A 55014-nucleotide genomic window follows, 5' to 3' on the forward strand; every position below is an offset into this window, starting at 1 on the left:
CGTTTCGCGCTCAAGCGCTTTCCGCTCACTTACACGCCCGCACCGAACGCCACCGGCCTCGCCACCAGCCTCGAAATATTCGTCGACGACATACGTTGGCGGCCCGAACCCAATTTGATCGCGACCGGCGCCAACGAGCGGGCCTACACCGTGCGCAACGATGCCGGGGGCAAGGCCACGGTGATCTTCCCCGACGGCCGCGACGGCGTGCGCCCACCGACGGGCATGCAGAACATCCGTGCGGTCTATCGCGCCGGGATCGGACGGCCGGGCAATCTCGGTGCCGGCCGGATCGATCAATTGGTCGTGCGGCCGCTCGGCGTGAAGGGCGTGATCAATCCGGTGGCAGCCACCGGCGGTGCCGATGCCGAGCCGCGCGAGCGGACGCGCAAGAACGCGCCGGTCTCGACCATGGCGCTCGACCGCCTCGTCTCGATCCGCGACCATGCGGATTTCGCGCGCAGTTTTGCCGGCATCGCGCTCGCCAGCGCACAGGTTATGGCATCCGCCGGTCGCCGGGTCGTGCACCTGACGGTGGCGGCGGAGGACGATGCCCCGCTCGATCCCTATGGCGAACTACTCGAAAATCTGCGCGGAGCGTTCCGCCGGCTCGGCGATCCCGATCTGCCGGTGGTGGTCAGCCCACGCGAACTCAAGCTGCTGATCGTCTCGGCCAAAGTCCGTATCGACGAGGATCGATTGTGGGAGCCGGTGGCGCAGGCGATCCGCGCGAAGCTGCTCGACCTTTTCGGCTTCGAGGCGCGCGAATTGGCACAGGGGGCGGCGCCGAGCGTGCTGGTCGCCGCGATCCAGTCGGTGCCGGGCGTCGCCTGGGTCGATCTCGATGTATTCGGCGGGGTCGCCACCATGGGCGGCAATGCCGGCGCGCGGCTGCCGCGCACGCCCGACGAGATCGCCCAGGGCGCGGCCGAAGCGGTGGCGGACGGCGTGCAGCGCTGGGTGCCGGCGTATCCCGCGCGGCCCGATCCGCTTTCGGCGCAGGCTTTGTTCCCCGCTGAATTGCTGCTGCTCAGCCCCGATGTGCCCGCCAGCCTCGTCCTCAACCAGATCAAGTAGGAGCCCGCGATGCCGAGCCTCACCGTCGAATGCGATCCCCGCCTCGATCGGCTGTGGGAGCTGCTGCCGACGATCCACCGCCGCCGCGACATGGAGAGTAATGGCGGGCTGCGGGCCTTGCTCGAAGTCATCGCCGAGCAGGCTTTGCTGATCGAGGACGATATCGGCCAGCGCTACGAGGACTGGTTCATCGAGACCTGCGCCGAATGGGCGATCCCCTATATCGGCGAGTTGGTCGGGGTGACCGTGCCGCCGGGCGGCGACCCGCCGTCGCGCCGCACTGTGGCCAATGCGATCGCCAATCGGCGGCGCAAGGGCACGCTGCCGCTGCTCGAACGGCTGGCGAGCGAGATCGGCGGCTGGCCGGCGCGCGCAGTCGAAGTCGGCGCAGTGAGCGCGCAAAGCCAGTCGCTGCGGCTGCCCCAGCATCTGCGCGGGCGCTCGGTCGAACTGCGCGGCCCGCCATCGCTGCTGGCGGACAGCGGCACCTTCGATACGCGCGCGCATGCGCTGGCGCTCGGCGCCGGACGCTCGGCCGATGTCGAGCTGTCCGTCTGGCGGCTGCGGGCCTATCCGATGACGCGCGCGCCTGCCGCCAGCCTGGAGGATATCGGCCCGAACATCTTCGCCTTCAGCCTGCTCGGCAACGACGCGCCTTTGTTTATCAATCCAGATGGCGGCGGAAAGGGCGCCGCGGGCCTTCCGGTCAGGATCGATCGCGAGATCTTCGCCACGCCCGAGCGCGATCCCGCAGGCTTCGCCACTGCCGCGCCGGAGCTGTGGGGAACGCGCATGGTCGACGGGCGCGACGTCGTTCGCTCGGTCGCGGTCTGGGCACCCGGCTGGCCAACCGCCAAGAGCCCGGGCACCGAGCCGATCCCGGCCGACAAGGTAGTCGTCGCCGATCTCGAGGACTGGAATTACCTGCCGCCGCGCGACCATGTCGCGATCGATCCGCTGCGCGGCCGCATCGTGTTTCCGCCACGCCAGTTTCCGCGCAAGCGCGTGACGGTCAGCTATCATTACGGCTTCAGCGCCGAGATCGGCGGCGGCGAATATCATCGTCCGCTCTCCGAGCAGGTCGGCGCCACGCGCTTCCACAGCTATAGCTGGGTTGCGTCGGACATACCCGAAGAGGAGACTTCAAGCCTGCTGAAGCGCCTGCGCGTTGCGGTCGACCGATCGCTGCAACGGCGCTTCCATCCGGGCGATCCAGGCGAGTTCGCCGTCGACCTGGCGCTGGTCGACGACATGCTCGAAGTCAGCTTCGTCGACGCCGTGACTCGCAAGCTGCTCTGGCGCGGCGTCGCGACGGACACACTCCCGGGCAATGGCGATCAGGCGCGGATCAACGCCGTCGCGGATCAGGCCGTCGCGGGATTTCCGCCGCCGCCGGTGGTCAAGCGAGTCACCGGCGCCGCCGAACTGCGCGCCGCGCTCGAACCGTGGGGACCGACGCTCGACGACGAAGGCGCGTTTGCCGCCGCGGTCGATCAGCCCGAAAGTCAGGTGATCGAAATCACCGACAGCGACATCTACCAGATCCCGATCCGGCTGATGCTGGACAGGGGCCGAACGCTGCAGATCCGCGCCGCGCAAGGCGCGCGCCCAGTGATCCGGCTGGCCGACTGGCAGGCGGAGTCGACCGATTCGATGCAGATCGGCGGCGCGGAGGGTTCGCGGCTGATCCTCGACGGGTTGCTGATCGCCGGCCGCGGCGTCCAGATCGAAGGCGCGATCACTTCGGTGACGATCCGCCATTCCACCCTGGTACCCGGCTGGTCGCTGGGCCCCGACTGCGACCCCAAACGCCCAGTCGAGCCGAGCATCCTGGTGCTCGACAGCCAGGTGTGCATCACGATCGCGCACAGCATCGTCGGATCGATCCAGGTCAACAACGACGAAGTCGCCACCGATCCGATCCAGCTCCGCGTGACCGACAGCGTGGTCGACGCCACCGGCGCCGATTGCGATTCGCCCGAATGCGAAGCGCTCGGTGCGGCGGGATCGCGGCTCGCTTTTGCCGAGGCGTGCTTCGCGCGATCGACTGTCATCGGGCGCGTGATGACCCACAGCCTGACCGCCGACGACAGCATCTTCCTCGGCCGCATCACCGTGGCGCGGCGCCAGCTCGGCTGGATGCGCTTCTGCCATGTCGCGCCCGCGTCGCGCACACCGCGACGCTTCCACTGCCAGCCCGACCGGGCCGAGGCGGCGGCCAAAGCCGAGGCCGTGGCCGCGCGGCTCACTCCGGCCGAGACCGAGGCCAAGCTCGGCTGGACGCGCGCCGCGGTCCGCCCGCGCTTCGACAGCCTGCGCTACGGCAAACCCGAATATTGCCGGCTCGCCGAGGATTGCCCGGCCGAGATCAGCGCAGGCGCCGAGGACGGGTCCGAAATGGGGGTCTTCCATGATTTGCGTACCGCGCGGCGCCTGGCGAGCCTGCGCGCTGCCGTGGACGATCACATGCCCGCCGGCCTCACGGCCTCCATCCTCCTTGCCGACTGAAAGGGACTGACATGAAGGGCGATTTCTCGCGCGTCAGCTTCAATCCGAGCCACGGTTTCACGCGCGTCAACTGGCAACAGGGCCGGATGCAGCTGGATGCCGATGCCAACGAGCAGCAGGCGATCAACCTGCACCTCATCCGCACCCTCGCGGCGGACCTGATCGGGCCGCATGGCGGGCTACCGGGCAGCTTCGCGATCGAGGCCGATCCCAAGGCGTATCGCGGTTTCCGCATCCGGCCCGGACGCTATTATGTCGATGGCTGGCCCGCGCAGAACATGTCCATTGTCGGCTATCGCGCGTCCAGCGACCTCTCGCCGCAGCCCTGGTACCCAGAACCGCCCGAGATCGAAGCGGGCCAGGACTATCTCGTCTATCTCGAACTATGGGAGCGTCACCTCTCCGCCGCCGAGTTCGATCGCGCACGTCACGCGCACGAGGCCGATGCAATGCGCGAGGTCGCACTCGACGGGCCCGATACCGGCTCGCGCGCGCAGATCGTCTGGCAGGTCAAGACCCGCGCGCTCGACAGCTTTGCGCCGCCGCCGCAGGGTACCGACGATCCGTGGCCCAATTGGCGCGACCAGATCGAACCCGAGATGCGCGGCACGCTGAAGGCGAGGGCGGCGGAGGCGCCCGCAGCGGGCGGTCCACCTTGCGAAGTGTCGCCGCGCGCGCGCTTCCGCGGCGACAGCGACCAGCTCTATCGCGTCGAGATCCGCCGCGGCGGCTATGCTTCGGCCAAGGAAGGCGGCGCCACGTTCGTCTGGTCGCGCGAGAACGGCGCGGTGACGTTCCCCGTCGACAAGATCGCCGGCCCCAAGGTTCAGCTCGCCGACGGCTGGCGTGACGCGCGCTTCGCAATCGCCCCGGGCGACATCGTCGAAGTCGCCGGGCCGGCCGAAGCCCTGCAGGAGACCGGCGCCAGGCTGCTGCGCGTCGTCGACTACGATCCCGATACCGCCACGGTGACGCTCGAAGCGACCCCAGAGGTCGATACCGACGATCCGCGCAAGCCGGTGCTGCTCCGCCGCTGGGACCATGGCGAGCTGCGCGGGCTGGCGCAGGATCGCGTCAAGCTGGCCGACGACAATGCGCTGCAGCTCGTCGAAGGCCGCTGGCTGGCGCTTGAGGAAGGCATCCAGGTGATGTTCGGCGAGGGCATCGGGCGTGCGAACGGGCCAGCGCGAATCGTCGCCAGGGATGAAGCCGCCCGCGCGGTCGCCGCTACCGATGCCGCGCGGGGCAAGGAAGCAGCCGGGGCCGCGGGCGAGAAGGGGGGCATCGAACTGGGGACCAGACACGCGCCGGCCGAGGGTAATTTCATCGAAAGGGGCGAGGGCAATCTCTACCGGCAGGGCGATTACTGGCAGATCCCGTCGCGCACGGCGGTGTCCGACGTGCTGGGGCCGCGCGACGCCTCGGGCAACCCGCTCCCCCGCCCGCCGCACGGAGTCGCGCGCCATTATGCCCCGCTCGCGCTGATCCGCGTTGCCGGCGACGGTTCGGTGTCGATCGAGAGAGACCTGCGCCGCGAGTTCAATCCGCTCACCGGCTGATCGGGGAGGCAGGCTGGCATCGGACGGGCGCGGGCCATCGCCTTGTCCACCGCCGTGCGTCGCGAGGCGGATGCCCGGATGAAGGCCGCCTGAGTGGGACGATCGAGACATGCGGACCCGGTTGCAATCTCGCACGTTACTGGTTCGATGCCGCATGAGAGCAATATCGTCCGTCCCGAAGGGCCGGAAGCCCCGCACGCCTTCGACATCATTCCATTGAAGCCGCGCAATGGGACACTCGATGCGCGGTGCCCGGTCTGCCAGGGTTATGGCGAGTGGAACGTCGAGATCGACCTGATCAGCTTCCGTTGCAAACGGGCAATCTGCGAGCGCTGTCACGGCGCAGGCTGGGTGGAGACCGGCGCCGACCCGCTCGTCCTGCCCGATATCGAGCTTTCGGACGGGCGCCCGAAATGGGTCGTTCGCTACGTCCCTCGGCAGGATGTGGCTGAGGGCGAAGATGGCGATGGTCTCGTCGCGCCTTGAGCTGACCTTGCCCATATCTGGTCGAAGAAGCTGGCGCGCCCGGCTGGATTCGAACCAGCGACCACAGGCTTAGAAGGCATGTGCTCTATCCAGCTGAGCTACGGGCGCGCGCGGAGTTCCCCTAGCGCGGATTGCGCCGCGGCGGAACCGGCATCATAAACGCGCGATGACCGAGGGCGAAGACAGGCCGGCGCACGTCGCCGCGCGCGACGTGAGCGGCGGGCAGTTCCGCTATTTCGACTTCGTCATGGTGGCGTTCGTCGTCGTGCTGCTGCTCTCGAACATCATCGGAGCCAGCAAGCGATCGGTGATCGATTTGCCGTTCGTCGGGCTGTGGCCGTTCGGGGCCGGCATCCTGTTCTTTCCGATCAGCTATGTGATCGGCGACGTGCTCACCGAAGTCTATGGCTATGCCCGGGCGCGGCGGGTGATCTGGGCGGGCTTCGTCGCCATGCTGTTCATGATCCTGATGTGCATCGTCGTGGTCGCGCTCCCCCCGGACAAGGGCTGGACGGGGCAGGCGGCCTATGAACAGATCTTCGGCTTCGGCAGCATCCCGCGGATCGCCGTCGCTTCGATCATCGCCTTCTGGTGCGGCGAGTTCGTCAATTCCTTCGTGTTGGCGCGAATGAAGATCGCGACACGCGGCCGGCATCTCTGGGCGCGGACGATCGGATCGACGATATTCGGCCAGGCGATCGACAGCCTGATCTTCTACCCGCTCGCCTTTCTGGGGGCGGAGGGCTGGACGACGTCGCAGATGGTCACGGTGCTGTTCACCCAATGGGCGCTCAAGGTGGGCTGGGAAGTGCTGCTCACGCCGGTCACCTATCTCGTCGTCGGCTTCCTCAAGCGCCGCGAAGGCATGGACGTCTATGACGAGGGTACCGACTTCACGCCCTTCGCCACGCGAGTCTGATGAGTCCGCTCCAGTCCGTCAAATTCTGGCTGGTCGGGCATGCCGGCCTCGCCAAGGATGCGCTGCACGTCCATGTCGGGCTGCTGCTGTTCGTCGGCAGCGCACTGATCTTCCGCTGGCCGGTCCGCAGCTGGAAGCCCTGGGCGGTCGCGCTGGCGGGCGCACTTGCCGGCGAGATGTGGGACCTTCGCGACAGCCTGGTCTATCATACGCGCATCGCACTCTGGGCCAATTTCCACGACGTGTGGAACACGATATTGTGGCCGAGCCTGCTCGTGCTGCTGGCGCGGACCACCGCGCTTTTCGGAAAGCACCAGCGCAGTCGGTAAGCGTGCAATCTGCGCACTTGCGCAGCGTTGCAGGATCGCAACAATCTCGGCTGCGAAGCGGGGGAGGAGCGAGTCATGGCTGCCGAGGAAGCGAATTTCACGAGCGCGGGCGGGCTCGAAATCTTCTACCGTGCATGGCAGCCCGCCGATGCGCCGCGCGCGGTGGTGGTGATCTGTCACGGCGTCAATTCGCATGGCGGGCAATATCTCTGGGCAGCGGAACAGCTGGTGGCGCGCGGCTATGCGGTGTTCGCGCTCGACCTGCGCGGGCGGGGGCGCTCCGAGGGCGAGCGTTTCTATGTCGAGGACATCGCCGATTATGTCGCCGATGTCGCCGGGACGATCGGAATCGCCAAGACGCGCTATCCGGGGATCAAGCTGTTTCTGCTCGGGCACAGCGCGGGCGGGGTGACTTCTGCAAGCTATGTACTTGATAATCAACGTGAAATAGACGGATTTATCTGCGAGAGCTTCGCCTTTCAGGTGCCGGCGCCAGGTTTTGCGCTCGCCGCGATCAAGGGGCTGAGCCACATCGCGCCGCATCTGGGGGTGCTCAAGCTCAAGAATGCGGATTTCTCGCGCGATCCGGATTGGGTCGCGACGCTCGATGCCGACCCGTACATCAAGGACGAGGTCCAGCCGGCGGCGACGGTGGCGGCATTGGTCCGCGCCGACGAGCGGTTGCGCGCGGAATTCCCGACGATCACGCTGCCGGTCTTGATCCTGCACGGCACCGCCGACAAGGCGACGGTGTGCGAGGGCAGCGTGTTCTTCCACGAAACCGCGGGATCGGCCGACAAGACGCTCAAGCTGTACCAGGATCACTATCACGACCTGCTCGCCGATCTCGGCAAGGAGGAAGTGATGGGCGACATCACGGCGTGGCTGGCGGCGCGGCTCTAGAGTCGCAGGGATTCCGCGTGCCCGGCGGGGAATGTCCAATGCGGGTTCATCGCGTTTGCGACGCCGGCGAATCGCGGAGGTTTGCCCGGGGAACGCGGAACATTTGCACGCCGAAGTTGACGCTGGTGGACTCCGCGTGTTCTGGGTTTTGAGGGCATTCGTCCAGATTGCGGACGCGCGGGGACTGGCGGCGCGGGTGGCGGTGCGCTTCATCAGATAGGACGATGTCAAAGAGCGGCCGTCGGGGCTGGCCGCCCCAGGCAAACAGATGAAATCCTACATTGCAAGCGGGGAGGACCGGCTTTGGGTGGATTGCAGAAGGGCAGCTTCTAAGCGGCTGATCTTGAAAACGGTCGATCCCAAACGCCCTTTAGGACACGCTGCGTTGAACGCCTCCGGCTTGATCCTGGCAAGTGTTCGATTGAAGGTTGCAGCGTACGTTGAGGCTGCTTCGCCGCAGAGCCGCTGAAGCTTCATCGTGCGTGGTGGGCCGGAATAGGCGTCCGCCAACTCCCGGAAGTGCTGATCCTCGTTCTTGCTTATGAACTCCGGTGAGCATCCTTGAACAGCCGGCACGGTTCGATAGACCACAACGCCGTTTGAAATGCCGCTGTAGAAGCGCGGGCTGGGCAGTCGGGCAGCAGCGACGGCGTCTTTGCGCCCATCCCGCTTAGCGAAACCAGCGACGCAAGCGCGTGCTCTTCGAAGGTCGGCGAGGATCTTTCTTTTGGCTCCGGGAGGTTGCAGCTTGAACCAAGCAGCTTCCTCAGGTGCAATCAGGCTTATCCACGTTGTTGGCTGCTCTCGAGCGCTGATCGCGCAGGCAGAGCCGGCCGACATAATGGCAAATGAGATCATCACGACACGGTTCATCATGCCATACTCAGCGTCAGCTTTCGAGCTTGCTCCTGTTACGCTCGAACGTCCAGCTTTGAGGCGAAAGCTGTCCATCAAGCCCGGCCGCAGACCGAACCCTCAGGCGACGGCTTCGAGCAGTCCCTCGAACAGCCGGCGGCCATCGGTGCCGCCGTGCGCGGGTTCGATGCGGCGTTCGGGGTGCGGCATCATGCCGAGGACGTTGCCGGCGGGGTTGAGCAGCCCGGCGATGGCGCGCGCCGAGCCGTTGACGTCCTCGGCATAACGGAAAGCGACGCGGCCTTCGCCTTCGAGGCGATCGAGCGTCTCGGCGTCGGCGAAGTAATTGCCGTCGTGATGCGCGACGGGGACGGTGATCGTCTCGCCGCCGTCATAGCCGCTGGTGAAGATCGACTGGCCGTTGTCCACGGTCAGCGCGACGTCGCGGCAGACGAAGTTGAGCCCCGAATTGCGCATCAGCGCGCCGGGCAGCAGCCCTGCCTCGGTGAGGATCTGGAAGCCGTTGCAGATGCCGATCACCGGCAGCCCGCGCTCGGCCGCCTCGACCACCGCGCGGACGATCGGCGAACGCGCCGAGATCGCGCCGCAACGCAGATAATCGCCGTAGGAGAAGCCGCCGGGGAGGGCGACGAGGCCGATGCCCGCAGGCAGGGCGCTCTCGCCGTGCCACACCATTTCAGGGGCAGTGCCGGTCACGTCCTCGAGCGCGGTCGCGATGTCGCGATCGCAATTGGAGCCGGGGAAGACGATGACCGCGGTCTTCATGCGCGCTCGACTCGATAGTTCTCGATGACGGTGTTGGCGAGCAGCTTGCGGCACATCTCGTCGATCGCGGCGTCGCTGGTATCGTCGGCGACTTCGAGCTCGAAGAGCTTGCCGGCGCGGACGTCGTGGACGCCATCGAAGCCGAGGCCGGACAATGCGTGCTGGATCGCCTTGCCTTGCGGATCGAGCACGCCGTTCTTGAGCGTCACGATGATGCGGAGTTTCATGGCCGCGCCTATGGCCCGGCGGCGCGCGTCCCGCAATCAGAAATAGCGGGCAAGCGCCACACGGAAGCGCACCCGATCGGTGCTGTAGAAGGCGACGTTGGAATCGGTGCGCGCATAGGTCAGCGCGAGTTCGGGGGAGAAGCCGAACACGCGGATGCCGCGATTGCCGAGCGTGGCGCGCGCGCTCAGCCGCCAGTCGCGACGCGGTTCGCTGGAGAAGAATTGCATCGGTGCGTCGTAGAGCGCGCGCGACGCGGTACCGCTCAGGCTGAAATTGATGCCATGGGGGAGTTCGCCGCCGACGGCGAGGCTGCCGCCGATTTCCTTGCTCGAATACGCCGCCTCGGTCAGCCAGTCGCGCCGCCCGAAAATGCCGGCCGATCCGATCAGGCTGCGCGACAATGCGTGTTCCCAATTGGCGTAGAGGCCGGTCTGCCAGCCGTCATAGGCGGGGTTGAACAGCGCGTTGGTGCGCCGCGCGTCGAGCTGGACGCCGACGCGATCCGACCTGCCGACGACGGCCTGCGCACCGGCCTTGACGCCGCCCTGGCGGCTGGCGAGGCGGCCGCCATACCAGCGCTGCGCGCCCACCGCCTCGATCGAGACGCTCGTGGTCTGCGACAATCGGAGTTCGGGGCCGGCGGCGAACTGGACGAGATAATCGTCATAGTCGGCGCCGGCATAGTTGGTGCCGCTGCTGTCGAAATCGACGAGCATCGAGACGTGCGAGGCAATGGGGAGCCGCACCCCCGTCGAGATCGTCGCGGTCTGGCCAGTGCCCGAACGCGCCTTGGCATCGGCGCCCAGCATCAGCGGCAGCGAATAGCCGCCGAGATTGACCGTGACTTGATCGGCACCGGTGGCGTTGTTGATGTTGCTGTCCGGCGCGATGCCGAAATCCACGTCGAGCCGCCACGCGCGCTTCTGGCGAATCACTGCGCGCACCCCGCGGATCGCCTTGGCGAGCTCGGGCGGAAGCTCGCGGTCCTGCCCGGCGAGGCGGAACTGCTTGTCGGCGCTCTGCGGCTTGCCCATCGCCATCATCGCCTTGGCGAGCTCGAGCCGCACGCGGGTCTGGTTGGGATCGTCGGCGAGGATCGCTTTATACTGGTCCGCAGCTGCACGAAAATCGCCTTTCTCCGCGGCGATGAAGCCTGAGAGGAACCGCGTCTGCAGGCTATAGCCGGGGGCGAGCTTGAGCGCCTCGATCAGCGGGCGTGCCTCGTCGAAGCGGCGCAGCGCGACGAGCTTTTCCGCGCCGGCCAAGAGCTGTGGCGGAGTCAGCTGGACTTCGCAGACCCCGTCGACGCAACGCTGCGTCTGGGCGTGCGCCGCCGATCCCGCTCCGGCGAGGAGCAGGGTGGCAAACAAAGCGAGGCGCATCGAGCCGCTCCGGTGGCGTGGGATTATTTGGCGCCGCTGAAGGCGCCGAGAATGTCGACTCGCTGGTCCGGGATGCCGCCGACGATGCGGAAATTGCCGCCCGCGTTGACGGCGTTGGGACCGAAGAACGCGCCGTCGATCGAACTCGCACCTGCGGTGCTTCCGCCGGCGGCGGCGCTGGCAAAGTCGATGCCGACAAAGCTCGATCCCATCGTGAAGCCGACGCTGTTCGGCGTCTTGCTGTTCAGCGTGAAGGCGCCGGCGAACCCGCCGCTGCGGATCAGGTCGACCTGCGCGGTGCCGTTCGCGATGAAGCCCGAGCCGGCGGCAATCGGCGATGCCACCGCTGCGCCGAGGACATAGGATTCGCCGACCGTTCCCGTCAGCAGAAGGTCGGCCTTGCCCGTGGCGAAATTGACCTTCAGCGTGCTGCCGCCGGTGATCCACTGCAGTGCCGAGCGGCCACCGCCGGTGGGGTCCGCGACCATCGAGGCGAGGAAATCGCCGTTATAGGTGCCCTCGCCCGAAACCGGGACCTGGGCGTTCGCCGTCTTCTGGCCGAATACGAACGCGCCGCGCTCGCCGTCGAAGGTCGTGGTGGTAACCGTCGGATCCGGGGCGGTGCCGGTGGTAGTGACGTTTTCGGAGACGCGGGAGAAGCCGGCGAGCGACACGAAGGTCGTTTTGGCGCCCGGGCGCTGATAGAAGAATACCGGCAGCGCGTCGTTGTCGAGCACCTGCAGATAGTTGAAGGTCGCGAGATTGGGGATCTGGTACTGCGCAAATTGCGCGCCGGAGAATTGGGTGCGGTGTGCCGGGTCCTGATAATTGTAGCTCCGCGCGACATCGGCGGCGGCGTCGGTGATCTTGACCGTGAAGATGCCGTCGCGTGGATTATAGGTGATCGAGCCGTTCGGGGCATTCACCGTGGCGGCATTGCCCGAATAGAGCGACCGCACGGTGCCGGACGGGGTGCCGGTTACCGGGACGGTGCGCTCGGTCACCGTGTTGAGCGCCTGAAACGAACCGACCACGTCGTACGTCACGGTGCTGGTGACGTCGAGCAGGTTGGCTTGAGTCGGCGTCGGTGTGCCACCGATCGGCGGCGGATTGCTGCCCACGGTCTGCGGGCCCGTATCGCCGCCGCAGGCCGCGAGCGTGAACGCGCCCGAAAGCGCTAATAGGGTACGGAACGAACGCATGGGAAATCCCCCTGACCGGAACTGGTCGCAGGATTAGCGCTGCCATGGTTAAGAAGCTGTTTAGGCACGGCGGGAAAATCGGCGCGTCGCGCGCGCCGATTCCGATTATTTGCCGCGGCGCTTGCGGTGGCTTTCCAGGTCGAGGACCGCGGAATCGGCGCCCTCGGGGAACAGCCCGAGCCGGCGGGCAACTTCCTGATATGCCTCGACTTCGCCACCGAGATCGCGGCGGAAGCGATCCTTGTCGAGTTTTTCGTTGGTCACCATGTCCCACAGCCGGCAGCCGTCGGGGCTGATCTCGTCCGCGAGGATGATCCGGGCATAGTCATTGTCCCAGATTCGGCCGAATTCGAGCTTGAAGTCGACCAGCCGGATGCCGATCCCGGCGAACAGCCCGGACAGGAAATCGTTCACTCGGATCGCCATGTCGGCCATGTCGTGCAGTTCTTCCTGCGCGGCCCAGCCAAAGGCGAGGATGTGCTCGTCGGTGACCATCGGATCGCCGAGCGCATCGTCCTTGAAATAATATTCGACGATCGTGCGGGGGAGGGGGGTGCCTTCCTCGATGCCGAGGCGCTTGGCGAGGCTGCCGGCGACGACGTTGCGCACCACCACTTCGATCGGGACGATCTCGACCTGACGGATCAATTGCTCGCGCATGTTGAGGCGGCGGATGAAGTGGGTCGGGATGCCGATCCCGCCGAGCAGGGTGAAGATGTGCTCCGAAATCCGGTTGTTGAGCACGCCCTTGCCGCTGATCGTGCCCTTTTTCTGCGCGTTGAACGCAGTCGCATCGTCCTTGAAATACTGGATCAGCGTGCCCGGCTCGGGACCCTCATAGAGGATCTTGGCCTTGCCTTCGTAGATCTGCCGGCGGCGTGCCATGTCGGCCTGTACCCCTGAAAAGCGTCGCCCCGGCGGCGCGGGAAGGACCGCACGGCAGCCGGGGCTGGTGGAAGCCCGGCGCTATACTGGATGCGGTGTGGCGGCGCAATCACGCTTGCGTGAGCACGGTGAGGTGCAGCCAGCGCGCGTGGCCGCGCGTTCTGGCGGAAGGAGGGAGACGAGATCGTGACGGCTAGAGATGCGCGCAGCGCGACGCTTGCATTGCTCGCTGCCCGCGCGGCCGAAGCGACCGTCTGCCCGAGCGAGGTGGCGCGGGCACTGGCGGGTCACGGCTGGCGCGAGGCGATGCCCGAGGTTCATGCCGCTGTCGACGGCCTGCTGGCGGAGGGGATTGTGCGCCTCAGCTGGAAAGGGGCGCCGCTGGTGACGAGGGCTGGGCCGTATCGCATTGGTCGTGCGCCGGGCCCTCTCCCGCTTGCGGGAGAGGGAAGAGAGGGACCGTAGGTCCGGCTTCGCTGTGCTCGCCACCCTCTCCCGCAAGCGGGAGAGGGCCTTTTTCAGCCCTGCTGGACCACGGTGCGCCGCTTGCGAAGCACGCGCAGTGCCAGCACGGGCAGCGCCAGGAGCACGAACCACGGCAGCAGGTAGATCGCCAGCGACAGCAGGACGCGCAGGCCGACCTGGAACACTGCGCCCGAATCCTGCGCCGCTTCGCCGAGATAAGTGCCGAGTGTCTGCGACGACGCCGAGGGCGCGATCGCGGCATAGCGGATCTCGAATTCGGACATTGCGACGCGACCCTTGAGCTCGCCGAGCCAGCCGCGTGCCTGATCGAGCTCTTCCTGCGCCTGGGTGACGCTGCGTTCGGCCTCGAGCAGGTCCGATACGCTTCCGTTGCGCTTGCGCAGAAGTTCGGTGAGCCGAGCGACGAGCAGTTCGCGCTGGCGGATGCGCGCTTCGGTGTCGACGATCTGCTTCGAGACTTCGTCGGTGGCCACTTTGGCATTTTCGGGGCGGCCGCCGACTTCGCTCACTTCATGATCGAGCAACACCTGGAAGCGGCGGGCATCGGCAGTGGCGACGCGGAGCTTGAGCTCGGCATTGTTCGCCTGTTCCTCGCCCACTCCGCGCTCCAGCGCGAGCAATTGGCAGCGCGCGGGTCCCATTTCCTCGCACAGGTCGCGATGCGCGTCCTGCGCGGCGGCGATCTTGTCGCCGGGGAGCAGGTAGGAGAGGGCATAAGCGTAAGTGAGCTTGGGCAGCGAGACCGGGAGCTTCGGCGGCGTTTCGGGGGCGCGCGGACTGGAGATGGCGCCTTCTCTCCCGGCGGGTGCCGCCGGATCGGCCATAGCCTCCGTCGGAACTTCGGTGACCACCGCGCTGGGCTCCCCGCCTTTCCCCGAATTGCCCGTTTCGCTGGTGGAGCAGGCAGCGAGCGTTGCGACGGCGGCTAGTGCGACGAGATGCTTGGGGGCGATGACACGCATGGACATATCTCCTGCAATGAGGATGATATGTCATCACATGGCCTGATAGCCGTCAAGCCACAATTTCGCCTTATTTAAGGCGAAATTGTGTCTATGAGCTTTTTTTGTTACTTATCGGGCTGTTAGCCACAGACGCGTTCCCAAGGCGCGTCATATTCTATCGCGATCAACTGCTCGAACACCTCCGACAGGGACTCGAACAGGCGCGCGAGACCCGTGCTCACATCGCTATGATGTTCGGCCCAGGCGGTGCTTTCATAGTCATGCGACATAATGGTCTCTCCATCAGTGGAGCTTGTGAAAAAGGCGAGCGGCCATCGGCCGCTCGCAGTCGCCGCCAAGCGAGTTTATCGGGAGCTGGCGGGGTTTTCGGAAGCGGTCAGCGGCCAGTGCTGGACAATTGGGCCGGTGCGGCCGCCTGCGCCACGGCGCGGCTGCGCTGGGGTGCGACGCGGGCGAGGGTTTCGGCGCGGCAACGCTGCCCGGCCAAGGAGCGCGTGGCTTCGCCGATCTGCTTGGTCGGGCACACCTTCTCCACTGCGCGGGCCAGCCTGCGGTCGAGTTCGGCGCGATCGGCGGGGCGCGACAGGTTGAGATCGGCAATGCGCACATGGCGAGTCGCGGGAGCTTCGGCGGGCACCGCCTGGGGGACGGAAGCGGCGAGAAGCGCGAGGAAAGTCAGCGAGTTCAGCATGGCTCAATTCCTTATATCGTGCCATCTGCGGCAGCCCCGCTCATCTGCGCCTCCCGCCGCTGCGGCGCCAACAAATCGTTGGACATGCGTAATAAGCACAACTTATATATGCGGGATGCGCCAGATCCCGCCGCTCGCCGCCGTCCGCGTGTTCGAAGCCGCCGCGCGCCACGGCAATTTCACGCGTGCCGCCGAAGAGCTCGGCATGACGCAGGCGGCGGTCAGCTATCAGATCAAATTGCTCGAGGAGCGGCTCGGCGGGGCGTTGTTCGCGCGCAACGGCCGCGCCGTGATGCTCAGCGATCTCGGCCGGCGGATCGCGCCGCAGATCACCGGCGCGTTCGATACGCTGGGCGAGGCGTTCGCATCGGTGCGTGTCGAGTCCGAGAGCGTGATCACGATCGCGGCGCCGCGGACCCTGGCGACCAACTGGCTGGCGGCTCGGCTAGGCTCGTTCCAGCTGCTGCGTCCCGAACTGGCGGTGCGCCTGCTCGTCAGCGACGAGATGGTCGACCTCCAGGCGGGCGACGCCGATATCGCGCTTCGCGGAGCAGGAGGTCCGATGCCGGGGCTGTGCGCGCATTTCCTGATGCGGATGCCGGTCACGCCGCTGGCGAACCCGGCGTTCCTCGCGAAGCATCCGCCCGTCGAAACCCCCGCGGACCTGCTGCGGGTGCCGCGCATCTCACCCGAGGACGATTGGTGGGATTTGTGGTTCTGCTGCGCGCTGGGGGATGAAGTCGATCGCGGCCAGGCCTCGGGCATCCGCTTCGATTCGCAGGTGCTCGACGGCAATGCCGCGATCGCCGGGCACGGCGTGGCGATCCTCAGCCCGCCAATGTGGCAGTCGGCGATCGATGCGGGGCTGCTCGTCCGGCTGCTTCCGCATTATGCGCACTACCGCAACAGCTTCTGGCTGATGTATCCCGAGACCAAGCGCAACCTGCCCAAGATCCGGTTTTTCCGCGACTGGCTGCTCGCCGAGGTCGCCGCCGCGGCGCGCGACGATCCGTTCGAGGCGTTCGTCGCGCCCGCGGCGTGACCGGGAGGAACGCCTTGTGAACACGTGCTTGGCGTCGCGGGGTTTCGCCTGCTACCCCTTGCCGCGATGACTCTCGATACCGACTCCGTCGATCCCACCGGCCCCGTTGACGTCCCCTTCGACAGTGCGCTGTCGGAGCGGTACCTCGTCTATGCGCTGTCGACGATCACCGCGCGTTCGCTGCCCGATGTCCGCGACGGCCTCAAGCCGGTGCACCGTCGGCTGCTCTGGGCGATGCGGCTGCTCAAGCTCGACCCGGCGAGCGGCTATAAGAAATGCGCGCGCGTCGTCGGCGACGTGATCGGCAAATACCATCCGCATGGCGACCAGTCGGTCTATGACGCGATGGTCCGCCTCGCCCAGACCTTCGCGCTCCGCTACCCGCTCGTCGACGGGCAGGGCAATTTCGGCAATATCGACGGCGATAACGCCGCGGCCTATCGCTACACCGAGGCGCGGCTCACCCAGGTCGCGATGGACCTGATGGGCGGGCTCGACGAGAATGCCGTCGATTTCCGCGCGACCTATAATGGCGAGGAAGAGGAGCCCGAGCTCTTCCCCGGGCTGTTCCCCAACCTGCTTGCCAATGGCGCCGCGGGCATCGCGGTGGGCATGGCGACGTCGATCCCGCCGCACAATGCCGCCGAACTGATGAACGCCGCAGTGGCGCTGATCGACAATCCCGACGCGAACGTGCTCGACTATGTCAACGGCCCCGATTTCCCGACCGGCGGCGTCGTCGTCGACAGCCCTGCCGCAATCGCCGAGAGCTATGCGACCGGGCGCGGCAGCTTCCGGGTACGCGCCAAGATCGAGCGGGTGAGCGAGAAAGGCGGGGGCTGGCACCTCGTCGTCACCGAGATTCCGTACGGCGTCCAGAAGGGCAAGTTGATCGAAGGCATTGCCGAGCTGATCAACGACAAGAAGCTGCCGATCCTGGGCGACGTGCGCGACGAATCGGCGGAGGATATCCGCATCGTGCTCGAGCCGCGCAGCCGGACGGTGAGTTCGGAGGATCTGATCCACAGCCTGTACCGCCTATCGGACCTCGAAGTCCGCGTGCCGCTCAACCTCAACGTGCTCGACAAGAACCGCACCCCGCGGGTGATGAGCTTGAGCGAGGCGATCGCGGCTTGGGTCGAGCATCAGTTCGTCGTGCTGCGCCGGCGCTCGGAGCACCGGCTCAGCAAGATCGCCGACCGGCTCGAACTGGTCGGCGGCTACATCATCGCCTTTCTCAATCTCGACCGGGTGATCGAGATCATCCGCGGCGAGGACGAGCCCAAGCCGGTGATGATCGCCGAATTCGGGCTGACCGACCGCCAGGCAGAGGCGATCCTAAACATGCGGCTGCGCAGCTTGCGCCGGCTCGAGGAAATGGAGCTCAAGCGCGAGCAGGAGAAGCTGCTCAAGGAGAAGGGCGAGCTGGAAACCTTGCTGTCGTCCGACGCGCGCCAGCGGACGCGGATGAAGCGTGATCTCGGCAAGATGATCGAGCGCTACGGGCTGGAGACTCCATTGGGTGCGCGGCGCACGCGGATCGAGGAAGCCGGCGCCGCGCGGGAGATCCCGCTGGAGGCGATGATCGAGCGCGAGCCGATCACCGTGATCCTGTCGCAGCGCGGCTGGATCCGGGCGATGCGCGGGCATGTCGACCTGGCGTCCGCGGAGACGCTCAAGTTCAAGGAAGGCGACGGGCCACACTTCGCCTTTCACGCGCAGACCACCGACAAATTGCTGCTCGCGGCCGACAATGGCCGGTTCTACACGCTGGGCGGCGACAAGCTTCCCGGCGGGCGCGGCTTCGGCGAGCCGGTGCGGCTGATGGTCGACTTGGACGGCGAACGCCAGATCATCGCATTGCTGCCGGCCAGCGCGGCGAGCAAATTGCTGGTCGCGGCGAGCGATGGGCGCGGTTTCGTGGTCAATGCTGCCGACGTCATCGCCGAGACGCGCAAGGGCAAACAAGTGGTGACGCCGCGCGCCGGCGCCCAGCTCAAGCTGGTTCGGCCGATCCCGGCGGAGGACGATGCGGTCGCGGTGATCGGCGACAATCGCAAGATGCTGGTCTTTCCGCTCAGCGAAGTCGCCGAGATGGCGCGCGGGCAGGGCGTCCAGCTCCAGCGCTATCGCGACGGCGGGCTATCGGACGTGCGGACGTTCAAGATGGCCGAGGGGCTGAGTTGGGCGATGGGCGGCGACACCGGGCGGACGCGCAGCGAGCCCGACCTCTCGCCGTGGCGCGCGGCGCGCGGCGCAGCGGGGCGGATGCCGCCGACCGGCTTCCCGCGGGACAATCGGTTTTAGGGAGTTCGAGATTCAGCCTGACGCTGTTCCCCTGCGAAAGCAGGGGCCCAAGGTTACCAGCGTTGCGCTCTGGGCTCTTGGCCCATGCTTTCGCAGGGGAACTGGCTTCCTCAACTCGATGGAATTGCTCTCCTAAAGCAGGAGGAGAGGAACCCAGAGGCTGAATTCAGACCGCGCCCAGAGTTCCCCGTTGCTTCAGCGGGGTTTAACCATTTACGGCTAACCCGGACGCAATGGCATTCGGGAAGCTCAGGTCCAGCTCGGCCGCGGTTGCGGAACTCGCGCCGCGAGGCGGGGGGATCTGCGCGCCCGATCCGATCGAGACCGGGCTGATGCTCGACCTGCTGCCGGTGCCCGCGGTTTCGGTCTCGCTCGAAGGCGGCAAGTTCCATTTCCTCGCTCTCAACCGGGCGTTCCGCATCGCCGGGCTCGGCACGAATGCCGCCGAATCGCCGCTGGTCCGGCTGCTCGGCAGCCAGCTTCGCCGCTTCATCGAATCGGACGAGACGCACCATGACATTGCCTGGCAGTTCGGCGAGGAAGTCGATTGCCGCTATTTCCGCGTTTCGTTCGCGCGCCGCGAATCGCAGATCGGCTCCGGCCGCTGTCTGGTCACCCTGGTCGACCAGACTTCGGAGTTGCGCACCGAGCACAGCCTGCGCCGCGAGATGGCGACCGACAGCCTCACCGGCCTCCCCAATCGCGCCGGGTTCAGCGACCAGCTCGAGAACCTCAGCGCCGACAATGCCGAGGGCTTTGCGGTTCTGGTGGTCAATCTGGACCGGTTCAGCCGAGTCAATGCGTGCATGGGCGGGCTTGCCGGTGACGAATTGTTGATTTCGGTCGCGCGGCGGCTCAAGGGCGCGTTGCGTGGGCGCGACATCCTCGCGCGGATGGGCGGCGACGAATTCGGCGTGCTGCTGACGCTCGACGACGGGCCGGGCGACGCGCTGCACGTCGCCAAGCGGATCCAGGCGGCGCTCGCCACGCCGTTCCGCCTTTCGGACTTCGAGATACGAGTCGATTGCTCGATCGGCATCGCCCTGGGCGCCGACAATCACGGCGAGCCCGAAGACCTGATTCGCCACGCGCAATTCGCAGTGAAGCGGGCCAAGACCAGCGGGCGTACCGAACTCTACCATCTGCGCGCCTTCGACATTGCCCGCGAGCAGTTCAGCGTCGAGACCGAGCTGCGCCGCGCGATCGAGAATGGCGACATGACGCTGAGCTATCAGCCGATCTGGGACCTCGGTTCGGGGCGGATCGTCTCGTTCGAGGCGCTGGCGCGCTGGACCAACGAGGAGGGCGTCGCGCTCTCGCCCAACGACTTCATCCCGGTCGCCGAGGAATCGGGGCTCATCGTCCCGCTCGGCCGCTGGGCGATGGAGCAAGCGGCGCTGACGCTGGCGACGTGGGACCGCAGGGTCGGCGGCGATTGCGGAGTCAAGGTCGCGGTCAATCTGTCGGCGATCCAGCTCCAGCGCGATCGGATCCCCGAAATGGTTCAGGCCGCGCTCGAGCAGGCCGGGATTGCCGGCTCGCGGCTGACGCTCGAACTCACCGAGAGCGCCATCGTCAGCGATCCCGACCGGATCAGCCGGACGATGATGGCCCTGAAGGACCTCGGCGCGACGCTGGCGATGGACGATTTCGGCACCGGCTATTCGAACCTCGCTTATCTTCAGAAACTGCCGATCGACTTGCTCAAGATCGACCGCAGCTTCATCTCGGGGATGCTCGCCGATCGCGACAAGATCGCGATCGTGCGCGCGGTGCTCAGCCTCGCCCAGGCGCTCGGCATGCAGACCACCGCCGAGGGAATCGAGACCAACGAACTCGCCCAGACGCTGGCGGCACTCGGCTGCACCTATGGGCAAGGCTATCTTTATGCCCAGCCGCTGGTCGAGACCGACGCCTATGCTTTGCTGGCGGCGCGCAACAGCTGAGCGACGGCTTCGTCGGCGAGCGCGGCGACGCGCGCCTCGTCGGGAAACCCTTCCGCAATCCAGCGATCCTCCACCGCGCGCAACGCACGCGCGACATCGGGGCCTTTGGCGAGACCGCGCTCGACCAGCGCACCGCCGGTGAGCGGCAGCCGCGGGAGCTGCCAATCGCGGATCGCGATCGCTTCTTCGACGGGGCGTTCGGAGAGGAGCAATTGGTCGACGGCACCCTCGACACCCAGCCGATAGGCGAGCGGCTGTGGCGCCTGATCGAGAGGCGTCACCGCAGTGACGAGGCGCTTGCGCTCGGCGTTGGAGAGCTTGAGACGCGCGCCGAGCTGGTCGGCCGTCGCCGGGTCCTGCGGGAGCAACGCGGCGAGCCGGCGAATCGGGTGCGGCGCTACGCCTGCCGCCAGTTCTCGCCCGGCGACACGCGCAAGTAGCGCCACCGAATCGATCTCCGGCAGTACCGGCTCGAATATGCCGCGGCTGAGCATCAGCTCGGCTACGCGCACCGCATCCTTGGCCACCAGCAGCTTGAGCAGTTCGTCGCGGATGCGTTCGCGTGACAGCGCCATCAGGTCTTTCGCGCGCGCGGTGCAGGCGTCGAGCCCCGCCGGATCGGCGCGGTCGCCGAAGCGCGCGAGGAAGCGGAAGAAGCGCAGGATGCGGAGGTGATCCTCGGCGATGCGTTGGAGCGGGTCGCCGATGAAGCGGACGTGGCGGGCGTCGAGGTCGGCCAGCCCGCCGAAATAATCGAAGATCTCGTCGGTCAGCGGGTCGGCATAGAGCGCGTTCATCGTGAAGTCGCGGCGGGCGGCGTCTTCGCGCCAGTCGTCGGTGAAGGCGACGGTGGCGCGGCGGCCGTCGGTCGAGACGTCGCGGCGCAAGGTGGTGACTTCGACGGGGCCGCTCGGCAGCACTGCGGTGATCGTGCCATGCTCGATGCCGGTGGGGGCCGCCTTGATGTCCGCGGCGCAGAGCAACTCGACCACGCGTTCGGGCGGAAGGGGAGTCGCGAGGTCGACGTCGGAGACCGGGATCCCCAGCAGCGTGTCGCGCACCGAGCCCCCGACGAATCGTGCGTTGCCGAGTGTCTCGATCAGCCGATCGAGGCCCTTGCGGTGGCGCCACTCGGCTGGCGGCAGGATCAGGCGGTCCACCCCAGCCTCCGCGAAAGATTGACGATCATCGCCGCGGTTGCGCCCCATATCCGGCGTTCGCCCCAGAGGATCTCGTAATAGCGCCGCTCCTTGCCTTGATAGTGCGCAGTGGCTTCGACATGGTTCGCGGTGTCGAACAGGAAGGCGAGCGGGACTTCGAACACCGCCGCTACTTCGGCTTCGGCGGGAACCAATGTCAGATCGGGCGGGACGACGCCGAGCACGGGCGTGACTTCATAGCCGGTGACGGTGCGGTAAAGATCGGCGGTGCCGACCACTTCGACCAAATGGGAGGGCAAAGCGATTTCCTCCTCCGCCTCGCGCAGCGCAGCGCCGATCGGGCCGGCGTCTTCGGCGTCGATCCGCCCGCCGGGGAAGGCGACCTGACCCGGGTGCCGGCGCAGCGACTCGGTGCGTAGCGTGAGGATCACCCCCGGCTCGGGGCGATCGGTGACTGCGATCAGCACCGCGGCAGGGTTGCCGGCGATCGCAGGGTCGAAGTCGAAATGATCGCCGGCGAGCAGGATCGGTGCGTGCGGATGCGCGGAATCGAGCGCGATCCGCAGCCGATCGGCGAGGTTCATGCCTGCGGCTCGAGCGCGAAGAAGGCGCCGTTGCTCCACACGCCTGGCGGAGTGCTGCCGTTAGCGAGCGCGATCTCGGCGAGCTCGTAATAGACCGGGCGGGCGATCAATGCCTCGAGCCCGCGGCGGACGTGGAGATAGGGCCGCGGGCCATCTTCGCGTGTCTCGAAGCGGAGGCCGTGCTCCGGCCCGGCGGTGAGCAAGTCGCCGGTGTTGAGCCGGAAAGCGAGCTTCATCGATTCGCCCTGACCCTCGGCCTTCATCTCGACTGCGGTGAACGGCGCGTCCTCTACTTCTATGTCGAGCTTCTCCACAGGGGTGACGAGCACGAAGCGGCCGTCGGGCTCGCGGCGCAGGATCGTCGAGAACAGCCGCACCATGGCGGCGCGGCCGATCGGCGCGCTTTGGTGATGCCAGGTCCCGTCGCGGGCGATGCGCATCTCGCTGTCGCCGCAATGCTCAGGGTTCCAGCTCTCGACCGGGGGCAGCCGGCTCTCCTCGGCGAGACGTGCGATTTCGGCGAGCGACAGACTGGCGAGATCGGGGGGCAAGGGCGTGGGCATCAGGACTCGTTAGGCGTGCGCGCGCGCACCCTCAAGCCGCCTGCCGCACGCGCGGGCCGAGCATGCCTGCGCAATCGGGCACCTTGTCGCCGCGCGCGAGCAGGCGGCGCGGCTCGAACGGGCCGGGCAGCCGCCACGCGCCGGTGCGATCGTCGGTAAAGCCGAAGAAGCGGCTATAATATTCGGGATCGCCTACCAGCATCAGCGAGTCGCAGCCGGCAGAGGCGCAGCCGGGGACTGCATCGAGCATCCGCTCCATCAGCGCGCGGCCGATTCCGCCTTGCTGGTGCGCGGGATCGACCGCCACCGGGCCGACCATCACCAGCGGTATCGCGGTGCCGTCGTCGCAGGCGAGCTCGACCGGCCAGCACTGGATCGTGCCGAGCAACCGCTGGTCGGCATCGACCGCGGCGAAGCTCAGCTCGGGGACGGGCAGGGCGCCGCCGCGGACGCGATACGCGGTGCGCGTGCGTCGGTCCGGACCGAAGGCGCGGTCGAGCAGCGCCTCCACGGTTTCGGGGTCGACAGCAGTCAGCGGCACCAATGCGATCACGTGCGTTCCTTGCAAATCCTCCGGCGAAGCGCCGGGGCGCGCGCTTTAGCGCCGATGCGCGCCCACGCAAGGCTTAATGGGGACGCGACCGCGTACTTCCCAGCCCGGCGGCTTCTGCTAAGGGAGCCGGGATTTGACGAAAGGCGATTAGTTGCGCGATTTGCTCCAGCTCCAGGTGCACGACCTCGAAGTCGAAGTGCTGACCGGGATCTATTCCGAAGAGACGCACCTGCCCCAGCCGCTGCGGATCTCGGTGACCGCCGATATCGACATGCCCGAGCACTTTGCGCCGGACACCCCGCTGAGCGCGTCCAAGAGCTATATCGACCTCAAGCATGCCGCCACCGCGGGGCTGCCCAGGGACGTGCACTTCACCTTGATCGAAGCGGTGGCGGAGCATGTCTGCGAGACCGTGCTCGTTTCGGACGAGCGCGTGCAGCGAGTCGAAGTGCGGATCGTCAAGCTCGCGATCGCCGAACAGGGCGAATCGATCGGGATCACGATGGTGCGCCACCGGCGATAGGCTGCAGCTATAGGCCCACACCACCGTTCGGCCTGAGCTTGTCGAAGGCAAGGTTTCGCGCTTTACGCGCTCGTGGCTAGCCGCCCTTCGACGAGCTCAGGGCGAACGGTAGTGGGCTAACCTGCGAAAAATCGCCTCAGGCGCACGGCCCCAATGCGCGCAGCACTAGCGCATAATCCGCGCGTGCGGTCGCCACATTGGCCGGGTCGGCCGATTCGAGGTTTTCGGCCGGCAGCGTCCGCGGCAGCCCACAGGCGAGGCGATACCAGAGCAAAGTGTTCTGCCGGGGCGGCCCTGCCGATTCGTCGACAATGTCCCCCAATGACACGGCCCAGCGCGGCTGTTCGCCGGGGCGGCGCAGGATCTGGAGCGAAACCGGCGCGCCGTTCGCGGTCTGCAGGAAGATCTGCGTCTCGCCCTCGCCGGGCAGCGAGCCGGGGACGTGAAACGCATTGGCCACGCCGGTGATCGCAGGCGGCGCGTCGGTGGCGACGACTTCGCGGACGATGCCGCGAACCAGCGCGTCGAGCTCGGGGGTCCAGGGGCGCTGGCTGTCGAGGCCGGTCAGCTGCACCTGATCGGAGCGGGCGGGGACCGCGCGCGCGAACAAGAGCACGCGCTGTTTCTTGAGCTTGGGTTCGCGTCCACGATCGGTCAGCGGCAGATCGGCGACGTAGCCGATTCTCGTCGAAACCGCATTCGCGCCGCGAATCAGGGCGGTAACATCGGCCTCGATATAGAATCGGATGCGTCCGGCGGGGACATTCGCCGCTTCGGCGCCCTTGATTTTGACGGCGCTGCGAATACGCGCGTCGACGATCAGCGGGGCGCCAAGAACTTGTCCCGCTACAGTGGCATAGCCGGGCAATACAGCAGCCGGAGAAGCTTGGTTTTGCGTGGTTTGCGGAGAGGATTGCGCAGGTGTCGTTAACGAGAGTGCGCAACAAAAAGCCATTTGGGATACGCGGATCATGCGCTTCCGTTACCGGATCCTCGACTTCTTATACAGAAATAATTCCGTCACGGGACGTCGGTAGGCACGGTTTGTCCGACAAAGCGTTTGCGTACCCCGAGAGCCCACGATACAGACTCGCGCTCTGCCGCACCGACGCAAGCAAGCGAACGGCGGACGAGCTTGTGCGCGGAGCATTCCAGCGCTCAGGGTCGCCAAGATTAGAGGAGTGACGTTGCCGAATGGCTTACGCTGACCGGAATGTAAGTGGCAGCCGGTTCGTTGCGATTATTATAGTCGCAATCATCGTGGCTGGCATGGGTTATGCCTTCGTCACGGGCTTGGCATACCAATATATCAAAAAGAAGGCGGAGGAGCTGAAGACCTTCGAGGTCGAAGAGCCGCCGCCCCCGCCCGAGGAGGTTCCACCGCCGCCGCCGCCGCCTGACAGCCCCGTACCGCCGCCGCCGACACAGATCGTGACGCCGCCGGCTCAGGTGCAGGTCCAGGTGCCGTCGCCGCCGATGCAGACCACCTCGATCATCCCACCCCCGCCGCCGATCACGCCGCCGGCGCCCCCGGCACCGCCGGCGCCGCCTGCACCTGTCGCAGCGGTGATCAGCAAGGCTGCGGCTGCAAAGGGCAACCCTGCTTCGTGGGTCACGCAGGACGATTATCCGCCTGCAGCCCTGCGTGCCGAGCAAGAAGGCTCGGTAGGCATCGGGTTCAACGTGAACGCGCAAGGCCGCATCGAGAATTGCTCGGTCACCTCGTCTTCGGGCGTGTCGAGTCTCGATGATGCCACGTGCCGGCTCGTCGTCCGCCGCGGGCGGTATTCGCCGGCGCTGGATGCCGCGGGTAATGCCATTGCGGGTGGGCGAAAGTCGCTCCGGTTCCGCTGGCAGATCCAGAAGTAAGGCGATCAAGGTGGCCGCAAGGTCAAGCTCACAGCAATTCTTGTAAGGGAATAACCGACAATGCTCATTTCCATCCTCGCCGCGGCGGCGCCCAAGGGCGAAAACCCGTACGGCCTGACGCAGGCGCTCAAGGAAGGCGGCCTGATCTCGCAGACGGTGTTCGCCATCCTGGTGCTGATGCTCTTCGTCTCGCTCTACATCTTGTTCACCAAGCTGTTCGAGCAGCAGAAGATCATCAACCAGTATAAGCGCGTCCGCGCTGCGTTCTGGAACTCGACCAGCCTGCGCGAAGGCGCTGCGAAGCTCGAGAAGAACTCCGCCTATCGCCAGATCGTCGACGACGGCCTGCAGGCGCAGGAGCAGTATAAGGAGCTCACCGATCCGGTCGAGGCGCATGACTGGCTGCACGGTTCGCTCGCGCGTTCGGAAGCCACGATCAACTCGGCGCTCGGCGGCGGTCTCGCCTTCCTCGCGACGACCGGCGCCACCGCGCCGTTCATCGGGCTGTTCGGTACCGTCATCGGCATCTACCGCGCGCTGATCAAGATCGGGTCACAGGGTCAGGCCTCGATCGACGCCGTCGCCGGCCCGGTCGGTGAAGCGCTGATCATGACCGCGCTCGGTCTGGTCGTCGCGGTTCCCGCCGTGCTCGCGTTCAACTTCCTGCAGCGCCGCAACAAGTCGATCGCCGAAAACCTCAACTCCTTCTCGAACGACGTGCTCGGCTATCTCGCTTCGGACGGTCGCGTTCGTCCGGATATCGCCAAGAAGGCCGGCGCGACCGCGACTGCGACTGCCGGCACCAAGCCGGTCGGCGCGACCACCACTGCCGGCCAGGCCGGTGGCGTGCAGACCCGCGCATAAGCTGACACATCAGGCCGCGCGCTCCGGCGCGCGGCCTTCGCCGCAGGCCAGACCGGCGGCGGATAGAAGGATAGGATAACGCCCAATGGCGATGAGCGCAGGCGCAGCCGACGACGAAACACCGATGTCGGACATCAACACCACGCCCCTCGTGGACGTGATGCTGGTGCTCCTGATCATCTTCCTGATCGCCGTTCCCGTGGTGATCCAGACGATCAAGCTTGATCTGCCCAAGGTGACCTACGAGATCACCGTGACCAAGCCCGAAAACGTGTCGCTCTCGGTTACCGGGGCCGGCGGCCAGTGCCAGGTCTACTGGGGCATGACTCCGGTCGGCCATCAGGAACTGCTCGACAAGGGCGTGGCCAAGCTCAAGGCGGAAATCGACCGTCAGGGCGGCCCCAATGCCGCCGGACTTGAGCTTCCCGAAGTCCACATCCGCGGCGACGTGAATACCCCGTATCGCTGCATCGGCGGCGCGATCTACACGATGCAGATGGCCGGGTTCGTCAAGGTCGGCTTCATTTCGGAACCCCCTGCGGGCGCCGCTGTAGTTCGCTTGTGACGCGCACCGTTTAAGGAGTTACATCAATGGCAATGAGCGGTAGCCGCGAAGAAGGCGCGCCGATGATGGAAATGAACACGACGCCGTTGATCGACGTCATGCTCGTGCTCCTCATCATGTTCATCATCACCATCCCGGTGCAGACGCACGCCGTGAAGGTCGACTTGCCGCAGAACAGCGGCACGCCGCCTCCCGCGGTCGAGCCCCAGAAGAACAAGCTGTACATCGACGCCACCGGCAACGTGTTCTGGAACAGCGTGCAGATCGACGACGTGACGCTGCGTCAGTATCTGGACGCGTCGCTCGCGCAGGATCCGGAACCCGAGCTGCACTTCCAGCCCGATCCGCAAGCCCGCTACGACGTGGTCGACCGCATCCTGGCGATCGTGAAGCGCGCGAACGTCACCAAGCTCGGCTTCGTCGGCAACGAGCAGTATCGCAACGACTTCTGATGCACGTCTGACGTGCGCCGCGCCCGGCGCGGTACATGCGAACTTTGGAAAGGCGGTCCCTCGGGGCCGCCTTTCTTTTTGCGTCAAATGCGCTTGCTCCAGTGCAACGAAAGTGTCACACAAGAGTCATCGAGATGTCACGGAACAGTCACCGTGATGCAATGATTCCTGGAGGGTGCCATGCGTATCGGACTTTTTCTCCTCGCCGCCGCGCCATTTGTCGCGGCAATCCCGGCCCAGGCGCAGGACAGCGCCGTTGCCAGCACCCAGATCGTCCAGGGCGATTATTCGCAGGCCGAGTCGAGGCTGCTCGCCGAGCTGCGCATCCACCCGGAGCGTCCCGAACTGTTGCTCAACCTTGCCGCCGTCTATGCGAAGACCGGCCGTGCCGGCGAAGCGCGCGGGCTCTACACCAGGGTCCTCGGCGAGGACGAGGTGCTGATGGACCTGAGCAGCCAGCAGGCGGTAAGTTCGCACGCGATCGCGCAGCGCGGCCTTCGCCGGCTCGATACGGTGCAGTTCAGCGCACGCTGATTGCAGGCGGGGTTTGAACCTTAACCGTCATCCCCGCGAAAGCGGGGACCCATCGCGTACAACGGCGGCGCGCCAAATAGTCGTCGCATTTCACTGAACGGACTGGAGATGGGTCCCCGCTTTCGCGGGGATCACGATGGCGTTGCTTTAGTGGTTACAGCCGCGGCAGCGTTACTCCGCGCTGGCCCATATATTTGCCGGCACGGTCGGCATAGCTGGTCTCGCAGGGCTGATCGCCCTTGAGAAACAGGAACTGGCACGCGCCTTCATTGGCATAGATCTTGGCAGGAAGCGGCGTCGTGTTCGAGAATTCGAGCGTGACATGGCCCTCCCATTCGGGCTCGAGCGGCGTGACATTGACGATGATCCCACAGCGCGCATAGGTCGATTTGCCGAGGCAGATCACCAGCACGTCGCGCGGAATACGGAAATACTCGACCGTGCGGGCGAGCGCGAAGCTGTTGGGCGGGATGATGCACACATCGGTCTTGCGATCGACGAAGCTGTTCGAATCGAAATTCTTGGGATCGACCACCGAACTGTCGATATTCGTGAATATCTTGAATTCGTCGGCGACGCGCGCGTCATAGCCGTAGGAAGACAGGCCGTAGCTGATGCAGTTCTCGCGGCGCTGCGCCTCGACGAACGGCTCGATCATGTTGGTGGCGAGGGCGTGCTCGCGAATCCAGCGGTCGGAAAGGATCATTCGAGGCTCCGGAGGTATGTGGTCCCTCGTTTCGCGGGAAGCACGGCGCTCCGCAAGGGCTAGGTGCAGACTTCCTGTTCTTCGTCACCCGGGCGAAAGCCGGGGCCCGGAGTCGATAGGCATAACGCTTGTGACTCTGGGTCCCGGCTTTCGCCGGGATGACGGAATGTGCGGTAGGTAATCAGAAGCGTATCGAAATTCTCGACCTAACGGACCGGCAGCTCGAATGGCGTCGCGGGAAGGCCGCCGCCGTCGTAGAGATTGCAGATCGGGCTGTCTCCCCAGCAGAAGCGGACGCGGTCCGCGGGGCCACTGCCTACCGCTACGAGGACGTCGGTGCCGTCGAGCGTCGCCGAGGCGAAGCGGCAGCTGCCCGGCACCGTGCCGCACAGCTCGAAGCCGATCGGCAGCGCGGCACTATAGGCGACCAGCCCCGTGTCGGCGCCCGTGAAGCGAACCCGGATCACCTTGCCCTCGCCCCGCGCTTCGACCGGCCATGGGCCCGAGGGCGAGGCCTTGCCGCCATAGGTCAGCGACTCGGCGCCGCGGGCGAGGCGATGACCGACGTCGAGCTTGTTGGCGGGATGGATATCGACGACGTCGCCCAGATCGATCGTCACGGCAAGCGCGGCATGCGCGTCGCTCGCCACGGCGCGGCGCTGCTCGTCGCGGATCTGCGCGAAGCCGCTCTCGACTGGCTTGGGCACGCGGGGCCCCCAGCCCGAGAGCTGGGCGACGAGGAAGGGCAGGTCGCTCTTGCCGAACTGGCTCCGCCATGCGGCCATCATGCTGGCGAGCCTGCCGGCATAGCCGTCGGGCGAACCGGCGTCGGCCTCGCCCTGATACCAGGCTGCGCCGCGCAGGCCATAAGGCCCGATCGGCGCGATCATCGCATTGTAGATGCCCGAATAGCCGGCGATCGCTTCCCATGGCGCATGCGGCGGATCTTCGACGCTGGCCGGGGCCTGGCGCCAACGCCAGCCCTCGGCGCCGGCCAGCGGGACGCTGCTCCCGTCGGCGAAGCGGATCGCGCGCTGATCGGCGCTGCCGAGCAGCCCGCCCTCGGCCCAGGTGTCGAGCACGCCGACGGCGATGACGTTGCGACCGGGCTTGAGCGTTCCCGGCGCGAGGGCATAGAGCCGGGGGACACCCCAGGCGTAGGTGACCCCAACCGGCACGCCGTTGACGAAGCTGGCGTCCATGTCGTCGGCGGGGCCGAGCGCGAGCGTCGCATTTTTGGCGGCCTGCTCGGGAGTGAGCGTCACTTCGGTGCGGTACCAGACCATGCCGTTATACTGCGCCAGCGCGGCGACGCCCCAGCGTTCCCAGGGATCGAAAGAGGGCAGGGGATGCCATTCGCCGGGCGCCGCGGGCTGCCAGGGCTCGGTGCCCGCCGCATCGCCCGATTTGCCGCGGTACCAGGCCGTCCAGCGCTCGCCGAACAGCCGGCTCGCCGCGGCGGGATCGCTGCGATAGGTGCGCAGCAACGCGAGATTCTCGCGTGCGGCGGGGTCCTTGGCCAGCGCTGCTTCGGGGCGCCATGCGTCGATCGCGGTGCCGCCCCAGCTGGCGTCGATCAGCCCCATCGGCACTTTCTGCGAGGCGCGCAGGTCGCGCGCCATGAAATAGCAGGCGGCGGAGAAATCGCGCACCGTCTCGGGCGTGACCGGCTGCCACTGGACCGGGGCGGGGAACTGGCGCTCGGGGTTGAGGCTGGTCTTCTTCTCGACCGTCATCAGCCGTATTTCGGAATCGTTCGCCTTGCCGATCTCGCCCGCCGCGCCGAGCACGCCGCTGACCGCAAATTCCATGTTCGACTGGCCCGAGCACAGCCAGACGTCGCCGACCAGGATGTCCTGCGCACGCTGGGTCTTGCCGCGGGCGGTGACGCTGAGGGTGTAGGGGCCACCGGCGGGCAAAGCCGGCAAGTCCACGCGCCAATGGCCGTCCTTGTCGGCGCGGGTGCGGATTTTTCGCTCGCCGAGCGCCACCTCGACGCGCTCACCCGCGGGCGCATCGCCCCAGACCGGGATTGCCCGCTCGCGCTGAAGCACGCCATGATCCTGGAACATCGGGTGGAGCAGCGGGGCGTCCTGCGCCGCTGCCGGCGCGGCAAGCAGGATCGGCAGCGCAAACGCGCTCCGGTACGGCATCTTCATGACATCTCCTCCGTTAGCGCTAACAAAGCACGGCCGGGGCGCGATTGGCAAGCGGTTCAGGCGAGTCCCAGATCGGCCGGGCCGAAGGCGTGCGGGAGGAGTTCGGACAGCGTGTAGCTGGCGATCGTGTCGCCCGCGGCGCCGGCGCAATGGACGGGCAAGTCGCGCCCGCCAACTTGCGCTGCCTCGTTGATGACCTGGCGACAACGTCCACAGGGGCTTACCGGCGCGGTGTCGGCGTGGCCGATCCTCCCGCCAACCACGCCGATCGCCACGACATCACGCAAGCGGCCTTGCGCGCTGACCGTCGCCAGCGCCACGGTCTCGGCGCAGAGCGACAGGCCATAGCTGGCATTCTCGAAATTGGCGCCGGTGACGACGCTGCCGTCGTCGAGCAGCACCGCCGCGCCGACCGCGAAATTTGAGTAGGGAGCATAAGCGTGTCTCGCTGCCGCGCGGGCCGCCTCGATCAGTGCCTTCGCGTCATGGCCGCTCATAGTCGTCAATCCCGCCTGCTCGTCCGGGTTCAATTGCAAGGCTTTCCGATTTCGAGATCGCCCTTGGTTTCCTCGATCGTCTGGTTCCATCCGATCTCCTCCCGCGCAGCGTTGACTGCGGACTCATTCTCGATCGGTTGCAGGAGCAGGCGCCCCTCGCGGCATCGGGCCTGGCTGCCATATCGCTGCGGCAAGCCCTTGTGGGCCTGTACGCGATCGAAGGTCAGCGCATAATCCCGGGCGTCGACGTCTCCGTACTTCAGCAAGGCGGACATCTTGCCGAGCGCATATTCCCTGAAGGCGTTGTCCGGGGAGTGCTGGGCGATCAACCAGGCGCCGTGGGTGACCTGTCTTCCGTGCCGGCGGTTCGCGAACCAGCCTGCTTTCGGAAGGAGCTTTTTAAGTTCCTCGGTATTCCCGGCGTCGATCTCGAGGAGCGATGTACCCAGCGCATCTTCGACGATCTGCCGCTGCTCGGCATTGAGAGATGCGTCGTCGATCATCCAGAGATTCTGGCGGGTCACTTCGTCAAGCCTAATCAGGTGATGGATTCTAGCCGGAAGAGCAGCACCAGGTGGGGGGCGCCGCCGTTCCACTTCGGCGACGGCGCGGCACCAACTTCCGAGCATTTCGGCCACCTTCGGATCCGCATGGCTGCAGGTTGCCGTCAGCGCCAGGATCATTACCGTTATCGTCACGGGGCTATCCCTTGATATGCAGCACGCAGATCAGCGTGAACAGCCGGCGGGCGGTGTCGAAATCGACTTCGATCTTGCCCTCCAGCCGCTCCATCAGCAGCTCGGCGGCCTGATTGTGGACGCCGCGCCGGGCCATGTCGATCGTCTCGATCTGCGCCGGCGAGGCGTTGCGGATCGCCTGGTAATAGCTGTCGCAGATCGCGAAATAGTCGCGGATCGGGCGGCGGAAGCGGGCGAGGCCGAGGACCAAAGTCTCCAGCGGCGAATCGTCGGCGCGGTGGATCTCGAGCGCCAGCCGGCCTTCCTCGACGCGCAGGTGGAGTTTGTAGGGGCCGGCATAGCCGTCGGCATGCTTGCGCTGGGGAGCGAAGCGATTTTCCTCGAGCAGGTCGAAGATCGCGATGCGGCGTTCCTGCTCGACATCCGCCGAGCGCCACAGGATCGTGCGCTCGTCGAGCGTTACGTCTATGATGCGGGCGTCGGCCATGTATGCTCCTATCCGCTCATGCACGTTATTCACAAGCGTGACGGTTGAAGCGGCGGGCCGCGTGCGCGACTGGAGACCGCATGGCGCAACCGATTCCCTTTCCCGCTCCCGAAACTCCCGAAGGCATCACGCTGCCGGCCAATATCGAGGCCGAGGCCGCATTGCTCGGCGCGATGATGATCGACAACCGGGTCGCCGAGGACGTCCTCCAGAAATTGCGTCCCGAGCATTTCTTCGAGCCGCTGCACGGGCGGATCTACGATACGATCGCGACGATGGTCGGCGACAACCGGCTGGCGACGCCGGTGACCTTGCGTCCGCTGTTCGCCGCCGATCCCGCGATGAAGGAGCTGGGCGGCCCGGCCTATCTGGCGCAGCTGACCGGCAATCCGGCAAGTCTGATCGGCGCACGCTCGTTCGCCGACCAGATCTACGATCTCGCGATGCTGCGCGCGCTGGTCACGGTCGGGCGCGACCTCGTCGACGGCGCGCTCGATACCAGTCAGGACATCAACCCGGCCAAGCAGATCGAGCAGGCCGAGATGAAGCTCTACGAAGTAGCCGAGAAGGGCGATTCGGACAGCGGGCTCAAGTCCTTCACCCGCGCCGCGACCTTGGCAGTGCGCCAGGCCGAGAAGGCAATGAACTCGGGCGGCGGCATCTCGGGTGTCACCACGGGCTTGAGCGACCTCAACGCCTCGACCGGCGGGTTCAACCGATCGGACCTGCTGATCCTCGCCGGCCGCCCGGGCATGGGCAAGACCTCGCTGGCGACCAACATCGCGTTCAACGCCGCCAAGCGCTATGCCGACGATATCGAGGGCGGCATCCCCGAAGAGAAGTCGATCGGCGCGCCGGTGGCATTCTTCAGCCTCGAAATGTCGGCGGACCAGCTGGCGATGCGTATCCTCTCCGAGCAGGCCGAAGTCGTCTCCGAAAAGCTGCGGACCGGGCAGATCAGCCATGCCGAGTTCCAGAAGTTCGCGCGCGCCGCGGGCGATCTCGAGCGGCTACCTTTGTTCATCGACGACACGCCGGGCCTGACCATCGCGGCGTTGCGCACCCGCGCCCGGCGGATGAAGCGCCAGCACAAGATCGGCATGGTGATCGTCGACTACCTCCAGCTGCTCACCGGCAGCGCCAAGGCTTCGGGCGACGGCCGCGTCCAGGAAATCTCGGAGATCAGCCGCGGCCTGAAGACCTTGGCCAAGGAACTCAACGTGCCGGTGCTGGCGCTGTCGCAGCTCAGCCGCGCCGTCGAGAGCCGCGAGGACAAGCGGCCGCAGCTCTCGGATCTGCGCGAATCGGGGTCGATCGAGCAGGACGCGGACATCGTGATGTTCGTCTATCGGGACGAATATTATCACGACTTCAAGGCGCCGACCAAGGTACCCGACGGCACCGAGACCGCCGAGGAGCGGATCGCCTATGAGAATTGGCAGGCCAAGCAGCTCGAAGTGGCCAACAAGGCTTCGGTGATCATCGCCAAGCAGCGCCACGGCGCCACGGGTACGGTGCACATGCGCTTCGACCGGCAGTTCACCAAGTTCAGCGACCTGGCGCACGAGGAATATTGAGGACGTAGCGCGGGGGGCGGGCGATGTGGCCGTCATCCGTGCTCCTGCGAAAGCAGCAGCCCAGGCTGGTTGCGTACTTCGCTACCCTAGGTTCCTGCTTCCGCAGGAGCACCACATTTGAGCGGATTTCGAATCGCAGCGCTTCAGCGCGCGCTTTCCGGTAGGACCAGACCCGGTGCATCGCGGACGAAGGTGTCGAGGACGCCGTCGGCGATCTTGATCGGCCCGTCGAAGCGGACGGCGCCCGGGATCGAGTGGATCGCTTCGGCCTTCTTGGCGAGCCCTCCGGCCTCGGCGAACAGGCGCGTGGCGGTGTCTTCGCCGGCCGGATCGAGCGCCGCAACGAGCCCGCTGACCGTCAGCTTGAGCGCCCGGCCCCATAATGCAGTGGCGTCGAGCCAGGGCGCGGACTCGGCGACGAAGCCGGGCACGACCACGCCGGCGCGGATCAGGTCGGGGGCGGTTGCGAGCTGCTCGGCGGCAGCGGCGAGCCCGTCGAGCGCTTCGGCCTGCACGGCGGCATCGCCCGACGCCAGCGCATCGCGGGTATTGTCGATGAGCGCCTTGAGGCGGGGGGCCTGGGGCTGCCAGGGGAGCGTGCCGAAGGTCGGGGCGAGATGCTGGGTGTCGAAAAAGGCGAGCAAGGCCGCGGTGACCTGGGAGTCGCCGCCTGCCAGATAGCGTGCCGCGGCGTGCCAGGTGCGATCGGCGTCATAGCCGCGATCGTTCCAGGCGAAGGCGACGAGCCCCATCACCGCCGGGCGGCTCGCGGCCTCCTGGTTCATCGGGTTGGAGACCACGCCGCTCAATTGGGCCGACAAGCCGGCCTCGCGGCGGGCATAAGGCGCGAGCAGCAGGCGGCCGGCCGATTCGCGATAGTCGTTGACCGGATAATTGTCCCACAGCAACGTCTTGCGGCCGAACGCCTTGGTCGCGTTGCGCGCGTCTGCGACCGAGATCGAGGGCGGCACGACGTCGGTGCCGGTCCATTGCACCACCACGCGCGGATCGAGCTCCTTGCGCAACGTCGCCTTGTACGGGCTCTCGGTGGCGTTGTAATATTCGGTCGGCACCATGATCAGCGAGCCGCGATCGTTTGCCGCGACCAGATCGGCCTGGACGGCGTTGAGCAATTTCGCCTGTGCGCTCGCCGCGGCTTTTTGACCGGGCGCGCCGAAGGCGGCCTCGTCGCCCGGGCAGTTCCATTTGGTGTATTCGATATCGTCGAGCGCGACATAGAAGCTGCGCACCCCGATGCCCCGCATCGCATTGAACTTGCGGCGGATCGCGTCGAGATCGGCCGGGCTCGAATAGCAGATCGAGGGACCGGGCGAGATCGCGTAGACGAAGTTGACGTGCTGGCGGTTCGCCGCTTCGACCAGTCCGTCGAGCTGCGCGAGCGTTTCGGCGGGATAGGGGTCGCGCCAGCGATCGCGCGCGAACGGCTCGTCCTTGGGGCTGTAGATATAAGTGTTGGCCTTGAGCCCGGCGAGGAAGCCGATATGCGATGCCCGCTCGGCCATCGACCAATGCTTGCCGTAAAAGCCCTCGATCGTGCCGCGGACCGGCATGGCGGGATAGTCGGCGATGGTTAGGGCGGGGACGCCCGGCCCGGTGACGATCTGCCGCAGCGTGTGCGCGGCGTGATACAGGCCGTCGCCGTCCTTCCCGGCGAGGACGATCAGCGTGCCGCCGTCCACCGCGCGGGTGGCGAGCGCATAGCCTTCGTCCTGCCCCGGCAGCGTCGCGCCGGCGCGGGCGAGCGCATTGCCGACCAACGGCGAATCGCCGGTGCCGAGCACCAGATAAGTGGCGTCCAGCCGGGCGGGCAGGTGGGCCGCGGTGCGGATTCGCGCGACACCGGCATCGGCGAGGACGCGACGGACCAGCGCCTCGGTCTCGGCATCGGGCTTGCCTGCCTGGACCAGCACCACGGTATCGCCGAGCGTGAGTGGCTCGCCGGTGAGCTTCGCCGAAACCGGCGCCGGGAAGATGGCGGGCAGGGTCTGCGCGGCGGCCGAGGCGGCGAGCACAAGCGAAAGCGAGGCGGCGGAAGCCAGAGGCAGGAGAGGACCGAACGAACGCACGCGCATATCAACTCCACCGGTTCTACATAGGTAGTAGATAGGTCCTATGTTTTAGATATTCGCCTAGGGCAAGCCGTGATGCCGGTGCCGCTTGCCCTTGCGGACTCCTGCCGGACGCGGCCATAGGCGCCGTCCGATCCCCCTTCTCGACAGGACACCACGTGACCCCCACCGCCCTGGGACTCGATTTCGGTACGACCAACAGCGTGGTCGCGTTGGCTGGAGCGGGCGGCGCGCCCGAGATGATCGAGTTCGCGGGCCCCGATACAGTCAGCGCGGTGTTCCGCTCGGCTTTGTGCTTCTGGGAAGATGCAGGCGTGCAGGTCGAGGCCGGGCCCTGGGCGATCGCCGAATATCTCGAATATCCGGAAGGGAGCCGCTTCCTCCAGTCGTTCAAGTCGGTCGCGGCGAGCAGCGCGTTTGAACATGCGTCGGTGTTCGACAAGCGGCTGCGGTTCGAGGATCTCGGGCGGACCTTCCTCGGCAAATTGGTGGCGCATGCGGCCGGCAAGCTCGACAGCCGCCCCGAGCGGATCGTCGTCGGGCGGCCGATCGAATATGCCGGCGGCCGGCCCGATCCGAAGCTGGCACGCGCGCGCTACGACGCGATGTTCGCCGGGTTCGGCGGCGAGATCCATTATGTCTACGAGCCGATCGGCGCGGCGTTCAGCTATGCCCGGCGGCTGAGCGATCCGGCGACGTTGCTGGTCGCCGATTTCGGCGGGGGCACCAGCGACTTCTCGGTGGTGCGCGTCGACGCGCCGGGCGCGGCGCGGCGCTGCACTGCGCTGGGGCATGCCGGGATCGCCATCGCCGGTGACCGCTTCGATTATCGGATCATCGATCAATTGGTGCTGCCGTTGCTCGGCAAGGGCGGCAGCTATCGCTCGTTCGACAAGATGCTCGAGATCCCCGGCGGCTATTTCGCCGATTTCGGCGATTGGTCGCGCCTCGCCCTGATGCGTAACCGGCGGACGCTCGAGGCGCTGCACAAGCTCCAGCGCGCGGCGGAGGACCCCGCTGCGATCGGGCGGATGATCGCGATCATCGAGAACGAACTCGGCTATCGGCTGTATGATGCGGTCGGCACCCTGAAGCGCGCGCTGTCGAGCGTCGCACAGGCCGAGTTCAGGTTCGAAGGCGGCGGCGTGAAGCTCGCTACCGAGGTGCGGCGGGAAGAATTCGAAACGTGGATCGCACCCGATCTCGCGCGGATCGAAGCGACGATCGATCGGGCGCTGGCCGCGTCGGGCGCAAGCGCGGCCGCGATCGATCGGGTGTTCCTGACCGGCGGCTCGTCGCTGATCCCCGCAGTGCGCGACATCTTCGTTCGGCGCTTCGGCGAAGACCGGATCGGCAGCGGCGGCGAGCTCACTTCGATCGCCCACGGACTGGCGATGGTGGCGCAGGAAGAGGATGTGTCCGCCTGGGCGAGTTGATCGGCGGGCCGGGGCGCGTGCGCGACTAATCGAAGCGACTAGCGCGCCTAGTCGGAATGCGGAGCGCGCGGGCCGGTCCACTGGCGTAACCTTGCCATGTTCACCAGATACAGGGGACCGCGAGATGACGACGATCGCTGCGAACAGCACTGCTTCCTTCGGGGCATTCCAGGCGCTTGCCGCCGGATCGGCCTCGGCCAATTTCGTGCTCGCGGCGGGAATCGCGGGCAAATTGCTCAATCCTCTCGGTGCGGGGCCGTTCGCCTCGAGCTGCTTTCCCCGCGGCTGGAATGTCGACGCGCGCTGCGGCGGCGAGACCCAGGCAAGCTGGACGGTCAAGACCGGCAGCGAAGGCAAGGCGTCGATCGATCTCGGCGACGGCTACAGCCTGCAACTCAACGAGAATAACAGCGAAATGACCATCACCAATGCCGAGACCGGCGAGACCACCCGGATCTGGGGCGACCCGCATGTCGATGTGAACGGCCAGCACGCCTATGACTTCTGGGGAACGACCACCTTCACGCTCGACAACGGCACCAAGGTCACGATCAACACCGAGCAGGGCAAGGGCAATCCCGACGTCTATTTCGCCAGCTCGGTGGCGATCACCAAGGGCAACCAGGCGATCGAAGTCACCGGGCTTAGCCAGCAGGAACTGGGCGACCTGTCGATCACGATGGGCAGCAACGGCCGCGCGCTCGACCGGGCGAATGCCGACGGCTTCGTGCTCCACGAGAATGACAGCGGCGCGGGCTGGCGCTCGGCCTATACCGGCGCGGTGGCGACGCAGGCGGACCTGAACGCGACGCGGCCGGGACAGATCTTCGGGCCGGGTTCGTCGGAGGGCGAGACACTTGTCGGGCTGAGCTTCCTGCTGGGGGCGTTCCTCGGCGGCGCGGCGCTGTTCGGTAGCCTCGGGGTAGAGGCGCGGGGGGATAGCGGGCGTGGGCAGGCACTGCCGCGGTTCCCGGTGCCGTTCTAGGATCTGTTCCATTTTGGCTGATTCTTGTTCCCCTGCGGAAGCAGGGGTCCGGGGTCGCAAGCGGGGCGCTCTGGCTCCCGGGCCCCTGCTTTCGCAGGGGAACCGACCTGCTTCAACTTGAGTGGAATCGACTCTAACCTGACCGGAGCTAGAACGACGGCTGGTTGGGGTCGCCATCTGGGATCGGGGTATGGATACCGCACTCGGTCTTGTCCCAGCCGCGCCAGCGGCCGGCGCGCGGGTCTTCGCCGGGCTTGACGATGCTGGTGCACGGCGCGCAGCCGATCGAGGGATAGCCCTGCGCGACCAGCGGGTGCACCGGCAGATCGTGCGCGACGAAATAGGCGTCGAGGTCGGCCTTGGTCCAGTCGGCGAGCGGGTTGACCTTGAGGCGGCCCGACACGTCCGACGTGTCGATTTCGAAGCGCGGAAGGGCGTTTCGGGTGCTCGCCTGAAACGCCTTGCGGCCGGTGATCGTGGCGTCGAAGCCGGCCAGCGCCTTGGCCAGCGGCACCACCTTGCGGATCTCGCAGCAGCCATCGGGATCGAACGACCAGCGCAGCTGGCTGGCGTCACGCGCGGCCAGCACTTCCGGATCGGGCTGGAGGTTGCGGAAATCCTTCAGGCCGAGCCGCGCGACGAGCGCATCGCGATAGGCGAGCGTCTCGGGGAAGTGGCGGCCGGTATCGAGGAACAGCACCGGCACCGACGAGTCGATCGACGCAACGAGATGGAGCAAGGCCGCGGATTCGGCGCCGAACGACGATACGATCGCGACCTCGCCGAGCAAATGCTCGCCGAGCATGTTGCGCAGCATCTCGTCGGTCGAGCTGCCGCGAAACAGGTTGTTGAGCCGGATCGCGTCCTGCTCGGTAAAGCGCGGGGACACGTCAAGACGGTCGACGATCCGCGCCGCGAGATTAGCCATGCCGGAGTTTCCAGACCGGCACGTGCGCGTCGGCGGCTGGCTGATAGACATCCGCATAGCGCGCCAGGCTGGCTTCGAGCACCGCAGCGTCGACCGGCGCCTCAGGCGCGAAACTGTCGAACCCGCAGCGACGCATCAGCGGGATCTGGTCGACCAGCACGTCGCCTTGTGCGCGCAATTCGCCCGTATAGCCCGCCTCGCGGAGGATTCGCCCGGTCGAATAGCCGCGGCCGTCGCGATATTTGGGGAAGCTCACCTCGACCAGCGCGAGACGCTCGAGATGCGGGAGCAGGACGCGCGCATCATCGCCCGATTCGATGCGAACCGCCGTGGCGTTGGACTGGCCGAGAAACGAATCGAGCGTGACTGCGGGCTCCTCGTGGAGCGCATCGTCGCGAAAGCGGAGAAGGGTGTCGGTCATGCCTGGGCATCCTCCGGAAGGCGCGCGATCACCTTGATCTCGAATCGGAAGCCGGCGAGCCAGTTCACGCCGATGCCGGTCAGCGCCGGGTACGGTGCCTCTCCCCAAAACTCGGGCATCACCTTGAGCAAAGTCTCGAAATCGCCTTCGGGATCGACCAGGTACAAGGTCGTGTCGATCACGTCATCGAAGGTGCAACCGGCAGCATCGAGAACGCCCAGCAGATTTTCGAAGGCGAGGCGGATCTGCGCCTCGGTATCGGGCTCGGGCGATCCGTCCGCGCGCGCGCCGACCTGGCCCGAGACGAACAGCAGGCCGTTGGCGCGGATCGCCGGCGAATAGCGATGCTCGGCGTAGAGGGCATGGGGGTTCGCGGGGGAAACCGCGTCGCGCTCAGCCATAGAGCGCCTCCTTGAACGGCTCCATGCCGATCCGGCGATAGGTGTCGAGGAAGCGCTCGCCCTCGGTGCGCTCGCGAAGATACACGTTGGTCGCGGTCTCGACCGCGTCGACGATGCCGTCCTCGGAGAAGCCGGGGCCGGTGATCTTGGCGAGGCTGACGTCCTCCGCGCCCGAACCGCCGAGCAGCAACTGGTAGTTCTCGGTGCCTTTACGATCGACGCCGAGGATGCCGATGTGACCGGCATGATGGTGGCCGCAGGCGTTGATGCAGCCGCTGATCTTGAGCTTCAATTCGCCCAGCTCGCGCTGGCGGCCGAGATCGGCGAAGCGGGCGTGGATCTTCTGCGCGACCGGAATCGAGCGGGCATTGGCGAGGCTGCAATAATCGAGACCGGGGCAGGCGATGATGTCGCTGATCAGGTCGAGATTGGCCTCGGCCAGGCCGGCTTCGCGCAGCTGGGTCCACAGGCCGTGGAGATCGGCCTTGCGGACATGCGGCAGGACGATGTTCTGCGCATGGGTGACTCGAAGCTCGTCGAAGCTGTGCTTCTCGGCGAGATCGGCCATCAGGTCGATCTGGTCGGCCGAGGCATCGCCAGGGATGCCGCCGGCGGGCTTGAGGCTGATCGTGACGACGGCATAGCCCGGTGCCTTGTGTGCCGAGACGTTCTGATCGAGCCAGACCGCGAAATCGGGGTCGCTGCGGTCGATCGCGTCGGCGAGACCGGACTCCCACGCGGGCGGCGCAAAGAACGCGGCGATGCGGTCGAACTCGGCCTTGGGCGGATCGATGCCGAGCGCCTTAACCGCGACGAACTCGTCCTCGACCTGGCGGCGATATTCGTCGGCGCCGATCTCGTGGATAAGGATCTTGATCCGCGCCTTGTAGATATTGTCGCGGCGGCCGTAGCGGTTGTAGACGCGCAGGCACGCCTCGAGATAGCTGAGCAGGTCTTCGAGGCGCACGAAATCCTTGATCTCGGGGGCGACCATCGGGGTGCGGCCCATACCGCCGCCGACGAAGATCCTGGCGCCGTGGACGCCGTCTTTCTCGACGATCTGGATGCCGATATCGTGGAGCCGCATCGCCGCGCGGTCCTCGTCGGCGGCGATCACCGCGATCTTGAACTTGCGCGGCAGATAGGTGAATTCGGGGTGGAAGGTGCTCCACTGGCGGAGCAATTCGGCCCAGGGGCGCGGATCGACGAGCTCGTCGGCGGCGGCACCGGCGAACTGGTCGCTGCTGATGTTGCGGATGCAGTTTCCGCTGGTCTGGATCGCGTGCATCTCGACCGTGGCGAGGTCGGCCAGGATATCGGGCGCCTCGTCGAGCTTGATCCAGTTATACTGGATGTTCTGCCGCGTAGTGAAATGGCCATAGCCGCGGTCGTACTTGCGCGCGATCGTCGCCAGCATCCGCATCTGGCGGCTGTCGAGCGTGCCATAGGGCACCGCGACGCGCAGCATATAGGCGTGGAGTTGGAGGTAGAGACCGTTCATCAGCCGCAACGGCTTGAACTGGTCCTCGGTGATCTGGCCGGCGAGGCGGCGGTTCACCTGGTCGCGGAATTCCTCGACGCGGCTCGTGACGATCGAGTGATCATATTGGTCGTATTTGTACATGTTTCTACTCCGTCATCCCGGCGAAAGCCGGGATCCAGAGCCCCGAGCGACGTCCTGTGTGACTCTGGGCCCCGGCCTTCGCCGGGGTGACGACGCGAATGTTCATATCACCCAGCTCCCCGCGTTGGGATCGGCGGGCTTCAACGTGAGATCGGCGCGGACGGTGGGGCCGAGCGCGCGGATACGGTCCTTGATGTGTGCCGGGCGCGGGCCATCGGGGGTCTCGGTGGCGTCGATCACATAGGGCGCGTTGACTCGTCGGGCGCCTTCCTCGGCATGCGCGATCGCCTCGCCCTGATCGCCGACATCGACGGCCGCCTCGATATGGCGCGACCAGCCTTGGCCGGTCCACCAGGTGACGTCGCCGGTGGCGAGATCGTTGCCGGTCAGGATCTTCATTGCGCCGCCTCCGCCATCCGCGCCCATTGGACGAGCTTGTCGTCGGCATCGGACAGGCGGACGACTTCGCCGACGACGATGATCGCCGGGCTCATGACCTTCTCGCGCTCGACCATCTCACCGAGATCGGCGAGCAAAGTACGGATCGCGCGATGCCCTTCCAGCGTGGCGCGTTCGAGCACCGCGACCGGCATGTCGGGGGCGACGCCGTCGGCCATCAATTTGTCGGCGATCGCCGGGCAATTGGCGACGCCCATATAGATGACCAAAGTACGGCCCTTGCCGGCGAGCCCCGACCAGTCCTGGTCCGACAGGCCCTTGCACTGGCCGGCGACGAAGCTGACTGCGCTCGACCAGTCGCGATGGGTGAGCGGCAGCATCGCCTCGGCGGCGGCGCCCAACGCTGCGGAGACGCCGGGGATCACTTCGACGGGCAGGCCGGCGGCGCGCACCGCTTCGACTTCCTCGCCGCCGCGGCCGAAGATGAACGGATCGCCGCCCTTGAGCCGCACGACGATCGCGCCGGTCTTCACATGCGCGACGATCAGCGCGTTGATCGCTTCCTGCGGCAGCGTGTGGCGGGCGCGCTGCTTGGCGACCGATATGCGGTGCGCCTGCGGGGCAAGATTCAGCACGCGGCCGTCGACGAGGCCGTCATGGACGACAACGTCGGCCTGCTTGAGCGCCTCGACGGCGCGGACGGTGAGCAGGCCCGGATCGCCGGGGCCGGCGCCGACGAGAATCACGCGCCCGCGTGCGGAGGGATCGAGCAGGGAGACCATGCTCCGGGAGATGGTCTTTCGACGCGCGAGGGGCAACGGAGGCTTGTTTGGGGGGACGGAAGGTGAAGTTTGTTCGGCCTTTCGCCGTCAGCCCGCAATTGCCTCGCCCACCGTCGCCAGCGCCTCGGCATGGGCCTTGATCACCCCCCGCGTGCTCGCGTCGCTGTCGAACACCCCGTACCAGCCCTGCGGCTCGTGCGGCGGATCGCCCAGCCAGGCAGTGTCGCCCGGCTTGAAGCGGTGATCGCCATGGGCTGCGCGGCCTGCGCCGTTCCACGCCCAGAAGTTCGAGCCCGCGATCGGCCCGCCGGTGCGCGCGCTGCTCAGTACGGCGTCGTAAATCTGCTTGTAATACAGGTCCTTGAACCGCGTGCTTGCTTCGGGATCGTAACCGCCGCCGTCGCGCGGATAACCGAATTCCTCGATCACCAGCGGTTTGCCGATTTCCTTCGCCAGTGCCTGATGCTGCGCCAGATACTCGGCGACCTTCGCGGTCGCGCCGGCATGGGTGCCGGGAATGTCCTTCGCGTCGACCCAGCTCCAGTTGAGCGGCCAGATATGCGCAGTGAGATAGTCGATCTCGGGGATGTCATGGGCCTTGCGATAGATGTCGGCGGTTTGAACGCTGCCCATCAACCCTTCGCTGCCGGTCGAGACGAGGTGGTTGCGGTCGATCGACTTGATCAGCCTCGCGCTTCCCTGAATCCAGGCGTTGTAGGCGGGGAGCAGAGGTGTCGCGGTGGCGAGGTCGCCCGCGGGGCGGGGTTCGTTGGCGAGTTGCCACGCCATGATCGTGGGGTCGTTGCGATAGGCAATGCCCGTCACACGATTGGTTCGGCCGACCATCGCGCGGACCCAATCATGGTTGAGCGCGACGGCCTCGGGGTTGGCATAGAATTGCGCGGTGGCGTTGGGGAATTCGGGCCACGGGTGCGCGGGATCGCTGGCATCCATGTATTTGCCGGTGACGTAATAGAGGTAGGTCATCATCCCGCCCGACCATTCCCAGAAATTGGTCAGGTAGAGCACTGCCTTCATGTTGCGCTTGGCCATCTCGGCGAGGCAGAAATCGAGCCCGTCGAGCAAAGCGGGGTTCGCCGCATCGCCGCCGGCGTGGAAGGCGGGCTTGACCGAGTTCCTGAGCGGCGATTCCTCGGCCGAGGCCAGGATGCGCAGGTTGGTCACGCCGGTCGCCGCCAGCGCATCGAGTTCGCGGACCAGCCGGGCGCGATCCCCGAAGGCCGCGCTGCTCCCCAGCCACGCGCCATACCAGAGATTGGCGCCGGCGAAGCGATAGGCGCGATCGCCGAGCATGAGCCGGGTGCCTTCGCGGCGAACGAACGGACTTGCGGCGGCAGCGGGGACGGGCAGGCCGAGTGTTGCCGCCAGTGCTGCCGAGCCGCCGATGAGCGACCTGCGTGTGACCATCCCTGTCTCTCCCGTTGTGTCCGGCGACGATAGCGGCGGCACGCAGGCAAAGAAACGCCCGCCGCCGAGCGATCGGCGACGGGCGAGGTTCAAGCTGTTCGGGGATAAGGGGGACTTAGTCGAACAGCTCTTCGAGGAAGGACTTGCGCTTCTTGGGCGGATACTGGCCGCCATGATGCCGCTGGCGATCGTCATGATGCGGCCGCTGCTCGGACCACGGCGTCGCCTGTGGTGCGGGCTGCGATTGCTGCGGCAGCACCGGCGCCGACGCGGCGCTCCGCTCGATGATCTTGTCGAGCTCGCCGCGATCGAGCCAGACGCCGCGGCAGCTCGGGCAATGATCGATCTCGATCCCGGAGCGCTCGATCGGCACCAATTTGGTGCCGTCGACCGGGCAGGCGAAAGTGCCGGTCATGCTATTACTCCCGCTCGCCCATCAGCCCCAGCAGCAGCTGGAACATGTTGATCAGGTTGAGGTACAGCGACAGCGCGCCCATGATCGCCAGCTTCTCGAGCGCCTGGCTGCCGGCATAGACGAGATACTCGCTCTTCAGGCGCTGGGTATCCCATGCGGTAAGCCCGGCGAACACGATCACGCCGACCACCGAGAGTGCCATCTGGAGCAGGCTCGAGCCGAGGAACAGATTGACCAGGCTCGCGCCGATCACCGCGATCAGGCCGACCATCAGGAAGGTCCCCATGCCGGTCAGGTCGCGATTGGTGGTGTAGCCCCACAGGCTGAGGCCGGCAAACATCGCCGACGCCGTGAAGAATGCCATCGCGATGCTGGTGCCGGTGAAGACGAGGAAGATGCTCGCCATCGACACGCCCATCACCGCGGCGAAGGCGAAGAAGGTCATCCGTGCCGTCGCGGTGGTCATCCGTTCGATGCGGAAGGTGAAGAAGAACACGAAGGCGAGCGGCGCCAGCATCGCCACCCATTTGAGCGGCGTGCCGAAGATCAAGCCGGTCAACGCCGGCGAGCTGGAGACCAGCAGCGCGACCAGGCCGGTGACGGCAAGGCCGATCCCCATGTTGCGATAGATGCCGAGCATGTGCCGGCGCAGGCCCTCGTCGTAGCGAACCTGCGCCGAGGCGGCGGCGCTGCGATTGAAGGCGGAAAGATTGTCCACTTGGGCGAACTCCTCAGGCGGTGCGGGCGACGCGTCGCATCTCTGCGGCGTCGGGGATCAAGCGGAAAAGCCGGTCCTTGACTGCGAGGCGCTGCTTCTTGAGCTGCGCCAGGCGGGCGGTATCCGGAAGGCGGCGCGTCAGCTCCGCGCGAATTTCGCGGTTCAGAACGCGGTGCGCGGTGATAAGCCGTTGAATTACATTGGTCACATGCCACTCCCATCGACGTTGTCATCGATCGAGCCGGCTAGTGGGGTGGTGGCGGACAGCCGCCAAACCTGCACCGAGCTAGCTCGATGCGGTCCGACATCACGGGGCTTCAGATGAAGCCGCCGCCAGAGGGGCCCGGTCCCGCAAGACCAATCTAGGGGGATGGGGTTAAGGATTCAATGCGCGGGGCATGGCGCGATTGTAACGAAGTGTTGCTGGCTATTTCTTCGGCGTGACCCAGACGGAAACCGGCACGACCACCTTCCCCGGCGCCGGCTTGCCGACATCGACGCGATCGGCGGTGACGAGTTCGCCGCTTTCGAGCGTGAACGAGGCCCAGGGCTTGGGCATGCGGCCGAAGGTAAGCTTCTGGATCGGCTGGCCGGTGGTGGAATTCATGATCGTGGCGGTGACAGGCATAAGGGAGCCGATAGCGAGGGGTGGGGCGGGGTGTCCAGCGCACAATCCTCCCTCGCGCAGCGGGGGAGGTGGCGCCGCAGGCGACGGAGGGGGGCTTCGCCGCAGGCAGGCCGCTTGTGGACAGGCCCCCTCCGTCAGCTTCGCTGCCACCTCCCCCGCTGCGCGGAGGAGGATCTTTACGCGTCCCGCAGTCCCAACCCGATCGCAGCGCGCGCCTGTTCGGACTCCGATGACACCACCGGATAGGCGCAATAATCCGCTGCATAATAAGCGCTGGGCCGATGATTGCCCGACCAGCCCACGCCGCCGAACGGCGCGGACGACGATGCGCCGTTGGTCGGCCGGTTCCAGTTGACGATGCCCGCGCGGATATTGGCCCAGAACTGGTCGTAGAGCCGCGGATTCTGGCTGACCAATGACGCCGACAGGCCGTAGCGCGTGTCGTTGGCCTCGGCGATCGCCTCTTCGAACGTCGCCTTGCGATAGATCTGGAGGACGGGGCCGAACAATTCGACATCGGGCTTGTCGTTGGCCTGGGTCATGTCGATCAGCCCGGGGGTAATGAACGGGCGGCCCTCGATCGGGCGCTCCATGTGGCGGAGCGGGCGACCGCCCATCGTCGAGAGCGCGAGGAAGCTCTCGGTGAGCATGTCGGCGCTGTCATTGTCGATCACCGGGCCCATGAACGGCGCGGGATCGGCGTGCGGCTCGCCGATGATCAGCCGGCTGATCAGCTTGTTCACTTCCTCCATCAGCGGATCGTAGAGATTCTGGTCGACGATCAGCCGCCGCGCGGCGGTGCAGCGCTGGCCCGCGGTGGTGAAGGCCGACTGGATGACGAGCACTGCAGCCGAATAGAGGTCGGGGGTGTCCCAGACCACGATCGGATTGTTGCCGCCCATTTCGAGCGCGAGGATCTTCTCGGGCCGGGTCGCGAACTGGCGGTTGAGCGCGATGCCGGTATTGGCCGATCCGGTGAACAGCAGTCCGTCGATATCGGGATGGCCGGCGAGCGCCTTGCCTTCGTTCGGCCCGCCGACCAGCAGGCGGATGCAGCCTTCCGGGATGCCCGCCGCGTGGAAGCAATCGACCAGGAATGCACCGCTGGCCGGAGTCTTCTCCGAAGGCTTGAACACCACTGCGTTGCCGGCGAGCAAAGCGGGGACGATATGGCCGTTGGGCAGATGCGCGGGAAAATTATACGGGCCGAGCACCGCAAGCACGCCGTGCGGTTTGTGGCGCAGCGCCAGCCGGGTGTTCATCGGCGCCTCGATCCGCCGCTGGCCGGTGCGCTCCGAATAGGCAGTGATCGAGATGTCGACCTTGCCGATCACCGTCTCGACTTCGGTGCGCGCTTCCCACAAAGGCTTGCCGGTCTCGCGCGCGAGCAGGTCGGTAAAGGCATCGGCCTTTTGCCGGACGACGTTGGCGAAGCGCCGCAGCGCCTCGATCCGGTAGGTCAGCGGGCGCGCGGCCCATTCGGCCCAGCTGCGCCGCGCATGCGCGACTTCGGCGTCGACGTCGCCGATCTTCTGGCGCCACAGCACGGCGCCCGTGGCCGGCTCGGTCGAGATGATTTCCGTTCCCGGCATTATGTTGTGCTTTGAATCCCCGGATGATGGCTAGCTCTTGCCCGAAACACGCGAGGCTTGCCAACCCCTAGCCGATCGCCTCGCCCATTCGCCGGATCGCCGCGACCTTGGCGTTGAGCGGTCCCCAGTCGTCGCCCTGGGCGATCGCCGACCAGATCGCCTCGACTTCGTCGATCAGCATCGCGCAGGGCTCGGGATCGAACCAATAGGGATGATCGCGGGGTTTGCGCGGCGCGTACTGCGCGAGCTGCGCGCGAACCTCTTCGAATTGCTCGCCGTAATCCGCCGGGAGCGTGCCGCCGAAGCCGTCGAAGAAAAAGCGGTCGATCGAGGTGCGGCTCGCGACCAGCGCGGCTTCGATCGCGCCGATCAGCGGCCGATCCTGTTCGGTGCCGCGCGGCACCAGACCGAGCCGCCACAGCATCGCCTCGGCAACTTCGGCCTGGAATATCTCGGGGAACGTCTCCATCGCTTCGATCAGCGGCGCCTCCTCGGCGATTAGCCGGAGCGAGCTGGCAAGCTGCATCAGGTCCCAATAGATCGCCTCGGGCTGGCGCGCGAAGGCATAGAGTCCGTTCTGATCGAAATAGGCAGCGGTGAAGCCCGGCGCCCAGCTCGGCGCAAAACGCCACGGACCGTAGTCGAAGCTCTCCCCGGTGACGTTGATATTGTCGCTGTTGAGCACGCCGTGGACGAAGCCCGCCGCCATGAAGCGACCGGCCATGCGCGCAGTGCGCGCGGCGACGTGGCCGAGCAGCCGCTGGGCGGCGTCGTCGCCCGGCTCCTCACCATAATAATGGCGGAGCACATAGCCGGTCAGCTTCGCGATATTCTCGGTATCCTGGAAATGCGCGAGGCGCTGGAAGGTGCCGATCCGGATATGGCCGTGGTTGAGCCGGACGAGCACCGCCGAGCGCGTCGGCGAGGGCTCGTCGCCGCGCTGGAGCTCCTCGCCGGTCTCGATCAGCGAGAAGGTGCGCGACGTCTCGACGCCGAGCGCCTCGAGCATCTCGGTGGCGAGGATCTCGCGCACGCCGCCCTTGAGGGTGAGTCGGCCGTCGCCGAAGCGACTCCAGGGCGTCTGGCCCGAGCCCTTGGTGCCGAGATCCATCAGGCGGCCGTGGGCGTCGGTCATCTGCGCGAACAGGAAGCCGCGGCCGTCGCCGATCTCGGGGTTGTACACGCGGAACTGGTGGCCGTGATAGCGCAGCGCCAGCGGCTGCCGGAGACCGCCGGACAGCGGCTCGAATCGGCCGAAATGGGCGATCCACTCTGCGTCGCCGAGCCCGTCCAGCCCGACCTCGGCAGCGGCGCGATCGTTGCGGAAGCGCAGGACGGTCTTGGGGAAGGGCGCGGCAACGACCGGATCGTAGAAGGCGTCGCCGAGTTCGAGGATCGCCTGTTGCGGAGTGAAAGCCATGCGGCGATATGGGGAGCGATGGGCGAGCGGCGCAACTACAGCGATGGCTATTGGTGGTCGAAAGACGGCCTGAGGCTGCATTACCGTGATTATGCCGGGGCGGACGACACGCCGCCGGTGATCTGCTTTCCCGGGCTGACCCGCAACGCGCGCGACTATGCCGAACTCGCCGCGCGGCTGGCACCGGCACGCCGCGTGCTGGCGGTCGACTTTCGCGGGCGCGGCGAGAGCGCCTATGCCAAGGACCCGATGTCCTATGTCCCGCTGACCTATTTGCAGGATGTCGAGGCGCTGCTGACCGAGCTGGGCATTGCGCGGTTCGTCGCGGTGGGAACGTCGCTGGGTGGCCTCGTCACCATGCTGCTCGCGGCGACCGACGGCGCCAAACTGGCGGGCGCGGTGCTCAACGATGTCGGCCCCGAGCTCGAGCCCGGGGGGCTGGCGCGGATCCGCACCTATGTCGGCAAGGCAGTGTGGCACCCGACCTGGATGCACGCCGCGCGCGCCGTGGCCGAGAGCAATGCCGGTGTCTATCCCGGCTACGATATCGAAGACTGGCTGCGCATGGCCAAGCGGCTGTACCGCGTGAACAGCTCGGGACGGATCGTGCTCGATTACGACATGAAGATCGCCGAGCCGTTCCGCGTGCCGGGCAACGAGACCGTGCTCGACATGTGGCCGACGATCGACGCGATGCAGGACAAGCCGGTGCTGATCGTGCGCGGCGAACGCTCGGATATTCTCAGCGCGGCGACCGCGGAGAAGATGGCCGCGCGGCTGCCCGAAAGCGAGCTGGTGACGGTGGCTGGCGTTGGGCATGCGCCCACGCTCGACGAGCCAGAGGTGGTTGCGGCGATCGAAAGGCTATTGGCGAAGGTAGCCTGACTTCCCTCTCCCGTCGGGAGAGGGTTGCGCAGACTTAGTCTTCGCGCAGCGAAGGCTTAGTCGGAGCTGGGTGAGGGGATCGCGCTATCGAGAGGGTGACACCCTCACCCAGCTCCGACTAGGGCCCGCTGAAGAAGCGGACCCAAGTCTGCGCAACCCTCTCCCACAGGGAGAGGGAAGGTGACGGTGCGTCAATCTGCCGCTAAGCACCGCCCCCGACATGCCGATCCACATCCTTCACCTCCACTCGACCTTCAACCATGGCGGCAAGGAAGCGCGCGCCGTGCGGCTGATGAACGCGTTCGGCGACAAGGCGCGGCACACGATCGTCTCGGCGATGCCCGAGCAGCTCGGCGCGCGCGACGCGATCGCCAAAGGCATCAAATACGAGATCGCGCAAAACCCGCCGCCGCTTTCCGGCCGGCCCTCGGTCAAGCGCTATGAGGAGATCGCGCGGTTCATGCGGCGCTTCGATCTGGTGCTGACGTATAATTGGGGCGCGATCGACGGCGTGATGGCGGCGCGGGTGTTCGGCAAGGGGCTGCCCCCGATCGTCCACCACGAGGACGGCTTCAACCAGGACGAGGCCGAGCGGCTCAATCCGGTGCGCAACATGTATCGCCGGATCGCGCTGCCCGCCGCCAATGCGCTGGTCGTGCCCAGCACGGTGCTCGAGAGGGTGGCGCGCAAACATTGGCACCAGCCCGCCGAGCGCGTCCACCGCATCGCCAACGGGGTGCCGACCGCACTCTATGCGAACAAGCCCGACGCCAGGCTGATCCCGCAGCTGCAGAACCGGCGCGAAGGCGAAGTGTTCATCGGCTGCGTCGCCGGGCTGCGTCCGGTCAAGGACCTGCCGATGCTGGTGCGCGCGGTCGCGGGGGTCAATGCGCGCTTCAAGCTGGTGATCCTCGGCGAAGGGCCCGAGCGCCAGGCCATTCTCGATCAGGCCGAGGCGATGGCGATCGAGGACCAGGTGATCCTGCCGGGATTCCTGCCAGAGCCGCACCGCTATATGGGGCTGTTCGACATCTATGCGATGTCGTCGAAGAGCGAGCAGGCGCCGATCTCGGTGCTCGAGGCGATGGCGGCGGGGCTTCCGGTGGTGTCGACGCGGGTCGGCGACATTCCGGCGATGGTGTCCCCCGAGAACGAGCCCTTCCTCGCCCCGCGCCACCACGAAGTCGATTTGCGCGACCGGATCGACACCTTGGCACGCAATCCCGATTCGATGCGTTATATCGGCGAACAGAACCGTCTGCGCGCTGGTGCGTTGTTCGACGAGGCGCAGATGGTCGCCGCTTATGCGCGGCTCTACGGCGAAGCCATGGGACGCCCAGGTGTGTTAGGGTGATGATTGCCGCTCGCGTCCGGTGCCGGTTGCGTCTAGCGTCCCGCCAAATTTTCTAGCCGGAGGTCGATTTGTTCAAGGGTCTGACACCTATCAACTATAACGGCCGCGAAGTCTGGCCGCTGGTCGAGGGTGGCAAGGGTGTCGCGGCGACCAATCATGCCAGCGCGGGCGCCTGGGCGGCGGCCGGCGGCATCGGCACGGTGAGCGCAGTCAACGCCGACAGCTATGATGCCGAGGGCAAGATCATCCCGCAGATCTACAGCGCGCTCACCCGGCGCGAGCGCCACGAGGAACTGGTCCACTACGCGATCGAAGGCGCGGTCACTCAGGTCAAGAAGGCGTTCGAGATCGCCGGCGGCAAGGGCGCGGTCAACATCAACGTGCTGTGGGAGATGGGCGGCGCGCAGCGGATCCTGCACGGCGTGCTCGAACGCACCCGCGGCATGGTCGCCGGCGTGACCTGCGGCGCCGGCATGCCCTACAAGCTCAGCGAGATCACGGCGTCCTATGGCGTGAGCTATCTGCCGATCGTCAGCTCGGGCCGCGCCTTCCGCGCGTTGTGGAAGCGGGCTTATTCCAAGGCTTCGGAATGGCTGGCGGCCGTGGTCTATGAGGATCCGTGGCTCGCCGGCGGGCATAACGGTCTATCCAATGCCGAGGATCCGCTGGTGCCGCAGGACCCCTATCCCCGCGTTCGCGACTTGCGCGCGACGATGCGCGAGGGCGGCATCTCGGACGACGTGCCGATCGTGATGGCGGGCGGCGTCTGGTATCTGCGCGACTGGAGCGACTGGATCGACAATCCCGAACTCGGCAAGATCGCCTTCCAGTTCGGCACGCGCCCGCTGCTCACCAGAGAGAGCCCGATCCCCGAAGAGTGGAAGAACGCGTTGATGACGCTGGAGGAAGGCGACGTCCTGCTCCACCGCTTCTCGCCGACCGGTTTCTATTCCTCCGCGGTGCGAAATCCGTTCCTGCGCCACCTCGAGGCGCGATCCGAGCGCCAGATCGCCTATTCGACCGAACATGCCGGCGACCATGTTTTCCAGCTCGACGTCGGCGTGAAGGGCAAGAATTTCTGGGTGACCCGCAACGATCTGCTGCGCGCGCGCGAATGGTTCGGGCTCGGCTTCACTTCGGCGCTCAAGACGCCGGACAACACGCTCGTCTTTGTCGGCGAGGAAGAGAAAGGTGTCATCCGCAAGGACCAGGCCGATTGCATGGGCTGCCTCAGCCAATGCCAATTCTCGTCCTGGGCCGATTCGGAGACCAATTCGACCGGCCGGCTCGCCGATCCGCGCAGCTTCTGCATCCAGAAGACCTTGCAGGATATCGCGCATGGCGGTCCGGTGGAGGAGAATCTGATGTTCGCCGGGCACGGCGCCTATCAGTTCAAGCGCGATCCGTTCTACTCGAACGGCTTCGTTCCGACGGTGAAGCAGCTCGTCGACCGGATCCTGACCGGGGATTGAGCCTCGTGGCGCGTCATCCCCGCGAAAGCGGGGATCCATCTCCTGCCGGCGCCGACAAGACCGCCGTGGCATTCGCTGCGCGTTCTGGTGTGGGCCCCTGCTTTCGCGGGGGTGACGACTGCTCGTTACAACCACCCCTCCAGAACCTGATCGGGCGGCCGGTGCCCGTCGACCCAGGAGCGGATATTGGCGATGACCTTGCGCCCCATCGCCTCGCGGCCCTCGAACGTCGCCGAGCCGAGGTGGGGGAGCAGCACGACATTGTCGAGCGCGACCAGCCGCGCATCGACCGCGGGTTCGCCGACATAGACGTCGAGCCCGGCGCCGGCGATCCGGCCCTCGGTCAGCGCCGCGATCAGCGCCTCGGGGTCGACGATCTCGCCCCGCGCGGTGTTGATCAGCCAGCCGTTCGGACCAAGCAGGTCCAGCCGCCGCGCATCGACCAGCCCGGCGGTGCCTGCGGTATGCGGGGTGTGGATCGTGACGATGTCGACCGCTTCCAGCATCGCGTCGAGCTCGGCGTGGAAGGTCGCGCCGAGCTGCGCCTCGGCGACTTCGGGAATGCGGTGGCGGTTATGGTAATGGATCTGCAGCCCGAAGGCGCGGGCGCGCTGCGCTACGGCCTGGCCGATCCGGCCCATGCCGAGGATGCCGAGCTTCTTGCCGCCGATCCGGTGCCCGCGCATGCCGGTGGGGCGCCAGCCGGTCCATTCGCCCGAACGGACGAGCTTGTCGCCTTCGATCAGCCGGCGCGGGGCGGCGAGGATCAGCGCCATCGCCATGTCGGCGGTGTCCTCGGTCAGCACGCCCGGCGTGTTGGTGACGATGATCCCGCGGTCGCGCGCGGCCTTGAGGTCGATATGCCCGACACCCGTGCCGTAATTGGCGATCAGGCGCAGGCGCTCCGGGGCCGCGGCGATCAGTTCGGCATCGACTCGGTCGGTCACCGTGGGGACGAACACGTCGGCATCGGCCATCGCCGCAGCGAGCCCGGCGCGATCCATTGCGCGGTCGTCGGCGTTGAGCACCGAGTCGAACAATTCGGCCATCCGCGCCTCGACAGCCTCGGGTAGCGTGCGGGTGACGGCCACGCGGGGGCGGGCAGGGCGCGCGATTTGTGCCATTCAGGGTGAAGTGGCCGCAGCGGACGGCGCAGTCAACGGCTTGAAGCACAAGCCATCGTGGCAGTATCAACAGGGATGACCAAAGGGGTTCGAATGCGGCTGGGCGGATGGACGATGCTGGCGATCGGCGCGGCGGCGCTGGCTTCGCCCGTGCTCGCGCAGCGCAAGCCGCCTTATTGGGTGTCGATCGACGTCGACAAGGCACATCTGCGCACCGGGCCGGGGCGGAATTACCCGGCGAGCTGGCGCTATCAGCGCCGCGAGCTGCCGCTCAAGGTGCTCGACGTCTATGGCGAATGGCGCAAGGTCGAGGATCCCGGCGGCACCCAGGGCTGGATGCTGCGCAACTTCCTCGATGAGCGGCGCACTGCGATCGTCGTCGGCGCAGTGACCGAGCTGCGTTCTTCGCCGCAACCCGATGCGCACATCAACTGGCGAGTCGAGCCCGGTGTGGTCGGCCGGATCAGCAAATGCGCGAGCAATTGGTGCCGCTTCGACGTCGGCGGCCGCATCGGCTATGTCGAGCAATCGCACATCTGGGGCGTCGAGCCCGGCGAAGCGGTCG

58 protein-coding genes and 1 tRNA gene (2 of these 59 running past the window's edge) are annotated in these 55014 nt (G+C 66.5%); 24 read left to right on the forward strand and 35 right to left on the reverse strand.

The features are described 5' to 3' along the window. From E5A73_RS16355 to E5A73_RS16370, 4 genes are all read left to right on the forward strand, one after another. Positions 1–1077: the 3' end of a putative baseplate assembly protein gene (locus E5A73_RS16355; RefSeq protein WP_135964907.1), read on the forward strand. The gene continues 2307 nt to the left of window position 1, outside the view; only the last 1077 of its 3384 coding nucleotides appear in the window; the start codon falls outside the window, past its left edge; its stop codon occupies positions 1075–1077. 9 nt (positions 1078–1086) lie between these two features. After that, a complete protein-coding gene (locus tag E5A73_RS16360) occupies positions 1087–3585 on the forward strand; it encodes a DUF4136 domain-containing protein (protein ID WP_135964908.1) in 2499 nt (832 codons plus the stop codon). An 11-nt stretch (positions 3586–3596) separates the two neighbouring features. Further along, positions 3597–5144: a DUF6519 domain-containing protein gene (locus E5A73_RS16365; RefSeq protein WP_135964909.1), complete on the forward strand. Its 1548-nt coding sequence runs from the start codon at positions 3597–3599 to the stop codon at positions 5142–5144. A gap of 147 nt (positions 5145–5291) precedes the next feature. After that, positions 5292–5630 carry a hypothetical protein gene (locus E5A73_RS16370; protein ID WP_135964910.1) on the forward strand — a complete coding sequence of 113 codons (339 nt, stop codon included), beginning with the start codon at positions 5292–5294 and terminating at the stop codon, positions 5628–5630. A 31-nt stretch (positions 5631–5661) separates the two neighbouring features. Here the strand turns inward: E5A73_RS16370 and E5A73_RS16375 are convergent. Then, positions 5662–5738: transfer RNA gene (locus E5A73_RS16375), tRNA-Arg, on the reverse strand. A 58-nt stretch (positions 5739–5796) separates the two neighbouring features. Between E5A73_RS16375 and E5A73_RS16380 the strand changes: the two genes are divergently transcribed. The 3 genes from E5A73_RS16380 to E5A73_RS16390 all read left to right on the forward strand — a co-directional run bounded on the left by E5A73_RS16380 (position 5797) and on the right by E5A73_RS16390 (position 7781). Then, positions 5797–6549, forward strand: a complete 753-nt coding sequence (locus tag E5A73_RS16380; protein WP_135964911.1) for a queuosine precursor transporter — start codon at positions 5797–5799, stop codon at positions 6547–6549. Further along, positions 6549–6878, forward strand: coding sequence for a hypothetical protein (locus tag E5A73_RS16385; protein ID WP_135964912.1), 330 nt, complete (start codon positions 6549–6551; stop codon positions 6876–6878). The genes E5A73_RS16380 and E5A73_RS16385 overlap by 1 nt, the downstream gene beginning before the upstream one ends. Before the next feature lie 75 nt (positions 6879–6953). Then, on the forward strand, positions 6954–7781 hold the full coding sequence (locus E5A73_RS16390; RefSeq protein ID WP_135964913.1) for an alpha/beta hydrolase: 828 nt from the start codon (positions 6954–6956) through the stop codon (positions 7779–7781). 276 nt (positions 7782–8057) lie between these two features. Here E5A73_RS16390 and E5A73_RS16395 read toward each other — a convergent pair whose 3' ends face one another. The 6 genes from E5A73_RS16395 to purC form a co-directional block, all read right to left on the reverse strand. Next, positions 8058–8657, reverse strand: coding sequence for a hypothetical protein (locus tag E5A73_RS16395; RefSeq protein WP_135964914.1), 600 nt, complete (start codon positions 8655–8657; stop codon positions 8058–8060). A gap of 99 nt (positions 8658–8756) precedes the next feature. Beyond that, positions 8757–9422 carry a phosphoribosylformylglycinamidine synthase subunit PurQ gene (purQ, locus tag E5A73_RS16400; protein ID WP_135964915.1) on the reverse strand — a complete coding sequence of 222 codons (666 nt, stop codon included), beginning with the start codon at positions 9420–9422 and terminating at the stop codon, positions 8757–8759. Beyond that, the gene (gene purS / locus E5A73_RS16405; protein WP_135964916.1) at positions 9419–9649 is read right to left on the reverse strand and encodes a phosphoribosylformylglycinamidine synthase subunit PurS; all 231 of its coding nucleotides are present in this window, start codon (positions 9647–9649) and stop codon (positions 9419–9421) included. The genes purQ and purS overlap by 4 nt, the downstream gene beginning before the upstream one ends. Before the next feature lie 36 nt (positions 9650–9685). Then, positions 9686–11032, reverse strand: a complete 1347-nt coding sequence (locus E5A73_RS16410) for a porin family protein (protein ID WP_135964917.1) — start codon at positions 11030–11032, stop codon at positions 9686–9688. A gap of 23 nt (positions 11033–11055) precedes the next feature. Further along, positions 11056–12234 (reverse strand): hypothetical protein, encoded by a 1179-nt coding sequence (locus tag E5A73_RS16415; protein ID WP_135964918.1) that lies wholly within the window; start codon positions 12232–12234, stop codon positions 11056–11058. Positions 12235–12339: 105 nt separating this feature from the next. Continuing rightward, complete coding sequence (gene purC, locus E5A73_RS16420; protein ID WP_135964919.1) at positions 12340–13119, reverse strand: phosphoribosylaminoimidazolesuccinocarboxamide synthase; 780 nt, start codon at positions 13117–13119, stop codon at positions 12340–12342. A 186-nt stretch (positions 13120–13305) separates the two neighbouring features. Here purC and E5A73_RS16425 point away from each other — a divergent pair, with 186 nt between their 5' ends. Continuing rightward, the gene (locus tag E5A73_RS16425) at positions 13306–13584 is read left to right on the forward strand and encodes a DUF3253 domain-containing protein (protein ID WP_135964920.1); all 279 of its coding nucleotides are present in this window, start codon (positions 13306–13308) and stop codon (positions 13582–13584) included. 53 nt (positions 13585–13637) lie between these two features. Here E5A73_RS16425 and E5A73_RS16430 read toward each other — a convergent pair whose 3' ends face one another. The 3 genes from E5A73_RS16430 to E5A73_RS16435 all read right to left on the reverse strand — a co-directional run bounded on the left by E5A73_RS16430 (position 13638) and on the right by E5A73_RS16435 (position 15261). Then, positions 13638–14567 carry a DUF4349 domain-containing protein gene (locus tag E5A73_RS16430; RefSeq protein ID WP_168355959.1) on the reverse strand — a complete coding sequence of 310 codons (930 nt, stop codon included), beginning with the start codon at positions 14565–14567 and terminating at the stop codon, positions 13638–13640. 122 nt (positions 14568–14689) lie between these two features. After that, positions 14690–14839, reverse strand: a complete 150-nt coding sequence (locus E5A73_RS21460) for a hypothetical protein (protein ID WP_168355960.1) — start codon at positions 14837–14839, stop codon at positions 14690–14692. A 107-nt stretch (positions 14840–14946) separates the two neighbouring features. Then, complete coding sequence (locus E5A73_RS16435) at positions 14947–15261, reverse strand: UrcA family protein (protein ID WP_135964922.1); 315 nt, start codon at positions 15259–15261, stop codon at positions 14947–14949. A 115-nt stretch (positions 15262–15376) separates the two neighbouring features. Between E5A73_RS16435 and E5A73_RS16440 the strand changes: the two genes are divergently transcribed. From E5A73_RS16440 to E5A73_RS16450, 3 genes are all read left to right on the forward strand, one after another. Continuing rightward, complete coding sequence (locus E5A73_RS16440) at positions 15377–16303, forward strand: LysR substrate-binding domain-containing protein (protein ID WP_135964923.1); 927 nt, start codon at positions 15377–15379, stop codon at positions 16301–16303. Positions 16304–16369: 66 nt separating this feature from the next. Further along, positions 16370–18610 (forward strand): DNA topoisomerase IV subunit A, encoded by a 2241-nt coding sequence (gene parC, locus E5A73_RS16445; protein ID WP_135964924.1) that lies wholly within the window; start codon positions 16370–16372, stop codon positions 18608–18610. A gap of 332 nt (positions 18611–18942) precedes the next feature. Then, positions 18943–20556: a putative bifunctional diguanylate cyclase/phosphodiesterase gene (locus E5A73_RS16450; protein WP_135965026.1), complete on the forward strand. Its 1614-nt coding sequence runs from the start codon at positions 18943–18945 to the stop codon at positions 20554–20556. On the opposite strand, the gene E5A73_RS16455 is transcribed toward E5A73_RS16450, so the two are convergent. Genes E5A73_RS16455 through E5A73_RS16470 form a run of 4 tightly spaced genes read right to left on the reverse strand, consistent with a single transcriptional unit; the run spans position 20526 to position 23416 of the window. Further along, entirely contained in the window at positions 20526–21716 is a 1191-nt protein-coding gene (locus E5A73_RS16455; protein WP_135964925.1) for a CCA tRNA nucleotidyltransferase, read from the reverse strand. The genes E5A73_RS16450 and E5A73_RS16455 overlap by 31 nt on opposite strands. Further along, on the reverse strand, positions 21704–22300 hold the full coding sequence (locus tag E5A73_RS16460; protein WP_135964926.1) for a CoA pyrophosphatase: 597 nt from the start codon (positions 22298–22300) through the stop codon (positions 21704–21706). Before E5A73_RS16460 ends, E5A73_RS16455 begins: the two co-directional genes overlap by 13 nt. Next, positions 22297–22863: a DUF1285 domain-containing protein gene (locus E5A73_RS16465; RefSeq protein WP_135964927.1), complete on the reverse strand. Its 567-nt coding sequence runs from the start codon at positions 22861–22863 to the stop codon at positions 22297–22299. Before E5A73_RS16465 ends, E5A73_RS16460 begins: the two co-directional genes overlap by 4 nt. Positions 22864–22894: 31 nt before the next feature. Beyond that, positions 22895–23416 (reverse strand): GNAT family N-acetyltransferase, encoded by a 522-nt coding sequence (locus tag E5A73_RS16470; protein WP_135964928.1) that lies wholly within the window; start codon positions 23414–23416, stop codon positions 22895–22897. A gap of 151 nt (positions 23417–23567) precedes the next feature. Between E5A73_RS16470 and E5A73_RS16475 the strand changes: the two genes are divergently transcribed. Beyond that, entirely contained in the window at positions 23568–23939 is a 372-nt protein-coding gene (locus tag E5A73_RS16475; RefSeq protein ID WP_135964929.1) for a dihydroneopterin aldolase, read from the forward strand. A gap of 136 nt (positions 23940–24075) precedes the next feature. Here E5A73_RS16475 and E5A73_RS16480 read toward each other — a convergent pair whose 3' ends face one another. Further along, on the reverse strand, positions 24076–24807 hold the full coding sequence (locus E5A73_RS16480; RefSeq protein ID WP_135964930.1) for a hypothetical protein: 732 nt from the start codon (positions 24805–24807) through the stop codon (positions 24076–24078). Between the two features lie 326 nt (positions 24808–25133). On the opposite strand from E5A73_RS16480, the gene E5A73_RS16485 reads away from it, so the two are divergent. The 5 genes from E5A73_RS16485 (at position 25134) to E5A73_RS16505 (ending at position 28223) form a co-directional block, all read left to right on the forward strand. Then, positions 25134–25808, forward strand: coding sequence for a TonB family protein (locus E5A73_RS16485; RefSeq protein WP_135964931.1), 675 nt, complete (start codon positions 25134–25136; stop codon positions 25806–25808). A gap of 60 nt (positions 25809–25868) precedes the next feature. Next, positions 25869–26672, forward strand: a complete 804-nt coding sequence (locus E5A73_RS16490; RefSeq protein WP_135964932.1) for a MotA/TolQ/ExbB proton channel family protein — start codon at positions 25869–25871, stop codon at positions 26670–26672. An 85-nt stretch (positions 26673–26757) separates the two neighbouring features. Beyond that, positions 26758–27237, forward strand: a complete 480-nt coding sequence (locus E5A73_RS16495; RefSeq protein WP_135964933.1) for an ExbD/TolR family protein — start codon at positions 26758–26760, stop codon at positions 27235–27237. Between the two features lie 26 nt (positions 27238–27263). Next, on the forward strand, positions 27264–27689 hold the full coding sequence (locus E5A73_RS16500; RefSeq protein WP_135964934.1) for an ExbD/TolR family protein: 426 nt from the start codon (positions 27264–27266) through the stop codon (positions 27687–27689). 180 nt (positions 27690–27869) lie between these two features. Further along, positions 27870–28223 carry a tetratricopeptide repeat protein gene (locus tag E5A73_RS16505; protein ID WP_135964935.1) on the forward strand — a complete coding sequence of 118 codons (354 nt, stop codon included), beginning with the start codon at positions 27870–27872 and terminating at the stop codon, positions 28221–28223. Positions 28224–28377: 154 nt separating this feature from the next. Here E5A73_RS16505 and dcd read toward each other — a convergent pair whose 3' ends face one another. From dcd to E5A73_RS16530, 5 genes are all read right to left on the reverse strand, one after another. Further along, a complete protein-coding gene (gene dcd, locus E5A73_RS16510) occupies positions 28378–28929 on the reverse strand; it encodes a dCTP deaminase (protein WP_135964936.1) in 552 nt (183 codons plus the stop codon). Between the two features lie 206 nt (positions 28930–29135). Beyond that, complete coding sequence (locus E5A73_RS16515; protein WP_135964937.1) at positions 29136–31088, reverse strand: sialate O-acetylesterase; 1953 nt, start codon at positions 31086–31088, stop codon at positions 29136–29138. Between the two features lie 56 nt (positions 31089–31144). Further along, on the reverse strand, positions 31145–31585 hold the full coding sequence (locus E5A73_RS16520) for a cytidine deaminase (RefSeq protein ID WP_135964938.1): 441 nt from the start codon (positions 31583–31585) through the stop codon (positions 31145–31147). Positions 31586–31614: 29 nt separating this feature from the next. Then, positions 31615–32268, reverse strand: a complete 654-nt coding sequence (locus E5A73_RS16525) for a DUF6624 domain-containing protein (protein ID WP_135964939.1) — start codon at positions 32266–32268, stop codon at positions 31615–31617. 19 nt (positions 32269–32287) lie between these two features. Further along, positions 32288–32770 (reverse strand): UPF0262 family protein, encoded by a 483-nt coding sequence (locus E5A73_RS16530; RefSeq protein ID WP_135964940.1) that lies wholly within the window; start codon positions 32768–32770, stop codon positions 32288–32290. Between the two features lie 80 nt (positions 32771–32850). Between E5A73_RS16530 and E5A73_RS16535 the strand changes: the two genes are divergently transcribed. Continuing rightward, on the forward strand, positions 32851–34347 hold the full coding sequence (locus E5A73_RS16535; RefSeq protein WP_135964941.1) for a replicative DNA helicase: 1497 nt from the start codon (positions 32851–32853) through the stop codon (positions 34345–34347). A gap of 143 nt (positions 34348–34490) precedes the next feature. Here the strand turns inward: E5A73_RS16535 and E5A73_RS16540 are convergent, their stop codons facing one another. Then, positions 34491–36440 (reverse strand): glycoside hydrolase family 84 protein, encoded by a 1950-nt coding sequence (locus tag E5A73_RS16540; protein ID WP_135964942.1) that lies wholly within the window; start codon positions 36438–36440, stop codon positions 34491–34493. 155 nt (positions 36441–36595) lie between these two features. Between E5A73_RS16540 and E5A73_RS16545 the strand changes: the two genes are divergently transcribed. Both E5A73_RS16545 and E5A73_RS16550 read left to right on the forward strand, forming a co-directional pair. Beyond that, complete coding sequence (locus E5A73_RS16545; RefSeq protein ID WP_240700228.1) at positions 36596–37873, forward strand: Hsp70 family protein; 1278 nt, start codon at positions 36596–36598, stop codon at positions 37871–37873. 124 nt (positions 37874–37997) lie between these two features. After that, on the forward strand, positions 37998–38858 hold the full coding sequence (locus E5A73_RS16550; RefSeq protein ID WP_168355961.1) for a DUF1521 domain-containing protein: 861 nt from the start codon (positions 37998–38000) through the stop codon (positions 38856–38858). A 148-nt stretch (positions 38859–39006) separates the two neighbouring features. On the opposite strand, the gene E5A73_RS16555 is transcribed toward E5A73_RS16550, so the two are convergent. The 13 genes from E5A73_RS16555 to E5A73_RS16615 all read right to left on the reverse strand — a co-directional run bounded on the left by E5A73_RS16555 (position 39007) and on the right by E5A73_RS16615 (position 49614). Further along, entirely contained in the window at positions 39007–39786 is a 780-nt protein-coding gene (locus tag E5A73_RS16555; RefSeq protein ID WP_135964944.1) for a phosphoadenylyl-sulfate reductase, read from the reverse strand. Continuing rightward, positions 39779–40207, reverse strand: a complete 429-nt coding sequence (locus E5A73_RS16560) for a DUF934 domain-containing protein (RefSeq protein WP_135964945.1) — start codon at positions 40205–40207, stop codon at positions 39779–39781. The genes E5A73_RS16555 and E5A73_RS16560 overlap by 8 nt, the downstream gene beginning before the upstream one ends. After that, positions 40204–40608 (reverse strand): RidA family protein, encoded by a 405-nt coding sequence (locus E5A73_RS16565; protein ID WP_135964946.1) that lies wholly within the window; start codon positions 40606–40608, stop codon positions 40204–40206. The genes E5A73_RS16560 and E5A73_RS16565 overlap by 4 nt, the downstream gene beginning before the upstream one ends. Continuing rightward, positions 40601–42232, reverse strand: coding sequence for a nitrite/sulfite reductase (locus tag E5A73_RS16570; protein ID WP_135964947.1), 1632 nt, complete (start codon positions 42230–42232; stop codon positions 40601–40603). Before E5A73_RS16570 ends, E5A73_RS16565 begins: the two co-directional genes overlap by 8 nt. 102 nt (positions 42233–42334) lie before the next feature. Further along, complete coding sequence (locus E5A73_RS16575; RefSeq protein WP_135964948.1) at positions 42335–42631, reverse strand: DUF2849 domain-containing protein; 297 nt, start codon at positions 42629–42631, stop codon at positions 42335–42337. Then, complete coding sequence (gene cobA, locus E5A73_RS16580) at positions 42628–43413, reverse strand: uroporphyrinogen-III C-methyltransferase (RefSeq protein ID WP_135964949.1); 786 nt, start codon at positions 43411–43413, stop codon at positions 42628–42630. The genes E5A73_RS16575 and cobA overlap by 4 nt, the downstream gene beginning before the upstream one ends. An 87-nt stretch (positions 43414–43500) precedes the next feature. After that, a complete protein-coding gene (locus tag E5A73_RS16585; RefSeq protein WP_135964950.1) occupies positions 43501–44841 on the reverse strand; it encodes a glycoside hydrolase 5 family protein in 1341 nt (446 codons plus the stop codon). Between the two features lie 115 nt (positions 44842–44956). After that, a complete protein-coding gene (locus E5A73_RS16590) occupies positions 44957–45256 on the reverse strand; it encodes a TFIIB-type zinc ribbon-containing protein (RefSeq protein WP_135964951.1) in 300 nt (99 codons plus the stop codon). Positions 45257–45260: 4 nt separating this feature from the next. Continuing rightward, positions 45261–45896, reverse strand: a complete 636-nt coding sequence (locus E5A73_RS16595) for a Bax inhibitor-1/YccA family protein (RefSeq protein WP_135965028.1) — start codon at positions 45894–45896, stop codon at positions 45261–45263. Positions 45897–45987: 91 nt separating this feature from the next. Continuing rightward, complete coding sequence (locus E5A73_RS16600) at positions 45988–46182, reverse strand: HP1242/YdcH family protein (RefSeq protein WP_135964952.1); 195 nt, start codon at positions 46180–46182, stop codon at positions 45988–45990. Positions 46183–46401: 219 nt separating this feature from the next. Next, positions 46402–46602 (reverse strand): hypothetical protein, encoded by a 201-nt coding sequence (locus E5A73_RS16605; RefSeq protein WP_100281514.1) that lies wholly within the window; start codon positions 46600–46602, stop codon positions 46402–46404. 176 nt (positions 46603–46778) lie between these two features. Next, the gene (gene astD / locus E5A73_RS16610; protein WP_135964953.1) at positions 46779–48194 is read right to left on the reverse strand and encodes a succinylglutamate-semialdehyde dehydrogenase; all 1416 of its coding nucleotides are present in this window, start codon (positions 48192–48194) and stop codon (positions 46779–46781) included. A 67-nt stretch (positions 48195–48261) separates the two neighbouring features. Beyond that, entirely contained in the window at positions 48262–49614 is a 1353-nt protein-coding gene (locus E5A73_RS16615) for a protein adenylyltransferase SelO family protein (protein ID WP_206366521.1), read from the reverse strand. An 18-nt stretch (positions 49615–49632) separates the two neighbouring features. On the opposite strand from E5A73_RS16615, the gene E5A73_RS16620 reads away from it, so the two are divergent. The 3 genes from E5A73_RS16620 to E5A73_RS16630 all read left to right on the forward strand — a co-directional run bounded on the left by E5A73_RS16620 (position 49633) and on the right by E5A73_RS16630 (position 53325). Further along, positions 49633–50499 (forward strand): alpha/beta fold hydrolase, encoded by an 867-nt coding sequence (locus E5A73_RS16620; protein ID WP_206366522.1) that lies wholly within the window; start codon positions 49633–49635, stop codon positions 50497–50499. A 220-nt stretch (positions 50500–50719) separates the two neighbouring features. Further along, positions 50720–51853, forward strand: coding sequence for a glycosyltransferase family 4 protein (locus E5A73_RS16625; RefSeq protein ID WP_135964955.1), 1134 nt, complete (start codon positions 50720–50722; stop codon positions 51851–51853). A 68-nt stretch (positions 51854–51921) separates the two neighbouring features. Further along, positions 51922–53325 (forward strand): NAD(P)H-dependent flavin oxidoreductase, encoded by a 1404-nt coding sequence (locus tag E5A73_RS16630; protein WP_135964956.1) that lies wholly within the window; start codon positions 51922–51924, stop codon positions 53323–53325. 125 nt (positions 53326–53450) lie between these two features. On the opposite strand, the gene E5A73_RS16635 is transcribed toward E5A73_RS16630, so the two are convergent. Continuing rightward, positions 53451–54449 carry a 2-hydroxyacid dehydrogenase gene (locus E5A73_RS16635; protein ID WP_135964957.1) on the reverse strand — a complete coding sequence of 333 codons (999 nt, stop codon included), beginning with the start codon at positions 54447–54449 and terminating at the stop codon, positions 53451–53453. Positions 54450–54524: 75 nt separating this feature from the next. Here E5A73_RS16635 and E5A73_RS16640 point away from each other — a divergent pair, with 75 nt between their 5' ends. Next, positions 54525–55014, forward strand: partial view of an SH3 domain-containing protein gene (locus tag E5A73_RS16640; protein WP_135964958.1) — the 5' portion only. Its footprint extends 5 nt past the window's final position; the window shows 490 of its 495 coding nt (coding positions 1–490); its start codon is at positions 54525–54527; its stop codon lies beyond the right edge, outside the window.

This window comes from Sphingomonas gei (genome assembly GCF_004792685.1).
GTDB classification, from domain to species: Bacteria; Pseudomonadota; Alphaproteobacteria; order Sphingomonadales; family Sphingomonadaceae; genus Sphingomonas; species Sphingomonas gei.

Bases quoted from the DNA above. Each gene is read 5' to 3' on its own strand.
- E5A73_RS16590 (WP_135964951.1), bottom strand. From the start codon at position 45,256: ATGACCGGCACTTTCGCCTGCCCGGTCGACGGCACCAAATTGGTGCCG.
- E5A73_RS16370 (WP_135964910.1), top strand. From the start codon at position 5,292: ATGCCGCATGAGAGCAATATCGTCCGTCCCGAAGGGCCGGAAGCCCCG.
- astD (WP_135964953.1), bottom strand. From the start codon at position 48,194: ATGCCGGGAACGGAAATCATCTCGACCGAGCCGGCCACGGGCGCCGTG.
- E5A73_RS16595 (WP_135965028.1), bottom strand. From the start codon at position 45,896: ATGCTCGGCATCTATCGCAACATGGGGATCGGCCTTGCCGTCACCGGC.
- E5A73_RS16460 (WP_135964926.1), bottom strand. From the start codon at position 22,300: ATGAACCTCGCCGATCGGCTGCGGATCGCGCTCGATTCCGCGCATCCG.
- E5A73_RS16550 (WP_168355961.1), top strand. From the start codon at position 37,998: ATGACGACGATCGCTGCGAACAGCACTGCTTCCTTCGGGGCATTCCAG.
- E5A73_RS16450 (WP_135965026.1), top strand. From the start codon at position 18,943: ATGCTCGACCTGCTGCCGGTGCCCGCGGTTTCGGTCTCGCTCGAAGGC.
- E5A73_RS16495 (WP_135964933.1), top strand. From the start codon at position 26,758: ATGGCGATGAGCGCAGGCGCAGCCGACGACGAAACACCGATGTCGGAC.
- purQ (WP_135964915.1), bottom strand. From the start codon at position 9,422: ATGAAGACCGCGGTCATCGTCTTCCCCGGCTCCAATTGCGATCGCGAC.
- E5A73_RS16395 (WP_135964914.1), bottom strand. From the start codon at position 8,657: ATGATGAACCGTGTCGTGATGATCTCATTTGCCATTATGTCGGCCGGC.
- E5A73_RS16415 (WP_135964918.1), bottom strand. From the start codon at position 12,234: ATGCGTTCGTTCCGTACCCTATTAGCGCTTTCGGGCGCGTTCACGCTC.
- E5A73_RS16530 (WP_135964940.1), bottom strand. From the start codon at position 32,770: ATGGCCGACGCCCGCATCATAGACGTAACGCTCGACGAGCGCACGATC.
- E5A73_RS16360 (WP_135964908.1), top strand. From the start codon at position 1,087: ATGCCGAGCCTCACCGTCGAATGCGATCCCCGCCTCGATCGGCTGTGG.
- dcd (WP_135964936.1), bottom strand. From the start codon at position 28,929: ATGATCCTTTCCGACCGCTGGATTCGCGAGCACGCCCTCGCCACCAAC.
- cobA (WP_135964949.1), bottom strand. From the start codon at position 43,413: ATGGTCTCCCTGCTCGATCCCTCCGCACGCGGGCGCGTGATTCTCGTC.
- E5A73_RS16620 (WP_206366522.1), top strand. From the start codon at position 49,633: ATGGGCGAGCGGCGCAACTACAGCGATGGCTATTGGTGGTCGAAAGAC.
- E5A73_RS16575 (WP_135964948.1), bottom strand. From the start codon at position 42,631: ATGAAGATCCTGACCGGCAACGATCTCGCCACCGGCGACGTCACCTGG.
- E5A73_RS16390 (WP_135964913.1), top strand. From the start codon at position 6,954: ATGGCTGCCGAGGAAGCGAATTTCACGAGCGCGGGCGGGCTCGAAATC.
- E5A73_RS21460 (WP_168355960.1), bottom strand. From the start codon at position 14,839: ATGTCGCATGACTATGAAAGCACCGCCTGGGCCGAACATCATAGCGAT.
- E5A73_RS16615 (WP_206366521.1), bottom strand. From the start codon at position 49,614: ATGGCTTTCACTCCGCAACAGGCGATCCTCGAACTCGGCGACGCCTTC.
- E5A73_RS16410 (WP_135964917.1), bottom strand. From the start codon at position 11,032: ATGCGCCTCGCTTTGTTTGCCACCCTGCTCCTCGCCGGAGCGGGATCG.
- E5A73_RS16635 (WP_135964957.1), bottom strand. From the start codon at position 54,449: ATGGCACAAATCGCGCGCCCTGCCCGCCCCCGCGTGGCCGTCACCCGC.
- E5A73_RS16555 (WP_135964944.1), bottom strand. From the start codon at position 39,786: ATGGCTAATCTCGCGGCGCGGATCGTCGACCGTCTTGACGTGTCCCCG.
- E5A73_RS16485 (WP_135964931.1), top strand. From the start codon at position 25,134: ATGGCTTACGCTGACCGGAATGTAAGTGGCAGCCGGTTCGTTGCGATT.
- E5A73_RS16565 (WP_135964946.1), bottom strand. From the start codon at position 40,608: ATGGCTGAGCGCGACGCGGTTTCCCCCGCGAACCCCCATGCCCTCTAC.
- E5A73_RS16515 (WP_135964937.1), bottom strand. From the start codon at position 31,088: ATGAAGATGCCGTACCGGAGCGCGTTTGCGCTGCCGATCCTGCTTGCC.
- E5A73_RS16380 (WP_135964911.1), top strand. From the start codon at position 5,797: ATGACCGAGGGCGAAGACAGGCCGGCGCACGTCGCCGCGCGCGACGTG.
- E5A73_RS16560 (WP_135964945.1), bottom strand. From the start codon at position 40,207: ATGACCGACACCCTTCTCCGCTTTCGCGACGATGCGCTCCACGAGGAG.
- purC (WP_135964919.1), bottom strand. From the start codon at position 13,119: ATGGCACGCCGCCGGCAGATCTACGAAGGCAAGGCCAAGATCCTCTAT.
- E5A73_RS16540 (WP_135964942.1), bottom strand. From the start codon at position 36,440: ATGCGCGTGCGTTCGTTCGGTCCTCTCCTGCCTCTGGCTTCCGCCGCC.
- E5A73_RS16520 (WP_135964938.1), bottom strand. From the start codon at position 31,585: ATGAGCGGCCATGACGCGAAGGCACTGATCGAGGCGGCCCGCGCGGCA.
- E5A73_RS16385 (WP_135964912.1), top strand. From the start codon at position 6,549: ATGAGTCCGCTCCAGTCCGTCAAATTCTGGCTGGTCGGGCATGCCGGC.
- E5A73_RS16365 (WP_135964909.1), top strand. From the start codon at position 3,597: ATGAAGGGCGATTTCTCGCGCGTCAGCTTCAATCCGAGCCACGGTTTC.
- parC (WP_135964924.1), top strand. From the start codon at position 16,370: ATGACTCTCGATACCGACTCCGTCGATCCCACCGGCCCCGTTGACGTC.
- E5A73_RS16430 (WP_168355959.1), bottom strand. From the start codon at position 14,567: ATGCGTGTCATCGCCCCCAAGCATCTCGTCGCACTAGCCGCCGTCGCA.
- E5A73_RS16490 (WP_135964932.1), top strand. From the start codon at position 25,869: ATGCTCATTTCCATCCTCGCCGCGGCGGCGCCCAAGGGCGAAAACCCG.
- E5A73_RS16535 (WP_135964941.1), top strand. From the start codon at position 32,851: ATGGCGCAACCGATTCCCTTTCCCGCTCCCGAAACTCCCGAAGGCATC.
- E5A73_RS16570 (WP_135964947.1), bottom strand. From the start codon at position 42,232: ATGTACAAATACGACCAATATGATCACTCGATCGTCACGAGCCGCGTC.
- E5A73_RS16525 (WP_135964939.1), bottom strand. From the start codon at position 32,268: ATGATCCTGGCGCTGACGGCAACCTGCAGCCATGCGGATCCGAAGGTG.
- E5A73_RS16585 (WP_135964950.1), bottom strand. From the start codon at position 44,841: ATGGTCACACGCAGGTCGCTCATCGGCGGCTCGGCAGCACTGGCGGCA.
- E5A73_RS16605 (WP_100281514.1), bottom strand. From the start codon at position 46,602: ATGCCTGTCACCGCCACGATCATGAATTCCACCACCGGCCAGCCGATC.
- E5A73_RS16440 (WP_135964923.1), top strand. From the start codon at position 15,377: ATGCGCCAGATCCCGCCGCTCGCCGCCGTCCGCGTGTTCGAAGCCGCC.
- E5A73_RS16500 (WP_135964934.1), top strand. From the start codon at position 27,264: ATGGCAATGAGCGGTAGCCGCGAAGAAGGCGCGCCGATGATGGAAATG.
- E5A73_RS16435 (WP_135964922.1), bottom strand. From the start codon at position 15,261: ATGCTGAACTCGCTGACTTTCCTCGCGCTTCTCGCCGCTTCCGTCCCC.
- purS (WP_135964916.1), bottom strand. From the start codon at position 9,649: ATGAAACTCCGCATCATCGTGACGCTCAAGAACGGCGTGCTCGATCCG.
- E5A73_RS16465 (WP_135964927.1), bottom strand. From the start codon at position 22,863: ATGCCCACGCCCTTGCCCCCCGATCTCGCCAGTCTGTCGCTCGCCGAA.
- E5A73_RS16625 (WP_135964955.1), top strand. From the start codon at position 50,720: ATGCCGATCCACATCCTTCACCTCCACTCGACCTTCAACCATGGCGGC.
- E5A73_RS16505 (WP_135964935.1), top strand. From the start codon at position 27,870: ATGCGTATCGGACTTTTTCTCCTCGCCGCCGCGCCATTTGTCGCGGCA.